Source organism: Oscillibacter hominis (genome assembly GCF_014334055.1).
Classification (GTDB): domain Bacteria; phylum Bacillota; class Clostridia; order Oscillospirales; family Oscillospiraceae; genus Oscillibacter; species Oscillibacter hominis.
Genome location: NZ_CP060490.1, coordinates 1,587,323 through 1,644,269, shown reverse-complemented (window position 1 = coordinate 1,644,269; position 56,947 = coordinate 1,587,323). Strand labels below are relative to the sequence as shown.

The 56,947-nt window shown below is 58.8% G+C and carries 54 protein-coding genes, 1 tRNA gene and 1 pseudogene (2 of these 56 cut by a window edge); 27 read left to right on the top strand and 29 right to left on the bottom strand.

Annotated features, from left to right (window positions below; genetic code table 11):
* The 3 genes in view from H8790_RS08250 to H8790_RS14080 are tightly spaced (at most 16 nt apart) and all read right to left on the bottom strand, a layout consistent with a single transcriptional unit that may run on beyond the window.
* On the bottom strand, nt 1-526 hold the 5' portion of the coding sequence (locus H8790_RS08250; RefSeq protein ID WP_187332071.1) for a hypothetical protein. It extends 62 nt beyond the left edge of the window; 526 of the gene's 588 nt are visible here — the first part of the coding sequence; it begins with the start codon at nt 524-526; its stop codon lies off the left edge, out of view.
* Between the two features lie 16 nt (nt 527-542).
* Nucleotides 543-902 carry a hypothetical protein gene (locus H8790_RS08245; RefSeq protein ID WP_187332070.1) on the bottom strand — a complete coding sequence of 120 codons (360 nt, stop codon included), beginning with the start codon at nt 900-902 and terminating at the stop codon, nt 543-545.
* Between the two features lie 14 nt (nt 903-916).
* Nucleotides 917-1,363 (bottom strand): SLOG family protein, encoded by a 447-nt coding sequence (locus H8790_RS14080; protein ID WP_404821679.1) that lies wholly within the window; start codon nt 1,361-1,363, stop codon nt 917-919.
* Between the two features lie 141 nt (nt 1,364-1,504).
* On the opposite strand from H8790_RS14080, the gene H8790_RS08235 reads away from it, so the two are divergent.
* The 3 genes from H8790_RS08235 (at nt 1,505) to H8790_RS08225 (ending at nt 3,994) form a co-directional block, all read left to right on the top strand.
* Complete coding sequence (locus H8790_RS08235) at nt 1,505-1,804, top strand: helix-turn-helix domain-containing protein (RefSeq protein ID WP_187332068.1); 300 nt, start codon at nt 1,505-1,507, stop codon at nt 1,802-1,804.
* Nucleotides 1,805-1,990: 186 nt separating this feature from the next.
* Complete coding sequence (locus tag H8790_RS08230) at nt 1,991-2,278, top strand: helix-turn-helix domain-containing protein (RefSeq protein WP_187332067.1); 288 nt, start codon at nt 1,991-1,993, stop codon at nt 2,276-2,278.
* Between the two features lie 18 nt (nt 2,279-2,296).
* Nucleotides 2,297-3,994 (top strand): S-layer homology domain-containing protein, encoded by a 1,698-nt coding sequence (locus H8790_RS08225; RefSeq protein WP_187332066.1) that lies wholly within the window; start codon nt 2,297-2,299, stop codon nt 3,992-3,994.
* Between the two features lie 239 nt (nt 3,995-4,233).
* On the opposite strand, the gene H8790_RS08220 is transcribed toward H8790_RS08225, so the two are convergent.
* The 17 genes from H8790_RS08220 to H8790_RS08140 form a co-directional block, all read right to left on the bottom strand.
* Nucleotides 4,234-5,526 carry a cation:proton antiporter gene (locus H8790_RS08220; protein WP_187332065.1) on the bottom strand — a complete coding sequence of 431 codons (1,293 nt, stop codon included), beginning with the start codon at nt 5,524-5,526 and terminating at the stop codon, nt 4,234-4,236.
* Between the two features lie 219 nt (nt 5,527-5,745).
* On the bottom strand, nt 5,746-6,099 hold the full coding sequence (locus H8790_RS08215) for a cyclic-di-AMP receptor (protein ID WP_187332064.1): 354 nt from the start codon (nt 6,097-6,099) through the stop codon (nt 5,746-5,748).
* A gap of 132 nt (nt 6,100-6,231) precedes the next feature.
* Nucleotides 6,232-7,050: a polysaccharide deacetylase family protein gene (locus tag H8790_RS08210; RefSeq protein WP_187332063.1), complete on the bottom strand. Its 819-nt coding sequence runs from the start codon at nt 7,048-7,050 to the stop codon at nt 6,232-6,234.
* 141 nt (nt 7,051-7,191) lie between these two features.
* Complete coding sequence (locus tag H8790_RS08205) at nt 7,192-7,644, bottom strand: MarR family winged helix-turn-helix transcriptional regulator (RefSeq protein WP_187332062.1); 453 nt, start codon at nt 7,642-7,644, stop codon at nt 7,192-7,194.
* Nucleotides 7,645-7,683: 39 nt separating this feature from the next.
* The gene (gene fabZ, locus H8790_RS08200; RefSeq protein ID WP_187332061.1) at nt 7,684-8,139 is read right to left on the bottom strand and encodes a 3-hydroxyacyl-ACP dehydratase FabZ; all 456 of its coding nucleotides are present in this window, start codon (nt 8,137-8,139) and stop codon (nt 7,684-7,686) included.
* 1 nt (nt 8,140) lies between these two features.
* Nucleotides 8,141-9,382 carry a beta-ketoacyl-ACP synthase II gene (gene fabF, locus H8790_RS08195; RefSeq protein WP_187332060.1) on the bottom strand — a complete coding sequence of 414 codons (1,242 nt, stop codon included), beginning with the start codon at nt 9,380-9,382 and terminating at the stop codon, nt 8,141-8,143.
* 11 nt (nt 9,383-9,393) lie between these two features.
* Complete coding sequence (gene fabG, locus H8790_RS08190; RefSeq protein WP_187332059.1) at nt 9,394-10,137, bottom strand: 3-oxoacyl-[acyl-carrier-protein] reductase; 744 nt, start codon at nt 10,135-10,137, stop codon at nt 9,394-9,396.
* The gene (locus tag H8790_RS08185; protein ID WP_187332058.1) at nt 10,134-11,069 is read right to left on the bottom strand and encodes an ACP S-malonyltransferase; all 936 of its coding nucleotides are present in this window, start codon (nt 11,067-11,069) and stop codon (nt 10,134-10,136) included. The genes fabG and H8790_RS08185 overlap by 4 nt, the downstream gene beginning before the upstream one ends.
* The gene (locus tag H8790_RS08180) at nt 11,066-11,998 is read right to left on the bottom strand and encodes a nitronate monooxygenase (RefSeq protein WP_187332057.1); all 933 of its coding nucleotides are present in this window, start codon (nt 11,996-11,998) and stop codon (nt 11,066-11,068) included. Before H8790_RS08180 ends, H8790_RS08185 begins: the two co-directional genes overlap by 4 nt.
* 45 nt (nt 11,999-12,043) lie before the next feature.
* Nucleotides 12,044-12,991 carry a 3-oxoacyl-ACP synthase III family protein gene (locus tag H8790_RS08175; RefSeq protein ID WP_187332056.1) on the bottom strand — a complete coding sequence of 316 codons (948 nt, stop codon included), beginning with the start codon at nt 12,989-12,991 and terminating at the stop codon, nt 12,044-12,046.
* Nucleotides 12,988-13,800, bottom strand: coding sequence for an acetyl-CoA carboxylase carboxyltransferase subunit alpha (locus tag H8790_RS08170; protein WP_187332055.1), 813 nt, complete (start codon nt 13,798-13,800; stop codon nt 12,988-12,990). Before H8790_RS08170 ends, H8790_RS08175 begins: the two co-directional genes overlap by 4 nt.
* On the bottom strand, nt 13,797-14,657 hold the full coding sequence (gene accD, locus H8790_RS08165; RefSeq protein ID WP_187332054.1) for an acetyl-CoA carboxylase, carboxyltransferase subunit beta: 861 nt from the start codon (nt 14,655-14,657) through the stop codon (nt 13,797-13,799). Before accD ends, H8790_RS08170 begins: the two co-directional genes overlap by 4 nt.
* On the bottom strand, nt 14,654-16,042 hold the full coding sequence (gene accC, locus H8790_RS08160; RefSeq protein WP_187332053.1) for an acetyl-CoA carboxylase biotin carboxylase subunit: 1,389 nt from the start codon (nt 16,040-16,042) through the stop codon (nt 14,654-14,656). Before accC ends, accD begins: the two co-directional genes overlap by 4 nt.
* 3 nt (nt 16,043-16,045) lie before the next feature.
* Nucleotides 16,046-16,456, bottom strand: a complete 411-nt coding sequence (locus tag H8790_RS08155) for an acetyl-CoA carboxylase biotin carboxyl carrier protein (RefSeq protein ID WP_187332052.1) — start codon at nt 16,454-16,456, stop codon at nt 16,046-16,048.
* A gap of 53 nt (nt 16,457-16,509) precedes the next feature.
* The gene (acpP, locus tag H8790_RS08150; RefSeq protein WP_187332051.1) at nt 16,510-16,740 is read right to left on the bottom strand and encodes an acyl carrier protein; all 231 of its coding nucleotides are present in this window, start codon (nt 16,738-16,740) and stop codon (nt 16,510-16,512) included.
* A gap of 189 nt (nt 16,741-16,929) precedes the next feature.
* Complete coding sequence (locus H8790_RS08145; protein ID WP_187332050.1) at nt 16,930-17,793, bottom strand: MurR/RpiR family transcriptional regulator; 864 nt, start codon at nt 17,791-17,793, stop codon at nt 16,930-16,932.
* A gap of 115 nt (nt 17,794-17,908) precedes the next feature.
* A complete protein-coding gene (locus H8790_RS08140; RefSeq protein WP_187332049.1) occupies nt 17,909-18,826 on the bottom strand; it encodes a 4Fe-4S cluster-binding domain-containing protein in 918 nt (305 codons plus the stop codon).
* Nucleotides 18,827-19,029: 203 nt separating this feature from the next.
* On the opposite strand from H8790_RS08140, the gene H8790_RS08135 reads away from it, so the two are divergent.
* Nucleotides 19,030-20,085, top strand: coding sequence for an ornithine cyclodeaminase family protein (locus tag H8790_RS08135; RefSeq protein ID WP_187332048.1), 1,056 nt, complete (start codon nt 19,030-19,032; stop codon nt 20,083-20,085).
* Nucleotides 20,086-20,244: 159 nt separating this feature from the next.
* Nucleotides 20,245-21,600 (top strand): sodium/glutamate symporter, encoded by a 1,356-nt coding sequence (locus H8790_RS08130; protein WP_187332047.1) that lies wholly within the window; start codon nt 20,245-20,247, stop codon nt 21,598-21,600.
* Between the two features lie 79 nt (nt 21,601-21,679).
* On the opposite strand, the gene H8790_RS08125 is transcribed toward H8790_RS08130, so the two are convergent.
* From H8790_RS08125 to H8790_RS13905, 5 genes are all read right to left on the bottom strand, one after another.
* On the bottom strand, nt 21,680-23,782 hold the full coding sequence (locus tag H8790_RS08125) for an efflux RND transporter permease subunit (RefSeq protein WP_187332046.1): 2,103 nt from the start codon (nt 23,780-23,782) through the stop codon (nt 21,680-21,682).
* Between the two features lie 26 nt (nt 23,783-23,808).
* On the bottom strand, nt 23,809-26,064 hold the full coding sequence (locus H8790_RS08120) for a YhgE/Pip domain-containing protein (protein WP_187332045.1): 2,256 nt from the start codon (nt 26,062-26,064) through the stop codon (nt 23,809-23,811).
* 230 nt (nt 26,065-26,294) lie between these two features.
* The gene (locus tag H8790_RS08115; RefSeq protein ID WP_187332044.1) at nt 26,295-27,803 is read right to left on the bottom strand and encodes an ATP-binding protein; all 1,509 of its coding nucleotides are present in this window, start codon (nt 27,801-27,803) and stop codon (nt 26,295-26,297) included.
* Between the two features lie 17 nt (nt 27,804-27,820).
* Nucleotides 27,821-29,173 (bottom strand): vWA domain-containing protein, encoded by a 1,353-nt coding sequence (locus tag H8790_RS08110; protein ID WP_243208461.1) that lies wholly within the window; start codon nt 29,171-29,173, stop codon nt 27,821-27,823.
* Between the two features lie 16 nt (nt 29,174-29,189).
* On the bottom strand, nt 29,190-30,137 hold the full coding sequence (locus H8790_RS13905) for a leucine-rich repeat protein (RefSeq protein ID WP_243208460.1): 948 nt from the start codon (nt 30,135-30,137) through the stop codon (nt 29,190-29,192).
* A 252-nt stretch (nt 30,138-30,389) separates the two neighbouring features.
* On the opposite strand from H8790_RS13905, the gene H8790_RS08105 reads away from it, so the two are divergent.
* From H8790_RS08105 to H8790_RS08035, 15 genes are all read left to right on the top strand, one after another.
* A complete protein-coding gene (locus H8790_RS08105) occupies nt 30,390-31,118 on the top strand; it encodes a MerR family transcriptional regulator (protein WP_187332042.1) in 729 nt (242 codons plus the stop codon).
* A 295-nt stretch (nt 31,119-31,413) separates the two neighbouring features.
* Entirely contained in the window at nt 31,414-31,950 is a 537-nt protein-coding gene (locus H8790_RS08100; protein ID WP_187332041.1) for a phosphatase PAP2 family protein, read from the top strand.
* Nucleotides 31,947-32,423 (top strand): COG2426 family protein, encoded by a 477-nt coding sequence (locus H8790_RS08095; RefSeq protein ID WP_243208459.1) that lies wholly within the window; start codon nt 31,947-31,949, stop codon nt 32,421-32,423. Before H8790_RS08100 ends, H8790_RS08095 begins: the two co-directional genes overlap by 4 nt.
* 82 nt (nt 32,424-32,505) lie before the next feature.
* Nucleotides 32,506-35,157, top strand: a complete 2,652-nt coding sequence (polA, locus tag H8790_RS08090) for a DNA polymerase I (RefSeq protein ID WP_187332040.1) — start codon at nt 32,506-32,508, stop codon at nt 35,155-35,157.
* A gap of 12 nt (nt 35,158-35,169) precedes the next feature.
* Entirely contained in the window at nt 35,170-35,664 is a 495-nt protein-coding gene (rimI, locus tag H8790_RS08085) for a ribosomal protein S18-alanine N-acetyltransferase (protein WP_187332039.1), read from the top strand.
* Entirely contained in the window at nt 35,609-36,211 is a 603-nt protein-coding gene (locus tag H8790_RS08080) for a GNAT family N-acetyltransferase (protein WP_187332038.1), read from the top strand. The genes rimI and H8790_RS08080 overlap by 56 nt, the downstream gene beginning before the upstream one ends.
* A gap of 13 nt (nt 36,212-36,224) precedes the next feature.
* A complete protein-coding gene (tsaD, locus tag H8790_RS08075; protein WP_187332037.1) occupies nt 36,225-37,232 on the top strand; it encodes a tRNA (adenosine(37)-N6)-threonylcarbamoyltransferase complex transferase subunit TsaD in 1,008 nt (335 codons plus the stop codon).
* Between the two features lie 718 nt (nt 37,233-37,950).
* Nucleotides 37,951-38,026 (top strand) — tRNA-Thr (locus H8790_RS08070).
* Between the two features lie 151 nt (nt 38,027-38,177).
* On the top strand, nt 38,178-38,843 hold the full coding sequence (locus H8790_RS08065; protein ID WP_187332036.1) for a response regulator transcription factor: 666 nt from the start codon (nt 38,178-38,180) through the stop codon (nt 38,841-38,843).
* Entirely contained in the window at nt 38,827-40,389 is a 1,563-nt protein-coding gene (locus tag H8790_RS08060; protein ID WP_243208458.1) for a sensor histidine kinase, read from the top strand. Before H8790_RS08065 ends, H8790_RS08060 begins: the two co-directional genes overlap by 17 nt.
* A 140-nt stretch (nt 40,390-40,529) precedes the next feature.
* On the top strand, nt 40,530-41,351 hold the full coding sequence (locus tag H8790_RS08055; protein ID WP_187332035.1) for a hypothetical protein: 822 nt from the start codon (nt 40,530-40,532) through the stop codon (nt 41,349-41,351).
* Nucleotides 41,352-41,354: 3 nt separating this feature from the next.
* On the top strand, nt 41,355-42,215 hold the full coding sequence (locus tag H8790_RS08050) for an ATP-binding cassette domain-containing protein (protein ID WP_187332034.1): 861 nt from the start codon (nt 41,355-41,357) through the stop codon (nt 42,213-42,215).
* Nucleotides 42,212-44,398, top strand: a complete 2,187-nt coding sequence (locus H8790_RS08045) for a M1 aminopeptidase family protein (RefSeq protein ID WP_187332033.1) — start codon at nt 42,212-42,214, stop codon at nt 44,396-44,398. Before H8790_RS08050 ends, H8790_RS08045 begins: the two co-directional genes overlap by 4 nt.
* Nucleotides 44,382-45,122 (top strand): hypothetical protein, encoded by a 741-nt coding sequence (locus tag H8790_RS08040; protein WP_243208457.1) that lies wholly within the window; start codon nt 44,382-44,384, stop codon nt 45,120-45,122. Before H8790_RS08045 ends, H8790_RS08040 begins: the two co-directional genes overlap by 17 nt.
* Nucleotides 45,123-45,861: 739 nt before the next feature.
* Nucleotides 45,862-46,737: a 4Fe-4S cluster-binding domain-containing protein gene (locus tag H8790_RS08035; RefSeq protein WP_187332032.1), complete on the top strand. Its 876-nt coding sequence runs from the start codon at nt 45,862-45,864 to the stop codon at nt 46,735-46,737.
* Nucleotides 46,738-46,796: 59 nt separating this feature from the next.
* On the opposite strand, the gene H8790_RS08030 is transcribed toward H8790_RS08035, so the two are convergent.
* The 3 genes from H8790_RS08030 to safA all read right to left on the bottom strand — a co-directional run bounded on the left by H8790_RS08030 (nt 46,797) and on the right by safA (nt 48,981).
* On the bottom strand, nt 46,797-46,937 hold the full coding sequence (locus H8790_RS08030) for an oxaloacetate decarboxylase (RefSeq protein ID WP_187332031.1): 141 nt from the start codon (nt 46,935-46,937) through the stop codon (nt 46,797-46,799).
* A gap of 36 nt (nt 46,938-46,973) precedes the next feature.
* Nucleotides 46,974-48,044: a sodium ion-translocating decarboxylase subunit beta gene (locus H8790_RS08025; RefSeq protein WP_187334264.1), complete on the bottom strand. Its 1,071-nt coding sequence runs from the start codon at nt 48,042-48,044 to the stop codon at nt 46,974-46,976.
* 334 nt (nt 48,045-48,378) lie between these two features.
* The gene (gene safA, locus H8790_RS08020; RefSeq protein WP_187332030.1) at nt 48,379-48,981 is read right to left on the bottom strand and encodes a SafA/ExsA family spore coat assembly protein; all 603 of its coding nucleotides are present in this window, start codon (nt 48,979-48,981) and stop codon (nt 48,379-48,381) included.
* Between the two features lie 148 nt (nt 48,982-49,129).
* On the opposite strand from safA, the gene H8790_RS08015 reads away from it, so the two are divergent.
* On the top strand, nt 49,130-49,669 hold the full coding sequence (locus H8790_RS08015; protein ID WP_187332029.1) for a manganese efflux pump MntP: 540 nt from the start codon (nt 49,130-49,132) through the stop codon (nt 49,667-49,669).
* Nucleotides 49,670-49,757: 88 nt separating this feature from the next.
* Nucleotides 49,758-50,366: a nitroreductase family protein gene (locus H8790_RS08010; protein ID WP_187332028.1), complete on the top strand. Its 609-nt coding sequence runs from the start codon at nt 49,758-49,760 to the stop codon at nt 50,364-50,366.
* Between the two features lie 48 nt (nt 50,367-50,414).
* Here H8790_RS08010 and H8790_RS08005 read toward each other — a convergent pair whose 3' ends face one another.
* Nucleotides 50,415-50,633, bottom strand: a complete 219-nt coding sequence (locus H8790_RS08005; protein ID WP_187332027.1) for a heavy-metal-associated domain-containing protein — start codon at nt 50,631-50,633, stop codon at nt 50,415-50,417.
* A 180-nt stretch (nt 50,634-50,813) separates the two neighbouring features.
* Here H8790_RS08005 and H8790_RS14075 point away from each other — a divergent pair.
* The 5 genes and pseudogenes from H8790_RS14075 to H8790_RS07985 form a co-directional block, all read left to right on the top strand.
* Nucleotides 50,814-50,909 (top strand): annotated as a pseudogene (locus tag H8790_RS14075) (helix-turn-helix domain-containing protein); the annotation flags it as partial.
* Nucleotides 50,910-51,181: 272 nt separating this feature from the next.
* The gene (locus tag H8790_RS07995; RefSeq protein ID WP_187332025.1) at nt 51,182-51,358 is read left to right on the top strand and encodes a hypothetical protein; all 177 of its coding nucleotides are present in this window, start codon (nt 51,182-51,184) and stop codon (nt 51,356-51,358) included.
* Nucleotides 51,348-51,827, top strand: coding sequence for a phage terminase large subunit (locus H8790_RS07990; RefSeq protein ID WP_187332024.1), 480 nt, complete (start codon nt 51,348-51,350; stop codon nt 51,825-51,827). Before H8790_RS07995 ends, H8790_RS07990 begins: the two co-directional genes overlap by 11 nt.
* Nucleotides 51,828-51,831: 4 nt before the next feature.
* Nucleotides 51,832-53,163: a hypothetical protein gene (locus H8790_RS13900; protein ID WP_243208456.1), complete on the top strand. Its 1,332-nt coding sequence runs from the start codon at nt 51,832-51,834 to the stop codon at nt 53,161-53,163.
* A protein-coding gene (locus H8790_RS07985; protein ID WP_318646873.1) for an LPD3 domain-containing protein crosses the window boundary here: on the top strand, nt 53,082-56,947 show its 5' portion. 40 nt of this gene lie beyond the right edge of the window; the window shows 3,866 of its 3,906 coding nt (coding positions 1-3,866); its start codon is at nt 53,082-53,084; its stop codon lies off the right edge, out of view. The genes H8790_RS13900 and H8790_RS07985 overlap by 82 nt, the downstream gene beginning before the upstream one ends.

Here is a 56,947-nt window from a genome sequence, read left to right as displayed (position 1 = left end):
TGCCTATGCCTTGCTTTTCCAACTCTTTTGCGCACCAAATAAGGACATACGCCGTTAGTGGGGAATCCGCAGAAATGCCGCTCGCCATTACATTCTGGCTATATGATGAACTTCTATCTGCGTCGTAATCCAAAATCTTACCGCGCTTTGCCATCATAATCCTGAGTGCATTTTCTGTATTCATTTTGCATAATTCACGCTGAACCTGTTCGTGATACTCCAATGTCCAATCATCTTTGCGCCTGCACCAACGGTCTTTAGGAAACAAATCAGAAAAATCCTTATCTCGCCAAATGCTGTCATACACAGGCGAAACCGTCATAGAAACAGTCTCTTTATTTTCTGGATTCTGAATAAAGGCTTTAAGCTGCCGTTCAAGATTCCTGTCTGTTACTCTTGCTTTCCATTCAGATATTTTCCGCTGTTTTTCATCGAATCTTTCGCAAGCGCTCCTTTTTGCTTCTTTATCTGAGTTAATTTTAACAAATAGGATAATTACAAGTATTACAGCAATTACAAGTTCCATAATCTCACTCCAAAGCCTATGATTCTATCGGCTTCGCATATTCATGGAAAGTAAATGTGATACGGATATTTTCATTCTCTAAGGTGTAAATCTCTACGTTACTTGCCATTTCTGCTGCTCTTGCAAACCACTTTGGACTGTTCAAGATAAAATCCTCGCCCTCAATCGTAACGCTACCCATACTTGTAAACGGTTCATTCAGCTTGTACGTCACTATCGCATCGTTGGCAAGCGCGTATTTTTTCAATACTGCATACACAAATTGCATCTGCGTTAGTCTTGCGGGGTTAAGTAGCATCGGTTTATTTTCTTCGTCCAATATCTCCTGTCCGACATCTTCAATCCAAGCGTCAAAGGATTCAAACAGCTCGTCCATAAAACCTACCCTTTCTATTTTATCCGTATAATCCGTTTCTTCTTCCGCTCCGCATAGGCGAGCGTCTTTGCTGCCCCGCCTGTGGACGTATTTACATATGCGATGATAGTATCAGCGCGGTCTACCATATACTCATTTGCACGGACAATACGGTACTGATAGGGCGTACTTTCCAAAGCTGGGACAATAACATCATCGAACCGTGCGCGGTATTCTTTTTCGTAGCTGTCCAGTTGCGGCTGATAGTAAGGCACAACGAGGTTGACCCCGATAGACGGATATCCCCGCTTTAGTGTCAAGCACACTGACGCTGCTAACCTGTCAAACTGTCCGTAGTTTCCAACAAGAAAATAATCGTAGCCATCTTGAATCAAGCCCGACACAATTTGCCGCGTTGCTACCTTTATATCCTCATACGGGGAATATATTTTACTGTGACCGCAAAAGGTACAAACTCGCACAACGCAGCACCCCTAACGTTCAAAAGTCTCATGCTTACCGCCATTTTACTACACTTCTTTTCTTAAATCAATATATCGTTGATTGTAGTCTATGATTTATATACCGTTTTTGCGGTAAACTATCCGCAAGGCGGTGATGCTATGTATTACTCTGAATTTGGAGAAAATCTTAAAAAGCTCCGAACTGCCCGTGACCTCACGCAACAGGAACTTGGCGCAAAGGTCGGTCTTTCCAAAGCGGTTGTCAGCAAATACGAAAATGGTCTTGGCTATCCAACATTCGACGTTCTGATTCGGATTGCCGCATACTTCGGTGTTACAACGGACTATCTGCTCGGCGTGACCGGAGGAAAGACGATTGATGTTTCCGAACTGTCCGACAGTCAGATTGATACGCTGCATCGCATCATAACGGAGTTTAAGAAAGTCGGAAAAGAATAACCACCGTAGGCTGGGCGATTCACCCGCTGCGGTGGTTTCATTTTTGTATTCATTTTCCGTAATCGGATAGAGTACCAAGCGGCGCTGGACGGGTTTCTGCCCGTCCTTTTTTGTTGCAATTTGCAGCATAACGCGACACCAAGAGTAACGCCGTTTGCGGTAGAATTTAGGAGGATTGTACTTGTTATGACCTGTTTTGCCGCTCGGCTGAAACAATTACGGAATCAACGGGGATTGACCCAAACGGAGGTTGCTGCCGCTATCGGCGTGACCCGCTCGGTTGTCTCGCTCTATGAGAATGAAATGCGTCAGCCAAGTCCGGAAATCATTATTGCACTGGCTCGGCTCTACGGCGTTACAACGGACTACCTGTTATGCGGAAATCGCCGCTCCTTTGTGGACGTTTCGGGGTTAAATGAACAGGAAATTGCGGCGATTGTAAACATGGTCGGCTTGCTGCGCTCCAAAAAATAAAGAAAGGTCGCTGCACCCATGAAAAGAAGAAACCGCTTGCTCTCCGCGCTGCTTTCCTGTTTACTGCTCTTTTCCCTGTTCTCAACAACTGCGCTTGCAACAGAAGATGAAGAATCTCCCGATGATTCTCAATCTGAAACGCCCGTAGTCGTTTCATCTTTGGAGGAATTGCAAGCCGCGATTGCTGCCGCCAAGGATGGAGATACCATCGCTCTCAGTAGCGGAATAAACATCATCGAAAACTGCATAGTTGGCGATACCGAAAAGCAAATCACAGTCGTACCGTTGGACGAAACTATAAATACATATTTCAGCATTTATGGAGATAACGTCAACAGCATTGTATTTCAAAACATCATTCTGGACGGCATGAATTATCCGTGTAGTGCCGCCATTGATGTAAATAAGTATAATACAGGTGAAATAAAAACGAACCTCTCGCTGCTGAATGTCACCGTTAAAAACGTTTCGTCAAACTGGGTTCCCATATCACTATTTGCAACTGCCGCCCAAATTGAAAATTGTCATTTTGAAAATAACCAAGGAAATCGTGCGGGCGCAATATGGATAAGTAGAGCATCGTCTATCAATATGTGCAAATCAGCATTTTGTAATAACAAATCAACTGGTTGCGGCGGCGCAATCACCTGTCAAGGCACACTTAAAATTACAGATTGCACTATCAGCAAAAACCAAGCAGCATATGAAACAACAGACGCATATGTTGGTGGTGGGCTTCAGGTAACGGGGACTGCCAATATAACCTCCTGCACCATTACAGAGAATGTTGCAACTTTAGGCGGTGGTGTTGCCATTGATGGAGACACCAATATTATTGATACCGCCATCTATGGGAACATTGGCAAAAACGGCGCTGATGATGTGCGCGTTGCAACAAGAATACCATTCAGCATGAGTTACACCGAAAGTATGGATAGCATCTATACCGAAAATCAGCCCATCGGATTCTATAAAGACTATATGGGAAATCGCTTTGACGCAAGCACAAACGCCGTTTTCATCGGTGAAGTCATTGACTGTGAAATCGACAGCCCTGATTTTGGCGCAAAGTTTGTCTTTGCATCTGACCTCCCCAAAGAACCCGAACAACCGGAACTTCCCGAAGAAACAGCGCCAGCGCCTACGCGCCCCTCTCATTCTGGGCACCATCATTCCACGCCAAGCATGACCCCGCAAAAGGATGAAACGGTAAAACTATGCGCTGGTAACGCAGAACTTGACTCTGACAAACCTTTTGTGCTTGCAGGCTATGGCGATGGACAGTTACATGAAAATGACCCTATCACAAGAGCGCAGTTTGCCGTGCTGCTCTATCGTTCTCTGACTGATGACAGCAAGGCTGCTTTGGCGGGCAGTACAAGCGTTTTTACGGACGTTCCCAACGATTCATGGTATCGCGATGCTGTTTCTGTATTCGCGTCTGTAGGCGTTCTGAATGGCTGTAACGGCTTCTTCCGTCCAAATGATAACTTAACCTACGGACAGCTTATCGCCATCCTGACACGCTTTGTGGACGCTAAAACTGCACCCATGCCTGACGTTCCCTATGCCGCACATTGGGCTTACAAGAACATTGTAACCGCTGCTGCCTATGGCTGGATTCAAGACGCTGCATCCGTCCAGCCTGACCGCATCGTAACGCGCGGTGAAGTTGTTGAACTGGTTAATTCAATCTTTGAACGCTGCAAACAGTAACATATGAAAAAGAACCGCCGTGCTTTCCAAGCAAGGCGGTCTTTTCTGAATATATACCCATATCAAGCGCAAAGTGTGTAAATCATGTGTAAATCCGTATGTATCAAGGGATTTTTTCAAGTAATACCAAGGCTTTGAGGGATTATGTTCATATTCTGCCGTGGCAGACAAATAAAATGCGGTGCAATTGCAGCACTCCCTTCTGATGGATACTCTATGATGCCACAAAGTGAGCCTGATCAATCGGGCTGCTTACGGCCGCTCTCCAGTCCCTTCCGGTTTTCCTCCAACAGCTGTTCAGACACATAGTCCAACTGCTCCGTCTCCTGGTAGTGATCCAGCAGGGAGCTGGCCTCCGGCTTGGAGGGAGACTGGAAGGCCAGTTTCAGCAGCACCGGCGTCAAAATGGTGCCGCCGATCACCGTGATGATCACAGGCGTCATCATGGCGGAGCTGAGCACGCCCAAGGCAAGGCCCCGGTTTGCCACAATCAGGGCCACCTCGCCGCGGCATACCATGCCCACGCCCACCTGCATGCTCTCCCGCTTGTCAAACCGGCAAAAACGGGCGCCCAGCCCGCAGCCCGCCAACTTGGAGAGGACCGAGACAACCAACAGCAGCAGCGAGAACAGGATCAGCGAACCATCCATCCGCGGCAGCTCCACGTTGATGCCGATGCTGGCGAAAAAGACCGGGGTGAGCAGCAGGTAGGACAGCGGCTCAAATTTGGACTCAATGTATTTGGCCTTTGGCGTGCAGGAGATCATCAATCCCGCTGCGTAGGCGCCGGTGATATCCGCCACGCCAAAAAACTCCTCAGAGCAATAGGCCATCAGAAGGCACAGGACAAAGGCCAAAACCGGATAGCGGCGGAGGTTCTGACCCTTTCCGCAGAATACCAGCCAGCGGAAAAACCACAGCACCACCAGGCTGGCCACCGCCACGAACACAAAAAACAGCAGGATTTTCAAAAGGACCAGGGAAATGCGCTCCCCGCTGCCAGCCAGGGAGCTGACCAGAGTCAGGGCGATCAAGCCCAGGACATCGTCGATCAGCGCGGCTGCAAGAATGGTGTTGCCCACCGTGGTCTCCAGCTTTCCCAGCTCACGGAGGGTCTCCACCGTAATGCTCACCGAGGTGGCGGTAAGGATGGTGCCCACAAACACAGCCTCCAAGAAGCCGCCATAATCGATCATTCCGGTCCGCCCGGCCAGCCAGGCAAGGCAGGTGCCCATCACCAGCGGCACCAGAACGCCAAGCAGGGCCACTAAGAAGCCCGCCTTGCCGCTGCGCTTGAGCTCCTGGACGTCTGTCCCCAGGCCGGCGGTGAACATCAGGACGATGACGCCCATTTCTGAGAGCTGCGTGAGAAACGCCGTCTCTCCCAGTATGTTCAGGCAGGCAGGGCCTAAAATCAGGCCCGCCAGCAGCGCGCCCACCACCTGGGGCATCTGTATCCGCTGGGTCACCAACCCCAAAAGCTTTGTGCTGAGAATAATGAGAGCCAGGTCCAACAAATAGTGATACGACATATCAAAACCCCTTTCCGTAGGGAGACGTGAAGCGCCTTCCAATCTACAAACCTCTCCTATCATAGTCATTTGACCATGGTTTGCAATGGTTAAATTGCATAAAAATAGTCAGATAAATTGGACAGTATTGCTAACAAATGATAGAGGCATTGGGGCGTATGGGATGCCGGTTCTATCTAAGAAAAAAAGCCTGCGGGATTTTCCCGCAGGCTTTTTCCATCAATATTTTTCCATCTGCTGAATGTCCAGTACAAACACGGCGGCCCCTCCGACCTCCACATCCACCGGGATCAGCGGCATGGCGCTCAGCTCTCCGGTGTGGGGCACCGTGACCTCGCGGTAGATGGTCCGCTTCCGCCGGCCAGCGCATCGTTTGAGGATTGCCAGTGCATCTTCCAGCTTCTCCCTGGGGACGCCGATCATCACAGTGGTGCTCTTTTTCTTTAGAAATCCGCCGGTGGAACTGAGCAGCGTCGCGGAAAACCCGTTCCGGTTCAGCTCCGCCACGGTCTCGGCGTAGTCGTCCCCCTGCAGCACAGCCAGGATCAGCTTGTCATTTCCGTTTTCATTCATCGCATGTCACCTCGCAAATAAGATGGGCCGTTGGAAGTAGTTCGCAGTGCTTAATAGTTTTATTTTAGAGGAAAGCGATAGAATGTCAAGAAAATTTCCGGATATTTAACAAAAATTGGCGCGCTGTGCTTCCTACTGCTTTGCGGAGGAGCCTGCGGAAGAGGCGGAGCCTTCCGGGGCGGCCTGGATGGCCAGCTGCTTGCCGGTGTGGTCGATGGTATAGTCCGTGCCGCACTGTCCCTTGATGATGAGCTGAGAGATGGGGACGATGGTATAGCCCTGGGAGATCAGGTTTTCCAGGATGGAGGGCAGCGCCTCCGGAGTGTGCTTGGCGGCGTTGTGGAACAGCACGATGCTGCCGGGCTGGACCTTTGAGGTGACCCGCTGGGTGATCTCGGAGGCGGGGATTTCTTTCCAGTCCAGACTGTCCACATCCCACTGGATGGGCTCCATGCCGATGGAGCGGATGGCGGAGACCACGTGGTCGTCGTATTCCCCGTAGGGGCAGCGGATCAAAGTGGGGCGCACGCCGGTGACTGCTTCCACTTTGTCGTTGCAGGTGTTGACGTCGGCTGTGATCTCATCGGCGGAGAGCTGGTTGTAGTGGGCGTGGGTGGCTGAGTGGTTCATCACCTCGTGCCCGGCGTCGGACAGGGCCTTCACGGATTCGGGGTACTTATCCACCCACTGGCCCACCACGAAAAAGGTGGCCTTCACCTTGTACTGTTCCAGGATGTCGATGAGTGTCTGGGTGTCCTCGTTGCCCCAGGCGGCGTCAAAGCTGATGGAGCAGACCTTCTGATCCTTTTCCACACAGTAGATGGGCAGCTGACGGTCAGTGGCGTAGGCCCCGACCGCCGACGGGTAGGAGACGGCATAGAAGATTGCGCAGGCGGCCAGCAGCCCGGCCAACAGTGTGATGTTTTTGTGTTTGACGACAAATATTTTCAAGTGAGATCCCTCCTCGTAGGAGAATTATGCGCTTCATGCCTCGATTATGAATTGGGAAGGGAAACGCTGTCCGCCGCGGATGAAAAAAATTCTCTCCCGGTGGTTCCGGGAGAGAATCCAGCGCTGTTTTGCTCCTGCCAATCAACTGCCCTTTTGGGGGAGTTCCACCTCCGGCATCAGTTCGCGGCTGATGATCTGAAGGATCCTGTCCAGCTGCGCGCACTCCTCCTGGGAAAAGCGGCTGGTGATGCGGTCCATGACCAAAGTCAGATAGGAGGTGCTGATGTTGTAGTAGTCCGTATATTTCTGCGTGACCTCCAGGTGATATTCCCGGCGGTCCTCCGGGGACTGGCGCTTGCGGAGATAGCCCTTGCGGATCAGGCTGTTCACCTTATAGGCCGCGTTGGGTGAGGAGATGCGCATAAAGGCGGCGAACTCGTTGACAGTGGGCGCACCCAACGCCTGGATGGTCTCCATGCAGAAGGTCTCCACCGTAGTGAGGCTGGCTTCCCGGTCCTGGAAGCGCTGAAAAATCTCCTGATAAAAATGCAGCTTAAATTTCGTGAACACTTCAAAAAACGACTGTTTTAACAAAGAGACCGTCCCCTTTTGTGAATGATACATCTCAGTATATCAAGTCTCAGGCGAAACGGCAAGCCCATTTGGGCCTATGGCAAAGGTCATCTCCGCCGTGGCCACCACGGTCCCGTTTACGCTGGCTTTGGCGGAGCCGATGCCCACCGGGCCGCGCTGCGCTGTGAGAACGCACTCCAGCTCCAGCACGTCCCCGGGCGTTACCTTGGCCTTGAACCGGGCGTTTTTGATGCCGCCGAAATAGGCGGTCCTGCCCCGGTTTTCCGGCGCGGACAAAATGGCCACCGCCCCCACCTGGGCCATGGCCTCCACGATCAGCACGCCGGGCATCACGTGCTCCTGGGGAAAGTGGCCGCAGAATACCGGCTCTCCCGCGCTGACGCACTTGATGCCCTTTGCCCACCGGCCGGGCTCACCGTCGGTGATGCGGTCCACCAGGGCGAAGGGGTAGCGGTGGGGCAGGATCTCCGCGATCTCATTGGAATTGAGCTGCATGTCATCCCTCCCAGTTCCGCAGCAAAATGCTGCCGTTGTGTCCGCCGAACCCAAGGGAGTTGGACAGGGCGCAGCGCAGCGCAGCCCGTCTGCCCTCGTTGGGCACCACGTCCAGATCGCAATCCGGGTCGGGCACGGCGTAGTGAATGGTGGCGGGCAAAAAGCCGTCGCGCAGCGCCAGGGCGGAGAAGATGGCCTCCACCGCGCCGGCGGCGCCCAACATGTGGCCGGTCATGGACTTGGTGGAGCTGACGGCAAGGCGCCGGGCCCAGGCGCCGAAGACGGAGCGGATGGCCGCGGTTTCGCAGGCGTCGTTTAAGGGCGTGGAGGTGCCGTGGGCATTGATGTAGTCCACGTCCTCCGGCGCGGCGCCGCCGTCCGCAAGGGCCATGGCCATGGCTTTTGCGCCGCCGCTGCCGTCGGGCCGGGGCGCCGTGATGTGGTAGGCGTCGCAGGTGGCGCCGTAGCCCACCACCTCCGCGTAGGGCCTGGCGTTTCGCGCCAGGGCGTGGTCCAGCTCTTCCAGCACCAGCACGCCCGCGCCCTCGCCCAACACGAAGCCGCTGCGCTGGGCGTCAAAGGGGATGGAGGCCCGGGCGGGGTCTTCGCTGGTGCAGAGGGCCTTCATGGAGGTAAAGCCGCCCACCGCCAAGGGCGTGATGGAGGCCTCCGTACCGCCGCAGAGCATGACTTCCGCATAGCCGTTCCGGATGTAGTGGAAGGCGTCGCCCACGGCATAGGTGCCGCCGGCACAAGCCGTCACCGGGCAGGAGCACATGCCCCGGAACCCGGCGTCAATGGCCACCTGCCCGGCGGCCATGTTGCAGATGGTGGAGGGGATGTAGAAGGGGGAGACCTTGTCAAAGCCCCGCTCTGTGCCCCGGTCGTGCTCCCGCTCCGTGTTGGAGAGGGAACCGATGCCGCTGGAGAGGATGACTCCGCAGCGCTCCGCGTCTTCCCGCTCAATGGCCAGGCCGCTGTCGGAGAGGGCCTCCCGGGCGGCGATCAGCGCAAACTGGGTGAAGCGCTCCATATGCTTTGCTTCCTTCTTGTCCAAAAAGTCCTCCGCCCGGTAGTCCTTCACCTCCGCCGCCAGCTTGACCTTCTGGCCGGAGGGGTCGTAGGCCGTGATCGGGCCGATCCCGCAGATCCCGCGGCAGACCGCGCTCCAGCTCTCCGGCGCGCTGTGGCCGATGGGGGTGATGGCGCCGATTCCGGTGATGACAACTCGTCGTTTCTCCATTCGTACCTCCTTTACATACCCATGCCGCCGTCGATGCCCAACACCTGTCCGGTGATGTAACCGGCCTCGCTGCCGGACAGGAAGGCCACGGCGGCGGCCACGTCCTCCGCCCTGCCCAGTGTACCCATGGGGATGGAGCGCACCAGGGCGGATTTTGCCTCCTCCGGCAGTTCGGCGGTCATGTCCGTTTCAATGAAGCCCGGCGCCACCGCATTGACGGTGATTCCCCGGGAAGCAAGCTCCTTGGCGGCGGATTTGGTCATGCCGAGGATGCCGGCCTTGCTGGCGGCATAGTTGACCTGTCCCGCGTTGCCATGGAGGCCCACCACGGAGCTCACATTGACAATGCGGCCGGAGCGCTGGCGCAGCATGATGCGGGAGACAGCCTTCATGGTGAGAAACGTCCCCCGGAGATTGGTGTCCACCACCGCGTCAAAATCAGGCTCCTTCATGGTCATCAGCAGCCCGTCCCGGGTGATGCCGGCGTTGTTGACCAGGATGTCGATGCGGCCGAAGGCCTCCATGGCGGTGTCCACTAACTCTTTGACGCAGCCGCTTTGGGACACGTCTCCCCGCACGGCAGCGCAGGCGGCGCCCAGGCTGCGGACGGCGGAAACAGTCTCCTCTGCGGCGGCAGTGTTCCCGGCGTAGGAAAAAATGATGTTGGCGCCGCCCCGGGCCAGCGTTAAGCAGACCGCCCGGCCGATGCCCCGGCTTCCGCCGGTGACGACGGCGGTTTGATTGGCAAAACTCATCGGCTCACTCCTTTCAACTGTTTCGGCAGGGCCAGCACATCCTCCTCGGTCTCCACGCTGAAGCAGGGCAGGCCGGGCACGGTCTTGCGGACAAATCCGGCCAGCGTCTTGCCGGGGCCGATCTCCACCACGGCGTCCACCTCCATCCGGGCCATGCGGCGGATGCAGTCCTCCAGGCAGACCGGGCTTTGCACCTGCCGCTCCAGAAGGTCAGGGATGGAATCCCCGGGCCCCATCTCCTGTCCCAGACAGTTGAAGAGCACGGGGATGGCGGGCGGTGCAAACGGGACATGCTCAAAATAGGAGTGCAGGGCGTCTCCCGCGCTGCGCAGCAGCGAGGTGTGGAACGGCCCGCTGACCTTCAGGGGAAGGCAGCGCCTGGCGCCCTTTTCCCTGCACAGCTCCGCAGCCCGGGCCACGGCGGCTGCCTCGCCGCTGATGACGATCTGGCCGGGACAGTTGAAGTTGCAGGCCTCGGCCACACCAAGCGAATTCGCTTGGGCACAGGCCTCCAGCACGCCGGAACGGTCCAGCCCCAGCACCGCCACCATGGCGCACTCCAACCCCTGAGCGGCGTCGGCCATGGCCCTTCCCCGGAAGGCGGCGGTGGAGACGGCGGTCTGGGCGTCCAGGACACCGGCGGCGTGGAGGGCGGAGTATTCCCCAAGGGAGAGCCCGGCGGTCACGGAGGGCGTTATGCCAAGACGGCGCAGGACGGCTGTGAGCCCGGCGGCAAAAGCCACCATGCAGGGCTGGGTGTACTGGGTCTGGTCCAAAAGTTCCTGAGGGCCCTCAAAGCAAACGGCTTTGAGATCAAAGCCCGGGCGGGCCGCGTCGATGACGGCCCGGAACTCCGGGTGGAGCGCATAGAGGTCCGCCCCCATGCCGACGTGCTGGACGCCCTGGCCGGCGTATAAAAACCCAAGCTTCATCGCTGTGCCACCAACTCATCCAGGCGGGCTTGGTAGCCGCTGTATAACTCCTCAAAAATCCGGCGCAGGGGGCGGATCTCGTGGAGCATGCCCGCCACCTGGCCGGCCATCAGGCTGCCGCCGTCTACGTCACCCTCCTGCACGGCACGGCGCAAAGAGCCAAGGGTCAGTTGTTCCAGCTTCTCAAGGGGCAGGTTTTCCCGCTCCATCCTGAGGTAGGCCCTGGCCATTTTGTTCTTCAGCACCCGGACGGGCGCTCCGCTGGAGCGGCCGGTGACCAGGGTGTCGCTGTCCTTGGCGTCTAAGAGCGCCTGCTTGTAATTGGGGTGGATGGGGCACTCTTTGCTGACTAACAGACAGGTGCCCATCTGGACGCCGCAGGCGCCAAGGGCAAAGGCAGCGGTGAGCTGGCGGCCGTCGGCAATGCCGCCAGCGGCCACCACCGGCACGCCCACCGCGTCCACCACCTGGGGGACCAGGGCCATGGTGTTCATCTCGCCGATGTGGCCGCCGGATTCGCATCCCTCGGCGATGAAGGCGTCCACGCCGTAGCGCTCCAGCCGCCTGGCCAGCACTGCCGCGGCCACCACCGGCAGCACCTTGATGCCCGCCTCCTTCCAGGCGGGGATGTATTTGCCGGGATTGCCGGCTCCGGTGGTGACCACCTGCACCTGCTCCTCGATGAGGATGCGGGCGATGTCCTCCACGTAAGGGCTCATCAGCATCAAATTGACACCGAAGGGCTTGCCGGTCAGCTCCCGGGCATGACGGATTTCCCGGCGGACCCGTTCGCCGTCCCAGCCGCCGGTGGCAATCATGCCCAATGCCCCGGCGTTGGACACGGCGGCGGCAAACTCACCGGTGGCGATGTTGGCCATGCCGCCCTGGATGAAGGGGAACTCCGTCCCCAGCAGTTCATTCAGCAACATATTGTTCCAATGCTTCCCGCGGCGGGAAGCCCTTTCCTTATTTGTTCAGGCAAACTCCACCATTGCGCCGCCCCAGGTGAGGCCGCCGCCAAAGCCCACCACCAGCACCCGGCTTCCGGGGCGGACCTTGCCCAGGTCCCACAGCTCGCTGATGACAAGGGGGATGCTGGCCGCGGATGTATTGCCGTATTCGCTGATGTTTTTGTAGTACTTTTCCGGGGGGATGCGGTACCTGCGCACCACCAAGTCGATGATGCGGGCGTTTGCCTGGTGGAACACAAAAAAGTCCACGTCCTCCATACGCCTGCCGGTGTGGGAAAGCACCGCGTCCATGCAGTAGGGCACTGCCTCCACGGCAAATTTGAACACGCCCTGCCCCTCCATGGAGATCAACTGCTCCTTGTCCGGGCCCACACCGCCCACGTGGAGCAGCTTGTCGTTGCCGTGGCAGCCCAGGCAGGCGTGGATAGACTCGTAGGCGGGGTTGGATTCCACCACCGCCGCCCCGGCACCGTCGCCGAAGAGGATGCAGGTGGAGCGGTCAGCCCAGTTGGTGATCCTGCTCAGGCACTCCGCACCCAAAACCAAGCCGTACTTTCTGGGCGAGGAGGGCAGCAGGCACTCCATGGTGTGCAGTGCGAAGAGAAAGCCGGTGCAGGCGGCGTTCAGGTCAAAGCAGATGCTGTCGTTGGGAAGGCCCAGATCCCGCTGCAGCGCGCAGGCGGCGGAGGGCACCAGGGTGTCCGCGGTCAGCGTGGCCACAATGCAGGCGCCGATCTCCTCCGGGGAGATTCCGGCGTTTTCGATGGCCTGTCGGGCCGCTCCCACGCAGAGGTCCCTGTGGGTCTCCGTGGTCAGGTGGCGGCGGCGCTGGATGCCGGTGCGGCTGGCGATCCACTCCTCGGTCGTGTCCACCAGGCCGGTCATGTCCCGGTTGGTGACAATGTGGGCCGGTACGCAGCGGCCTGTGCCCCGGATTTTGATTCCATTCATGGCGTCTCCTTTCGGACGGAGCCCATCCGTCTGAACTTCCAGCGGCGCGCTTGGACCAAGGCGCCGCCGCTCTCTTTTGAGAGGGCTTCCAAATGCTCCTGAAGGCAGCGGTCCAGCCGCTCCATCATCTGCCGTGGGTCCGCCTGGGCGCCGCCCTCCGGCTCCCGGATCACGCCGTCCACGATGCCGGCGGCCTTCAGATCGGCGGCGGTGAGCTTCATCAACTCGCAGGCCTCGCCGGACCGGGCGGCGTCCTTCCACAAGATGGAGGCGAATCCCTCTGGTGAAAGGATGGAGTAAACCGCGTTTTCCAGCATCAGCACCCGGTTTGCCACGGCCAGCGCCAACGCCCCGCCGCTGTTTCCCTCGCCGATGACCACGGCGATCACCGGGACACGGAGGCGGCTCATCTCCAAAAGGTTCCGGGCAATGGCCTCGCCCTGGCCCCGGGCCTCCGCCTCCAGGCCGGGATAGGCCCCCGGCGTATCGATGAAGGTGAGGACCGGCCGGCCGAACTTCTCTGCCTGGCGCATCAGCCGCAGCGCCTTGCGATACCCCTCCGGGCTGGGCATGCCGAAGTTGCAGTTTAAGTTTTCCTCCAGCGTCCTGCCCTTGCGGGTGCCGATGACCGTGACGCTGCGGCCGTGGAAGCGGGCAATGCCGCCCAGGATGCTGGGGTCCTCGCCGCACAGCCGGTCGCCACGCTGCAAGAAGAAGTCGGTGAACAGGGCCTCGATATAGTCGGCCGTGCCGGGGCGGTCCGGGGAACGGGCCAGGCTCAGCCGCTGGGAAGGAGTCAGGGGAGTCATGGGCGGCCTCCTCTCCCATGGAGCGACAGGAGGCGGCTCAGTGTCCGGCGCAGTTCGCTCCGCTCCACAATGGCGTCCACAAAGCCGTGCTCGGCCAAAAATTCCGAGCGCTGAAAGCCCTCCGGCAGGGATTGGCCGATGGTCTGCTCGATGACCCGGGGGCCGGCAAAGCCGATCAGGGCGCCGGGCTCGGCAAGAATGATGTCGCCTAAGGAGGCAAAGCTGGCGGTGACGCCGCCGGTGGTGGGGTCGGTGAGGACGGAGAGAAAGAGCCCTCCCTTTTCGTCCAGCCGGGCCAGGGCGGCGCTGGTTTTTGCCATCTGCATCAAAGAGACAATCCCCTCCTGCATCCTGGCCCCGCCGCTGGCGGAGAAAATGATGAGGGGCAGTTTCTCCCGGATCGCGTATTCAATGGCCAGTGTGACCTTTTCCCCCACGGCGGCGCTCATGCTGCCCATGAGAAAGCGGCTGTCCAATACGGCGAACACCGCCCGCTGGCCGTCGATACTGCCCACGGCGGTGACAACCGCCTCAGTGAGCCCGGTCCGCCGCCGGGCGTCCCCCAACTTCTCCCGATAGCCCGGAAAGCCAAGGGGGTCGGCGGAGGAGAGCTTCCCGTTCAGCTCATGAAACGATCCGCCGTCCAGCAGAATGCTGAGCCGGTAATAGGCGCCGATGGGATGGTGGTAGCCGCACTGGGGACAGACATACAGGCACTCAGAGAGCTGGCGGAGAGAAAAGCGCCCTCCGCAGCGGGGGCAGGCCCGCTCGTCCGTCGCAGAGGAGGGGCTGTGGCTGTCCCGCAGGGCCTTCATGGCCAAAAGCTTTTGGCGGCGCCTGGTAAAAACAGAGTTCATAGCGTTTCCTCCCGTTCCCCGGCCCTGCGGTCCCAGGACAGCAGGGCATCAAGCTGCTCGTTCAGAAACGAGGTGGTGCATGTGCCCCGGAGGAAGTCCGGGTGATAGAGCACCAGATGGGACAGCTCCGCGTTGGTAGGAAAGCCCTCGATGGTGAGTTCCTCCAAACAGCGGCGCATCCGCCGGATGGCCTCTAAGCGCGTGGGGGCGTGGACCAGGAGCTTCGCCGCCAGCGAATCGTAGTAGGGTGGAAGGGACCAGCCGGTGTACAGGCAGGAGTCCACCCGGACGCCGCAGCCGCCGGGAAAGTGGACAAACCCGGCCCTGCCGGGGCAGGGGCGAAAGTCCGCGCCAGGGTCCTCGGCGTTGATGCGGCACTCGATGGCATGGCCCTGCAGGGGAACCTCCTCCTGGGTGCAGGGAAGGGGAAGGCCGGCGGCAATGCGAAGCTGCTGGCGCACCAGGTCGATCCCGGTGACCAGCTCAGTGACGCCGTGCTCCACCTGAATCCTGGTGTTGATCTCCATGAAGTAGAAGCGGTTGCCCTCATCCAGAAGAAATTCCACCGTTCCGGCGTTTTCATAGCCCACGGCCCTGGCCGCCCGCACTGCGGCCACGCCCATCTCCCGGCGCAGCTCCGCCGTCAGGCACCGGGCGGGGGCCTCTTCGATCAGCTTTTGGTTCCGTCGCTGGACGGAGCAGTCCCGGTCGTAGAGGTGGATGGTGCGGCCCTCCTGGTCGGCTAAGATCTGCACTTCGATATGGCGGGGATTCACGATGCACTTTTCCAGGTACATCTCCCCGTTGCCAAAGCAGGAGAGTGCCTCTGCCCGGGCCTCATCAAAGGCGGAGGGCAGCTGTTCGGGGCTGTCACAGCGGCGGATGCCCCGTCCGCCCCCTCCGGCGGAAGCCTTCACCAGCACAGGATATCCCACCTGCTCCGCCACGGCCAGGGCCGATTCGGCATCGGCCACCGCTCCTTCGGAGCCGGGCACCGTGGGTACGCCGGCCCGGCGCATCAGGGCACAGGCGGAGGCCTTGCTGCCGGCCCTGCGGATGCAGTCACCGGAGGGGCCGATGAAGGTGAGCCCCGCCTCCTTGCAGCGGTCGGCGAATTCGGCACTCTCGGAGAGAAAGCCGTAGCCGGGGTGGACGGCATCGCAACCGGTGCCCATCGCCGCCGTCAGCAGGGCGTCTTGGTTGAGATAGCTCTCCGATGCCCGGGCCGGTCCGATGCACACGGCCTCGGTGGCAAGCTGGACGGGGAGGGAATCCGCGTCCGCCTGAGAGTACGCCGCCACCGTCTCAATGTCCATCTCCCGGCAGGCACGCAGAATCCGCAGGGCGATCTCGCCCCGGTTGGCGATCAAAACGCGCTTGAACATGGCTCAGGCCTCCCGGTACCGGAAGATGGGCGCGTCATAGGAGAGCAGCTGGCCGTTTTGGGCCGCCGTTTCCTCGATGATGCACTCGCAGGGCGCGCAGACCTCGCTCATCATCTTCATGGCCTCGATGAGGCAGAGCGTCTGCCCCTTTGCGACATGGCTGCCGGGCTGGACAAAGGGCGGCTGGTCAGGGCCGGGGGCGGCGTAAAAGGTGCCCACCAACGGGGCCCTGACCCACTTGCCGTCATGGCCGGACTCCTCCGGCGCTGCGGGCTGCGGAACAGGAGGGACGGCCGCCTCCCCGCGTCCCCTGCGATCCAGTTCCAGGGAGAACCCCTCTTCGGAAAGTTTCATGGTCAATGCGGTGCTTCGGTCAAAAAGAGCAATCAGCTCAGAGAGTTCTTGGTTGGTCATATATATCCTTTCCCGTGAGGAAAGCGGCGCCCGGAAAAAGCCGCCGCTTTGCATCAGGACTGATGGGCCTGCAGGTACTGGACAATGTCGCCGACGGTTTTCAGCTTGGCCGTGGCTTCGTCGTCGATGGTGATGCCGCTCTTTTCCTCCAGTGCCATGGTCAGCTCCACAATGGACAGTGAGTCGGCCGACAGATCCTCCATCAACGTGGCGTCAAGGGTCACCTGCTCCGCGTCGCAGGCCAGTGTGTCGACGATTACCTCGCGGACTTCTTCAAAAGACATATGAAATACTCCTTTACTTTGCATTCAAAAATATTAGCTAAAAATATTTAACTAAATTTTTAAAAGTATAATAGCATGAAATTTTCATTTGTCAAGGGAAGATTTCGCGAAAAAGCCGCCCCCTGCATTTGCAGGGAGCGGCTTTGCAGAAAATTTACGGACGGAAAAGCCGTAGAGAAGATCGGCCCTTCAGCGGTCGCTCCAGTTGGTCACGCCCCATTCGGCTAAAATCGCGTCCGCCTCATGGAGCTGGCGCAGGGATTCCGGCCTGAGCCGCAGGCCGATTTCCTTTGCCAGGGCGTCCGCCATCAGGATGTAGGGTGCAATGGAGTACTGCCCCTCCATCTCTGGCATCTGCAGAAGCAAATCCGCATAAGCGGCAATGGGACAGGTAGCTTCGTTGGTCAAAAGGATGATCCGGTGGCCGCACTGATGGCAGAATTCCGCCACATCAATGGTCATTTTGGTATTGGGCCAGCTGGTGATAAAAAAGATCACACTACCCGTTGGCAGCTGCCGGACCCGTTCAAAGATGAAATGCTCATCATAGCCAAGCTGCTGTACGGTGGAGAGAAAGGGGAGCAGCAGGTAGTAAAAATACAGCGCCGCTGGCTTGGAGGTGCGCAGGCCGAAAAAGCCCACCTTGGGGGCGGATAAAATGAGGCTGGCCGCCTCATTGAGCCCCTGGATAAGGGTGGCCGTCATGGATTTGTCCATCACGTCGATCGCCGCGGAAAACACCTGCATCAGGGAGCTCTCTCCCAATTCCTTCTGGGAATCCAGGGAAGCGAGGGTTTTCCAGTAGGAGGACTGTGAGAATTGGATGGCATAGCGCTTCACATCCGCCCGAAACGCGCCGTAAGACTCGTAGCCGATATTTTTCAGGAAGCGGAAAATCGTGGCGTCGCCCACGCCCACGGCCTTGGCCAGCTGGCTCGCGGTCAGGGAGTCCAGTTCGGAAATATGCTGTGAGACGTATTCGCAGATTGCCTGCTGCTGGCGGGGCAGGCGGTCCTTATGCTGCAGAAGCTCTTCGATTTTAGATTGTGCCATACTGCCACACTCCGTTACTGATCCGTGTTCCGGATGAATTGGCGCGCCAATTTACGCCAATCATATGATATCACATTTGATAGGAAAAGTAACGGGCGGTTTTAAAAATATTCCATTATTTTGAAGTAAAATCGCTTGCGTGATTTGAATTTGAAATAGAGGTCAACCATTTTAAATCATAAGGCTCGTACACGGCGTGCCGATACCCTTCCAAATTCAGGGAAACCCCGGTCCAGTCGCTGTGGATGGTCCCGGTCTGCTTGATCACAATGTCGTACAGGACATCGTAGGTGATTCCGCTGACAGGGTCTGTCTCCCGGATGGTGGAATAGGGAAGCGTCTTGTGATAGGCCAAGGGCATGCCACGGTACACGAAATGAAAGCCGCAGCGCATGCGGCAGCCCTCCAGGCCGATGAATTCGGCAACTTGCTGGAGTTTTTGTACAATGTGGTCCCGTTCATACAGCGTTTCGGGCGTGGTGGCGGTGTAATCGCAGCGGAACTGTACCGAGACGCCGGGAATCGGGCGGAAGCGGTTCAAAAACGGCACCAGCTTTTCCGAAGGATAGTCCTGATACAAAACACAGTTGATGCGCAGGGGGACCGGAAGGCAAGCCAGCAGATCGTCGTTGGATTCCACGACGTATCGGCGCATAAGGCGTGAGATGTTCAGACAGGAGATTTTTTGCCGGTTGCGGTTCAAAAAGGATAGAAGCTCCCCTTTGGGCTGCCGGGGCGTTACCGGCAATGTGGTGTTGATGTAGATGTTGTGGCTGGATGGGACTTCATCCAGCATTTTTTGCAGCGCGGCCAGGTCGGCGAAGGGCTCCCCGCCGGTGAACACAACATCACACCGAGGGGTGAGCGCGTTCATCTGACGGATGCTTTGGCAGATATGCTCCAGGGAGAAGCCCTCGGAGTGGGCGTATTCCTCTTTATTGATGCAGAACGGGCAGTGGTTGGTACAGTCGTAAGGAACAAAAATGGTGACGGTGGCGCCGCCTATTCGGGTTTTATACGGATTGGGTGCCATGTGATATAACCTCCCGGAAATGATATAGACTTGCTATCGTAAATATGATACATTAAGATAGAAAATAATGCAAATAGTGATAGTAAACAAAAATATGATAGAAAATTTGAGAGATAAAATACTTGACATGATAGCAATAGTGATGTATTTTGATAGCACGAGCTATTGCTTAGCGGAAATGAACAATTTAGGAGGATGTCAAGATGGCTGGTAAAGAAAACAAAGTGCTGTGGATTTCCCAGGAAGAGGCAATGGAAATTGGCGCCGGGGATCTCAATTGGGTCATGAACAATGTCATTCGTGCAAATAAGATGCTGGGCCGGGGCGAGACCATCGAAATTCCGCTCTTTCACATGATGTGGCAGGAAGGAAAGCACGCCGGAAAGCGGATCGGCCTGCACGCGTGCATCCTCAACAGCGACGAGGAAAACGTCCATGTGGCCGGCGTAAAGGAGATCCCCTCCAACCCCACCAATCCCCGCAAGCTGGGAAAGCCCCGTTCCAACGGCTTGGTGGAGCTGTTTGATGAGGAGACCGGCTATCCGCTGGCCGTGGTGGACGACACCCTTGTCAGCGGCATCCGGACCGGCTGCGGCAGCGGCCTGGGGGCCAAGTGTTTTGCCCGGGAGGATTCAGAGGTGATGGGCCTGGTGGGCAGCGGCGTCATCGCCGGATACTGCATGCAGGCCACTCTGATGTTTATGAAGCACATCAAGAAGATCAAGGTGTATGATATCCGCAGGGAAAACGCCGAGAAGTTCTGTGAACGGTGGAAGCACCTGGGGTATGAATTCTCAGTGGTGGACAGCGCCGAAGAGGCCATCCGGGATTCGGACATTGTACATACCGTCACCACCGTGGACGTGGGAGAGGAATATGTGGAGCCTGCCTGGCTGAAGAAGGGCTCCTTCCACTCGTTTGTTTCCCAGTATGACTATAAGGAGGAGTGCCATCTGCTGCCCAATGTCAAATTCGGCATGGATTGGCTGGACCGCCTGAATGACCGGGACTCCTGCACGCTGGCCAACATGGTGCTTGACGGCAAGATGGCAAAGCCCACCTATCCGCTGGTGACCCAGGTGTCCGATGTGCTGCTTGGCAATAAGCCCGGCCGCACCAACCCCGACGACATCTACCTGTTTGCGACCATCGGCATCGTCATCACCGATGTGCTCAACTGCTACGAGGTCTACAAGGGCTGTCTGGAAAAGGGGCTCGGGACGGAAGTCTACCAGTGGAAAGAGCCCCACAATATGTAACGTTCCAGATTCCCTCAGCAAGCCAAAACAAGCGAACGATTCAGTCAACGACAGCCTGACCAACTGCTGCTAACAAATATCAGGTTCCGGAAAGCGGGCACCGCGGTTCCATGCGGTGTCCGCTTTTCAAAAAATTTAGAATACGGAGGATCGGCAAATATGACGGATATATTTTTGGATTTTGCGATTGCTTCCGCATTGATTCTGGCGGGGCAGCTCATCCGCTCCAAGGTGAAGGCGGTGCAGGCCTTCTTTGTCCCCGCAAGCCTGATTGCCGGCATCATCGGCCTGATCATGGGGAGCTATGGCTTTGATGTCCTGAAGTTTTCAGAGAGCGCGGGTTCTTACGCCGGTATCCTGATCGTCATTGTGTTTACCGCCGTCGGTGTCCAGGGCTTCCACTTTGCCACAGGGGCAAAGAAGGAGATTGGACGCATGATGAGTTTTCTGTCCTATCGGTTTTTTGGGCACTGCATCCAGGTGGCAATCCCGGTTTTGATCTCCGTCCTGCTCATCGCCCGCCTTGTGCCGGGGACCAGCGACGCTTTCGGCTTTATCCTGATTTCCGGCTTTTGCGGCGGTCATGGGACAGCGGCCGCCGTCGGCGTCGCCTTGGGCGACCTGGGGTTTGCGGATGCCATGGACCTCTGTATGACGTCTGCTACGGTGGGCATCCTGACAGGCGTGTTTGGAGGCATGATCCTCATTAAGATCGCCACAAAAAAAGGCTATACGGAGTTTATCAAGGATTTCCGGTTCATCTCCGGTGAACTGCGCACCGGCCTGATCCCAAAGGAAAAGCAGCAGTCCATGTGCCGGGACGGCGTTTCCGTGGTGTCCATTGACCCGCTGGCCTGGCATACGGCGCTGCTGCTGGTGCCGGCCGGACTGGGTATTTTAGGCGCCCGATGGGTGAGCAGCACCTTCAGCCTGAGCATCCCCGACTACTGCGTGGGGTTCCTCTTCGGGCTGGTCTTCTGGGCGGCTCTGAAAAAAGCGGGCGTGTACGAGTATGTGGACACCGAGCTGTTCGGCCGGATTTCCGGCTGCGCCACGGATTATCTGGTGTTTTTCGGCGTGGCGCTCATCAAAATCCCCGTGGTGGTCAAGTACGCGCTGCCGCTGCTGATCCTGATGCTCACCGGAATTGTGCTTGTGGTGGTGAACTATACGTTTTTCGGTTCCCGGATGAATGAAAAGTGCTGGTGTGAGCGAAGCATATTCTGCTATGGATACCTGACCGGCGTGTTTGCCATTGGCTTTGTGCTGCTGCGCATCGTGGACCCGCAGAACAAGAGCAGGACCTTGAGCGATACGGCGATCACAACGCCGTTCACCACGCTGCTGGAGATTTTCACCTGGTCGTTCTGCCCCGCGATGCTCATGGCCGGAAGGGTCTGGCTTGTGGTCGGCCTCTTTGGGGCCATCGCCGCGGCCTGCCTGATTGCCAGCAGGAGCTGCGGCTGGTGGTACGGTAAATTACCAAAGGCGGGCCGTGGGGCATATGGGGAATGATTCGCCTCCAAAAGCCATGGCCGTATCTGTGAAAAGAGAGCCCTGCACGAAGGTGCACGGCTCTCTTTTTTGCATGGAACTATTTGACAGAGGTGAGCTCCGGGTTTTCCGCTTTGGTCCGGGGCCTCCACTTCAGGCTGGTCTTTGCGATCAGCGGCTCACAGACGCACAGCACGGAGGGGAGGATGAAGATGCTGACCACGGCGGAGATCAGCGCGCCCCGGGCCAACATGATGCAGATGGAGCTAATGATCTCAATTTTGGAGATCATCCCCACGCCAAGGGTGGCGCAGAACAGGACCAGGGAGCTGGTGATGATGGAGGAATCAGAGGCGGTGGCGGCCACAGCGATGGCTTCCTTGCGGTCCAGTCCGCGGTTCAGCTCCTCCCGGAACCGGGTGGTCATCAAAATGGCGTAGTCCACCGTGGCGCCCAACTGCACGCATCCGATGATGGTGGGGGAGACAAAGGGGATGACGGAGCCGGTGAAATAGGGGATGCCCTGGTTGATGAAAATGGCCAGCTCAATGGTGGCCACCAGCACCAGCGGCACGGAGAGGGAGCCGAACAGCACGGCGATGATGAGGAAGATGGCGGCGATGGAGATGTAGTTGGTGACCTTGAAGTCCACGCTGGAGGTGGAGATCAGGTCGGCGGTCAGGGCCGCCTCGCCGGTGATCTTGGCCTCCGGGTCATAGCGCTTGACCACCTCGCCCAGCTGCCGGAGCTGCTCGGAGACCTGATCGGACGCGGTTGCGTAGCGGGAGTTGATCATCATCAGTTGATAGCCACCCTGCTTGAGCATGCCGGTCACTGACTCAGGAATGAAGAAATCGGGGATGCCGGTGCCGAGCAGGCTGGAGCAGGAAACCACCGCGTCGATGCCGGCCAGGTCCTTGACCTGGGATTCGAGGGCATTCATCTCCGTGGCGGAGAGGTCGCTGCGCAGCACCACAAAATGGGTGGAGGCCATGTTGTAGTCGTTTTTCAGCTTGTTGTTGGCCACGATGGAGGCCATGTCCTGGGGCAGGGCCTCATCTAACTTGTAGTAGACGCCGGCGTGGTTCTGGGCGTAGACAAAGGGGAGGAACAGCAGCAGGAACAGCGCTACATACCGCTTGCTGCGGCGGACAATATGGCTGTTGACTTTTTCAAAGCGGGGGAGGAAGGCCCTGTGGCGGAAGCGGTTGATGGGCCCATCAAAGATCAGCAGCAGGGCGGGCAGCACCAAAATCACGGAGGCCACGCCCAGCACCACGCCCTTTGCCATGACAATGCCGATATCGCGGCCCAGGGTCAGCTGCATGAAGCACAGGGCCAGAAAGCCGGCAATCGTGGTGAGGCTGCTGCCGGAGAGGGAGGTGAAGGCCGCCTCGATGGCCTGGGCCATGGCGTCCCGGTTGTCGTCATAGTTGCTGCGCTCCTCCTCGTACCGGCGGTAGAGGAAGATGGAGTAGTCCATGGTCACGCCCAACTGAAGCACGGCGGCAATGGCCTTGGTGATGTAGGAGATCTCCCCCAGGAAGAGGTTGGTGCCGAAGTTGTAGAGAATGGCGATGCCGATGTCGGCCAGGAACACCAGGGGCAGAATCCAGGAGTCCATGGTCAGCGACATGGCCGCAAAGGCCAGCACCACCGCTAACAGCACATAGAGGGGCAGCTCCTCGTCCACCAAGTCCTTGGTGTCCTTGATGACCACGGAGAACCCGGCCAGGAAGCAGTGCTCGTTGCAAACGGACCGGACCTGGTCGATGGCGGACATGGTCTCCTCGGAGGCGCCGGGCTTTTCATACTGGATGATCATCATGGTGGAGTCCCCGGAGTAGAACATGTTCCGAATGTCGGCGGGGATCATGTCGGTGGGAATCTGGATGCCCACCAGGTTGGACACCCAGATGGCATTGCTGACGCCGGGGACCTTCTGGATGTCCTGGATCAGGCGGTCGGTGTAGCCGGAGGGCATATCCTCCACGATCAGCATGCTGATGGCCGCGTCGTGGAAGGGGTCCTCCAGCAGGGCCTCGCCCTGGGTGGACTCCAAATCCTCGGGCAGGTAGGTTAAAATGTCGTAGTTGATGCGGGTGGCCACGGCGCCAAGGACAGAGGGGATCAGCAGAGCCACCGCGATCAGCGCCACCAATCTGGGCTTGCGGGTCAGGGTATGGGCGATCTTTTCTATCAAGGGAATGCACCTCACCTTTCACTGGCTCAGCGGAAAATCCGGGTCAGGCCCACCCAGAAGTCGCTGAGCATTTGGCCCAGACGGCTCCAGAAGGTACCCTTATCCGCGGTATTTTCCTCCTGCTCGGTCTCCTCCTGTTCCGCCTCCTTGATCTCCTGGGAGCGGATCAGCACCTGGATGCTGGAGGGAGACGGGTTTTGCTCCGAGGTCATGGAGACCGCCTCCGCATCGGCATCCATCAGAAGGAGGTTGCTGGTCTCGCCCCGGTATTCATTCCAGGTGTCCTCGATGATGTCGCTGATGCTGTCCTTGGCGGAGCGGATGTCCCGGGTGGAGGAGACACTGCCCGCCGCTTTGCGCAGCGTGGCCGCCAGGCCCTCCAGGGTCTTCCGGGTGCCCTCGTCCAACAACGAGCCGCTCTCTTTCAAAAGGGCCTGGGCGTCTTCGGCAAAGGCCTTCATGGCGCTGAGGCTGTTTGTCATGGCATCCAGCAGGGCGGCGGCGTCGCTGAGGGCCTCCTGGGCCTCAGGCTCGGCTTCGTCCAGGACCTTGTAGAGGTCGTCCGCCTCGCTGATCAGCGCCCCGGCCCGGTCGGCCAGCGTGGCGCCAAGGCCGGCGGCGCTCTCACCGTGCTTCAAAACGGCCTCCAACAGGTCGTCGGCATAGGAGGAGCGGAAGCCCTGAAGCTTATCCAGCAGATCGGATGTGTCAGAGGCGATCTGGGAGAGGCCGGACTTCAGTGTCCCGGCGGAGGCCATCTCCTGCTCAAATTCATCCCGCATGGTCCAGAGCTGGTAGAGCTGTGCGCTCTGGCCGGAGACGGCGGCAATGGCCTGCTCCAGGGTGATCTCCTGACCGGCCGCGGCGGCTTCCGCCATGGCTTTCTGGGCCAGGTAGTAGGTGATGAATTCGCTGAATTCCCCTGTGAACGGGGCGTCCGGATTGGCCTGGGCCTGGAGGTAGGCCTGATAGAGCTGTGCGGCGCTGCCCAGCGTCTCCTGAAGCTCCGCCACCGTCACCTTCACGGTGCCCTCGGCGGTGGGCAGCTCCACCACCTGCTGGCCAATTGCGGTATCGGCCATGGAGCCCACGCTGTTGAGGGAGGTCTTCAGCTTGGAGATGCTGCGGTCCAGGCGGTTCAGGTCGGTCTTTAGGTCGTCGGCCAGATTCTGGCCGTCGCTGAAGTCGCCCTTCAGGTCGCTGAGCAGGGATTTGATATCCTTCAGATCCCCCTGGACCTCCAGCATGGTTTTATCCAGATCGGACAGGCTGCCCTTTGCCTTGGTCAGCGTGTCCTTGGCATAGGTGATGTGGCCGGAGGCCGGTGTGAGGGAGGTCTCCAGGTCTCCCAAGCTTGCGATCACACCGTCCAAGTCGTCGTAGACCTGGCCCTTGCCGGAGGAGATGACGTCCCTTGCGGAATTGAGCTCATCCAGTCCCTCGGCGGTGGCGTAGAGGCTGCCGCTCATGCCGTCCAGCGCACCTAACAGGGTATCCAGGCTGGTGTTGAGCTTGTTGTAGGAGTCCTCGAGGTCGTCGGCCTTGTCGCTTAAATCCGCGATCTGGGAGAGTTGGGAAAGGGTGGCGGGCACCATCAAAAAGGTCATGCCGTCAAAGGAGAAGTCCTCCGCGCCCACCCGGATGGTGAAGTGCTGCTCCTCGCCGGGCAGAGCCAGAAACAGCACAGCCCGCAGGTTGCCAATCAACTGTACCTGGGCCCCGGGCGCCTCCAGGGAGAGAATGTCGTCCTGATTGAAGAGGGCCATGGCCTCCAGGGTGTAGTTGTTGCGGGCGTATTCGCTGGCCGACCCATTGGGGATGGCGTCCACGTTGATCTCCACCTCCCCGGTCTTGCCATAGAGCTCTTCGGCCCGGGTGGGAACGCCGTTGAGCCGGTAGCTGATGGTGAGCGTCCAGGGCAGCTGCTGGAAGGGCGCTGTGGTTTTGCCCTCAAAGTAGAAGTGGCTGGGGACGCTGGAGCCAAAGTCGAAGGTGGTTTTGCCGTCCCGGCTCACCGCCTCCACATCGTTGGTCAGATTTTTGACCTCGTCGTACTGGCCGTAGTCAGTCAGGGTGGAAACGCCGTTTGTGATGTAGCTTTTCACCATGCTGCCCTCGGTGAGGTTCCCGTAGTAGTCCACCGTGGCGTAGTAGGCTTCATCATAGGTGGGGGTGACTCCGTCGCTGATGGGCTCCGCCGCGGCCGCGGGCACGATGGCGAAGGCCATGGCGGCGGCAGTGGCGGCCGCCAGGATCCGGCGGGGCTTGTATTGTGTATTCATCGGACATGCTCCTTCCATAGAAGTTTTATCAACGCTGTTGATTTTAGCGGCGGGCGGAGGGAAAAACAACCGACAAACGGCTGGCAGTGTCCGTGAATCAGACACCGGGGGTCCAATGTCCGAATGAGCTGCACCACGTGAAGAAATCACACGGCCTGAAAAAGGGAAGAGACGCCGAAACGGCGTCTCTACATAAATGGCGATATGGCTGATCAGGAGCCCCACGCTGCTTACGGCGCCTGCTCTGCGGACCGGGCGGCCTCGATCTCCGAGCGGATGCGGCTGCGGGCGGAGTCGAACATCAGCTCCTTGTTGTGGCGGAAATAGGCGTCACAGCCAAAGGCCTCCACGAACCAGGAAGTATCGTAGCCGGCGGTGATCTCCGTCACAAAGATCACCAGCTCCTGGCTGGGGCCGAAGACGGCCTCCAGGAAGGAGAAGGCGTGGTCAAAGAGGCCGGAGGCCTCCTCCGCCAGGGCCTTCCGTTCGTCCACCTCCGTTTGAAGGAGAGGGCGGACCGCGTCCATGGGGCTGCCACTTCTTTCGGCCAGCGCGTGGCGGCAGGAGTCCAGGGCCTGGATCCGGCGTGCCGTCAACGCGCGGAGCTCCCGGCTCTCCTGCCCGGCGTCTTTTCTGCGTTTGGCCTCCGCCTGGAGCCGATGCGTCAAATCCTGGAGGACGGCGTCCGGCGCCTCGGCGCCGATCCGCTCCCGGAATTGCAGCAGGTCGCCATGGAGCGATTGGGTGAGCTGATCCTGCATCCGCACCTTGCGGGCGGCCTCCGATAGCCGGGACATCATCAGCCCCATTACGGACAGGCGCTCGTCAAAGGGCGCGGAGCGCAGCTCGGAGGCGGTGGCGGCCGGATACGTGCCCCGGAGGATCTCCTCCACGTGATAGGTGCGCTGGTACTTGTAGTAAAGGGCCAGATAGCCGGCAAAATCCCTTGCGATCCGGGGAAGCTGGATATACTGGCCGATGACCTCCCGGGTGACGGGGATTCCAAGGCGCTCATAGACCTGCATCAGCTCGCTCAGGTCCTCCCAGCCTCTTGCGGTGGCGAACTGAAGGCCGTCCACCGATGTCTCCACCTGGTAGAAGTTTTCCTTTTTGATGTCCAGATAGGAGATGACGGCTCCGTGGAGGCCGCGGCGGTAGGCGTACTCCTTCCACACGCCGAAGTCCTCGGTGACGTCGATGCGCTTGACCCGGTCCAGCGTCACCACGTCAAAGTCCCGGACAGACTTGTTGTACTCCGGCGGATTGCCCGCCGCCACGATCATCCAGCCCTCCGGCAGAAGCTGGTTGCCGAAGGTCTTGCACTGGAGGAACTGGAGCATCATGGGGGCCAGGGTTTCAGAGACGCAGTTGATCTCGTCCAGAAAGAGTATGCCCTCCCGGATGCCGGTCCGCTCCATCAGTTCATGGACCGAGGCCAGGATTTCGCTCATGGTGTACTCGGTGACTGAGCGCTCCAGGCCGCCGTAAGTGCGCTGGCGGATGAAGGGCAGGCCCATGGCGCTTTGGCGGGTGTGGTGGGTGATGGTGTAGGAAACCAGCCCCACCCCGGTCTCGGCGGCAATCTGCTCCATGATCTGGGTTTTTCCGATCCCCGGAGGGCCCATCAGCAAAATGGGCCGCTGGCGGATGGTGGGGATGAGATAACCGCCTAACTCGTCCCGGGTCAGATAGGCCCGCAGCGTGTTGGCGATCTCCTGCTTTGCCTCTTTGATGTTCATAATGTCCTCCGTTTTGGTTACAAGATGGGAAGGTCTTCCGGGGGAAGGCTGTCCTCCTCCCAGACGCCTTCCTCCCGGGCGGCGCGCTCCAAGTCCGGAGCGGTCAGCACCATGCGGATGGCCCAGGGCGGAACAGGCACGTCAATGGCGGACTCCTCCATCAGGATGAACGCCGTGTCATAGGGCGGCCGCTTTTTGGGATAGATGCCCATGCCGTCGGTAAAATACAAAAGGCCCCGCAGGCGGCGGAGGGCCCCCTGCTCCTGGAGGCGGGCCACATGTTCGAAGACGGGGCGGAAATCCGTGGCGCTGCCGCCCGCCAGCTCGAAGTCCTCCATATACTCCCGCAGTTCCTCGAGCGTGTGGAGCTCCCGGTCGGAGCGGAGCTGATCGTCGCACTGTAAAATCCGCAGGTTCATCTTCCGGGTGAAGGTCTCCGTGCTCTTCAATATGGAATAGGTGGTGGAGAGAAATTGACGGACCAGGGCGCCGGAGGTGGACATGGACGTGTCGATGGCGATGACGAAGTCCTCGATGCGCCTGTCCTCCCGGGTCTCCGGCGGCTCGATCAGGGGCATATTGCCGTACAGACGGAGGCCATAGCTGTAAAACCCGTACTCAAAGGCGTCGCCGTCCACGGCGGCTGTCTCCCGGATGGCGGCAAAGCGGCGAAGGAAGGAACGGTAGTCCGGGCTCTCCCGGTTGGCCACCTTTACCTGCTCGTAGACAGCCTCGCCGCCTTGGGCGGTCCCGGCCAGCACGGTCTCCATCCCGGTTTGGGTCCGCTGGGAGATGTCCTCCCAGCGCTGGCTCTGCTTTTTGCGCTCTTCATCTCCCTGGGGTGGGTCCCAGAGGGTGTGGTCGTCGGCAAAGAACTCCCGGGAGAGCCGGCCCTGGTCGTATTCGCTGAGCGTCCGCCGGGAGAGGGAGAGGTAGATTCCCTCCGCGGTGAGGACCGCCATGTTGCGGCGCAGCTGGCCGTAAAGGCTCTGGCGCAGGGGGAGGGCGCCTGAGCCTCTCAGACAGGGATAGTCCAGGGAGTCCAGGATGCTCTCCACCGCGATGTCGCAGCTTAGATCCCACAGCGCGCTGTCCCTGCCCTGGCGGCGCCAGGGGTGGCGGAGCATGCAGTGCAGGATGACATGGAGGTAAATCCGGTTGACCAGCGTCCGGGACCGGAGGAAGCGGTCACTGAGATAGGCGCCGCTGTAGACCAGCTTCTGCCCGTCGGTGGCCACAAACTGGGTTTCATTCCCGGGCGTAAAGGTAAGGGAGCAGAGCGCCGCGTCCAGATAGGGCAGGTTGACGTAGAGCTCGTTGCGGGCGGTTTCCAAAATCTCCCGGCCGATTGCCGTCAGGTCTTTTTCCAAGCGGAGTCCTCCTTTCCTATAGGTCGAATGCCGCACTGCTGCCCGCTGCGAAGCGGCGGTGACGCTCCTCAAGCAGCAGGGCCAGGGCTTCCGTGGCGCCTGTTTCACGAGCCAGGGCGCAGGCTGCCGAGAGGGCATCCCGGTCCGGCTGGAGCAGGGGCAGCGCCCAGGAGAGGCCGTCCGCGTCCCGCTGATCGATGAACCAGCCCATCGCCTCGCCGCTGTGGGCGCGGAGATAGCGGAGGTACTCCGCCCCCGCCTCCTTCGACAGCTCCCTTGGGTGGCGCAGCCGGCAGCAAGCCAGCCGCAGCGCGCAGTCCGGCTCGTGATCCATCTGGAGAAAGGGCTGCCAGAGGCTGTCATAGCGGAAAAAGGAGAAGTGCTTGTCCTGGAAGCAGTGGTGGTAGGGGTAACCGGCCCCGTGAATGAAGTAGTCGAAGTGGTGGGCCGGGGAGTTCTCCTCATAGGACTCCCGGTAGCCCGGAAAGATCAGCCGCGCCGTCCCGCCGTCGGGGTAGGAGAGGGTCATGTCTAACTCCCAGGGCAGTTCGTCGGCAAAGTAGGCCATGGCGGAGGAGGTCTCCCCGGAGAGATGGATGTGGAGGGAGCGCAGCTCCGTGCAGTTCATCAGGGCGCATCCGCCCCAGCGCTCCGTGTCCCCGGAGAGGGTGAGGGAGCGAAGGGATGTGCAGTTATAAAAGGCGTAGTCCCCCACGGAGCAGACGCTTTGCGGCAGCGTGACGCTCCTGATGCGCCGGTTGTCCGTTTCCCCCTGGGGGCCGAATGCCACCAGCTCTCCCTCTCCCGTGTCGCCGCCGGGGGCAAAGGCGTGTCCCGCGATGGCTGTCACCGGCAGGCCCCAGAGCTCTTCCGGCAGCACCACGGAGGGGGCGGAGGAGAGAAGCCGCAGTATGGTGACACCCCGCTCCTCCCTGCGGCAGCGAAGCAGCATCGTGCCGTCCATAAAAAGCCTCCCCTCTGCATGTGCGGCCAGTTTGCCGCACAATGAAAAAACTGTCGGTTCAGGCTGTGATGGATGGGCGCGCGGTGCCGCCGCGGCATCTCAATGGATTCCAAAAAACAGCCGTTCCCGGCTATTTTACCACGGCGGAAGCCGTTTGTGCACTGTTTCTTTGACCAAAAAAGTGGTACACTGAAAAAAAGACTTGACTCTGACGCTGCGTCAAGGCGTAAGCTGAATGCGAGGTGAGGAAAGATGCGCTATTCCATCGGACAGGCCGCGGAGCGGTGCGGCGTGAGCGTACGCACGCTGCGCTATTATGACCAGATCGGCCTTTTAAAGCCGGCGGATTCCAGCCCGTCGGGCTACCGCAGCTACGATGAGTCCAGCCTGCTTCGTCTGCGGGAGATTTTGTTTTACCGGGAACTGGACTTTTCGCTGGAGGAAATCCGGCGCATGCTGGATACACCGAATTACGACCGCACCCAGGCCATGGAGCGGCAGCGCAGTCTGCTCACACTCAAGTGTGAACGGCTGATGGGGCTGATCGCACTGCTGGAGCGGAATCTGAAAGGAGAGGATACCATGAATTTGAGCGCCTTTGACGACAGTGCGTATCAGGCGGAGAAGGAGCGTTACGCCGCGGAGGCAAAAGAGCGCTGGGGGCATACGGAGGCCTATGCCCAGAGCGTAGAAAAGCGCCGCACCCCGGACCAGGAGCAGGAGCTCCAGCGCCGGATGGAGGAACTCTTTGCCCGCTTTGCCGCCCTGAAGGACCCGGAGTCCCGGGAGGGGCAGGAACTGGCGGAGCAGTGGAGGCAGTTCATCAGCGACAACTACTATGAGTGCACCCCGGAGCTTCTTTTGGAGTTGGGACGGATGTATGTGGAGGACATGCGGTTCCAGGAAAATCTGGACCGCTTTGGACCGGGCACGGCCCAGCGGATGAGCCGGGCCATCGCAGCGTACTGCAATAAAGCGTGAAAGAGCGGCCTGGGAAACAGGCCGCTTTTCGACGCCAACTGGTAAAGTTTATGGAATGTTCATTGTAATTTAAAGGGGACCGGGTTATAATACCCCCGGGAGAGCGGCTGCTGCATTTGCTGCGCTATACATCTGACAGCCGCCTGTCCAAGTGAATTTCAATTCCATTGCCGCGGCAGGTAAGCTGACATGTGCCTGCGGCGCGCAATTTCGCTGCCTTTTTGCACCAAAGCGGCCGCGCCGGCGCATTTCCTCCTGTGCGGACGCAAATCGCCTAAGAGTTAGGATCATGTACATGACTGCCATTGAACTTTCCATATTGGACTGGATCCAGACCGCCCGCTGCGGCTTTTTGGACGCGGTGATGCCCATCATCACGACTTTGGGGGACTCGGGGATAATCTGGATCCTTCTGACCCTTGTCCTCCTCTGCATCCCCCGGTACCGCCGCACCGGCCTCACCATGGCCTGCGCCCTGGCGCTGGATGTGGTGTGCTGCAATTTGCTGCTCAAGCCACTGGTGGCCCGGGTCAGGCCCTTTGACGCGAACCCGCTGGTGGAGCTGATCGTGGGCCGTCCCACGGACTGGTCCTTCCCCTCCGGCCACACGGCGGCCTCCTTTGCCTCCACGGCGGCGCTGTATGCAAGCGGGGAACCCCTGTGGATTCCGGCGGCGGTGCTGTCGGTGCTGATTGCCTTTTCCCGGCTGTACCTCTATGTCCACTACCCCACCGACGTGTTGGCGGGGCTGGTGCTGGGCACCGTTTTGGGCGTGTTGGGCAGAAAGCTGTTCCTCTTTCTGGAGCGTAAGGTGGGGAGGAAGGCGTCGTGACGGAATTTTTGGGAACCCAGTTTGGAAAACTGCTCTCCACCGCGTTCATCTCCCTGGTCCCCGTGATCGAACTGCGGGGCGGCATCCCCTATGGAATCGCCTGCGGACTGGGCGCGGGGGAGGCCTTTTGGGCGGCAGTGATTGGCAATATGCTGCCGGTGCCCTTCATCATTTTGCTGGTGCGGCGGGTGTTCGACTGGCTGCGCACAGGCAGGTACTGGGGACCGAAGATCCAATGGCTGGAGCGCAAGGCCCACATCAAGGGACGGGTGGTGCGCAAGTACCGGGTGATTGGACTGTGCATTCTGGTGGCCATCCCCCTGCCGGGCACAGGGGCCTGGACCGGGGCGCTGGTGGCCGGGGTGCTGGGAATCCGGCTCCGCTCGGCCCTGCCGGCCATCTTCCTTGGCGTGCTCCTCGCCGGGGCGGTGGTCACTGCCATCACCTGCGGCGCGGTCAGCGCGTTTCGATAAAGAGCGGCCTTTGGCCGCTCTTGCTTTTTTACCTATTTTTGGGGTATACTATTTTATTATTGTGTAGGCGGGAGGAAATCCCATGAAGCTCATGGTTTTAGACGGCAACAGCATCATCAACCGGGCCTATTACGGCATCCGGCCCCTATCCACCAGGGACGGGCTTTACACCCACGCGGTGTATGGCTTTCTGACCACGCTCCAGCGTCTCACGGAGGAGGAGCACCCCGACGCGCTGTGCGTCACTTTTGACCTGCATGCCCCCACCTTCCGTCACAAGGCGGCGGAGAGCTACAAGGCCACCCGCAAGGGAATGCCGGAGGAGCTGGCCATGCAGATGCCCGTGCTCAAAGAGGTGCTGGACGACATGAACATCCCCCGCTATGAGCTGGAGGGATATGAGGCCGACGACCTTTTAGGCACCATCTCCCGCCGGTGCGAACACCAGGGCTGGGACTGCGTGGTGGTCACCGGGGACAAGGATTCGCTCCAGCTGATTACAGAGCACACCAAGGTGAAGCTGGTCTCCACCCGCATGGGCCAGACTACCACAAAGGATATGACCGCGGAGGCGTTCCAAGAGCAATATGGCTTTGCGCCCATCCACATGATCGACCTGAAGGCGCTGATGGGCGACACGTCCGACAACATCCCCGGAGTCCGGGGCATCGGGGAGAAGACTGCCATGGGCCTCGTTCAGGTGTATGGCTCCATCGATGCGCTCTACGACCATCTGCCGGAGATTTTCACGGCCCCGGAGACGCCGGCCAAGCCGGGCGTGGTGAAGAAGCTGACCGAGGGGAAAGCGGACGCGGAGCAGTCCAGGTTCTTAGCCACCATTGTCACCGACGCGCCGCTGGAGTTTTCCCCGGAGGAGAATCTCTGCCGCCCGCCCAAGCCGGAGCTGTATGACCTCTTCCTTCAACTGGAGTTTTCCAAGCTGATCGAAAAATGGGGCCTGCGGCCGGAAGGGGCCGCCGCCCAGGAGAAGCGGCAGGGTGACGTGGCCTTTGAGGCTGTCGCGGACTCCGTCCGGGCCGAAGAGCTGTTGGAGCTGTGGCGCCGGGCGGAGTACGTGGCGGTGCTGGCGCTGCCGGACCTCTCCGCCGTGGCGGTGTGCTGCGATGAACAGGTCAGCGAGTTCTTCTTCGGCAGCTTTGCAGGCGATTGGAACGCCCTGCTTCGGGAACTCTTCTCCGCTGAGGTGAAGAAGGTCTCCCACAATGTGAAGGACCTGATGCGCCTCCTTTTGGAAAACGGGTTGGACACGGAGGGCTTCGTCTTTGACACGGCGCTGGCCGCCTATCTCCTGGACGCCACCGCCGGCAGCTATGACCTGGGCCGGCTGGTGATGACCTATTATAATGAGGAGCTCCCCAAGGCGCTGTATCTGGAGCGGGACGCCTTTTCCCTCCTGGGAGACACACAGCAGGCAAAGGCCTCTTTTGCACGGTATACCGCCGCCGTCGCCGCGCTGTATGCCACGCTGCGGCCCCAGTTGGAGCAGGAGGAGCTTTGGGAGCTCTTCGAGACGGCGGAGCTGCCCCTCTGCCCGGTGCTGGCGGAAATGGAGCAGACCGGCTTCCGGGTGGACGGAGGCGAGCTCAAGCGCTTTGGCGAGGCCATGGACCAGCGGATACAGGAGCTGGAGGCAGCCATCTACCAGATGGCGGGCATGGCGTTCAACATCAATTCCCCCAAGCAGTTGGGGGAGGTGCTCTTTGAGCGGCTGGGGCTTCCGCCGGCGAAAAAGACCAAGACCGGCTACTCCACAAACGCGGACGTATTGGAGAAGCTGCGCTTCCACCACCCCATTGTGGAGGCGGTTCTGGACTACCGCCAGTATGCCAAGCTGAAGTCCACCTATGCCGACGGGCTCTTGAAGGTCATCGGCCCGGACGGCCGGATTCACACCAATTTCCAGATGACCGTCACTGCCACCGGCCGGCTCTCCTCCACGGAGCCGAACCTCCAGAACATTCCCACCCGCACGGATTTGGGCAGCGAGATCCGCCGGATGTTCATTCCCGATGAGGGGAACGTCCTGGTGGACGCGGACTACTCCCAGATTGAGCTGCGGCTGCTGGCCCACATTGCCGGCGACAAAGCCATGCAGAACGCCTTCCTCCACCATGCCGACATCCACACCGCCACGGCGTCCCAGGTGTTTGGGGTGGCACCGGAGGAGGTGAGCCATGAGATGCGCCGCCGGGCAAAGGCGGTGAACTTCGGCATCGTCTACGGCATCTCCCCCTTCTCCCTGGCCCAGGACATCGGCGTGGCCCAGTGGGAGGCGAAGGAGTATATGGAGCAGTACTTTGCCACCTACTCCGGAGTGAAGCGGTATATGGAGGAAATCGTGGAGAGGGCCCGGGAAAAAGGGGTGGTGGAAACGCTCTACCACCGCCGCCGCGCTCTGCCGGAGCTGAAATCCTCCAATTACAACATGCGCTCCTTTGGGGAACGCGTGGCGCTGAACATGCCCATCCAGGGAACCGCTGCGGATATCATGAAGCTGGCCATGGTGGCCGTTTGGCGCCGCCTGAAGCGGGAAAAGCTCCGCTCCAGGCTGGTGCTCCAGGTCCACGATGAGCTGATTGTGGAGTGCCCAGCTCAGGAATCGGAGACGGTGGAGCGGCTGGTGAAAGAGGAGATGGAGGCGGTGGCCCACCTGGCCGTGCCGCTGACCGCCGAGGCCCACACGGGAAAAAACTGGCTGGATGCAAAAGGATAAGGAGCGGAGCAAATGAGAATTGTACCCATGACGGCGGACCATCTGGACGCGGTGGCTGATTTGGAGCGGATATGCTTCTCCACCCCCTGGTCCCGGAACATGCTGGCGGAGGAGTTGGAAAACGCCTGCGCCGCCTTCCTGGTGGCGCTGGACGGCGATGAGAACGTCATCGGCTACGCCGGGCTTCAGGTGGTGGTGGACGAGGGCTATATCACCAACGTGGCCGTACATCCCGACCACCGCCAGCAGGGGGTTGCCTCCCGTCTGGTTCAGGTGTTTGTGGACTTTGCCCAGGCCAATGGGCTTGCCTTTTTGACGCTGGAGGTGCGCCCGTCCAACACAGCGGCCATCGTCCTTTACGGGCACCATGGCTTCCGGAGCGTCGGAAGGCGGAAAAATTACTACGAGCATCCACGAGAGGATGCACTCATTATGACACGGGAGTTTCACCATGAATCTGAGAATCTTGACAAGCAGGGAAGAACTGCGGGAACTATACGAAACTGATCTGAAGCGGGCGTTTCCGCCGGAGGAGCTCAAACCCCTTTCCGCCATGGAGCGCCTGATGGATAACGGCGTCTATACGGTGTACCTTCTGGAGGAGGACGGCCAGAGGCTGGGTGAACTGCTGCTGCTGCGCGGCTCCGACGGATTCGGCCTCATCGACTATCTGGCGGTGTGCGAGGAGTACAGAAACCGGGGAGCCGGTGCGGAGCTGCTGCGCCGCTGCCTGAAGGCCTACGACGGCCAGGTGCTGTTGGGGGAGTCGGAGGCTCCCACGGGAGACCCGGCCCGGGACGGGCTGATCCACCGGCGGCTGGGATTTTACGAACGGAACAACGCCCGCTGCGCGGGCTATGACTGCGGGGAGTTTGGCGTGCGCTATAAGACCCTCTACTGGGCGGAGGAGAACCTGCCGGATTCCGTGCTGATCCGCCACCACCAGGAGCTCTACCGCAGCCAGTTCACACCGGAGACCTATGAGCGGTATATTCAGATTCCGCTGGCCGAGGGCGAGGCCCTCAAACCCTGCGCCCCCTGGGCAGAGAAATGAGAGATGAGCAGCCATGAAGATATTGGCATTTGAAACTTCCTGCGACGAAACCGCGGTCGCGGTGGTGGAGGACGGACGCAGAGTGCTGTCCGACGCCGTTTTGTCCCAGGCGGATATGCACGCCGTCTATGGCGGCGTGGTGCCGGAGATCGCCTCCCGCAAGCATGTGGAGGCCATTGCCGGCCTGGCGGAGCAGTCCTTGAAAGAGGCGGGCATCACCCGCGCTGAGGTGGATGCCGTGGCAGTGACCTACGCGCCCGGGCTCATCGGTGCGGTACTGGTGGGCCTGAGCTTTGCAAAGTCCGTGGCCTACGCCCTGGGCGTCCCCCTGATCCCCGTCCACCACGTCCGGGGCCACATTGCCGCAAACTACTTGGCGTTTCCTGAGCTAAAGCCCCCGTTCCTGGCCCTGTGCATCTCCGGGGGCAATACGCTGCTGGTGGATGTCAGGGATTACACAGACCTCAAGATTATGGGGTCCACCCGGGACGACGCTGCCGGGGAGTGCTTCGATAAAGCCGCCCGCGTACTGGATCTGCCCTATCCCGGCGGAAAGCCTATGGATGACCTGGCCCAGCAGTCCTCCGGCGGCGTATACGCGCTGCCCAGGGCCAAAGTCAGCGGCTGCGACCTGGATATGAGCTTTTCCGGCCTGAAAACCGCGGTGGTCAATCTGGCTCACAACGCGGCCCAGAAGGGAGAGGCGCTGGATCGGGCTGCACTGGCGGCGGACTTCGCCGCCGCCGTCAGCGGAGAATTGGTGCCCCGCACCATGGAGGCCGCCAAGCGGGCGGGCCGATCCGTCATTGTGGCGGCCGGAGGCGTGGCGGCCAACTCCCGCATCCGCGGCGATCTGGAGCGCGCCTGCGAGCGGGAGGGGTGTCAGCTCTATCTGCCCCCCCTGCGCTGGTGCGGCGACAATGGGGCGATGATCGGCGCCCAGGGTTACTATGAGTACCTGGCCGGCCGTGTGGCAGATATGGCGCTCAATGCCTACGCAACCCGCGACATATCGGAATAAATGATAACAAAGAGGAAATCCGCCGGATTGTCTTATGACAGCGGTGGATTTCCTCTTTTTTCCATAGTGCATAACGGGACGCAGGAGGGGCAGCGTTGTAAAGGGACGAAACTTGTCGAAATGAATGGGTGGGAACCGTTGCCTTCATAAATCGACCCTATTTTGCAGAATATGGGAAAAAGTAAAATGAAAACAGGATTTATGTAAAGTTTAATTGTACGATTGAGTTTTGTAAAATAGAGTTTAGTGCTCTGTAAATAAAAGGGAAAAACCGGGAAAACGATTGAAAATTAAAGAAAAACAGGATGTGGAAAACCATGTGGAAACTGTGGATAACTATTTGTAGTGATAAATTATGAAAAAGATTATGTAAAAATAAAAGGAAAGTTTGTTTGAGTGGAATAATGGAGAGAAACGTTGTGGAAATTTGATGTTTGTCGAAAAAAGGGGAATAAAAAGGAAGAAGGCCGACAGCGCACGTTGACAAAAAACAGAGAATAACGTCCGGCGCCGTCGAATTTGGGAAATCGTTTTGCAGGACAGATTGCGATAATACCATTTGTATTATACGGGGGGATTGCATACCAGGACTTTCCGACAGAAGGTGTTGACGTTGCGTCAAAAATATGGTATGATAACAGCCGTATGAAGAAGGGGAAGGCATTCCCGCAGGCACGGCAGAGCAGGGAATCGTTTTTCTTCACGAACAAGTTCATATGCTGGATTAGCTCAGTCGGTAGAGCGCCTGATTCGTAATCATGAGGTCGCGAGTTCGAATCTCGCATCCAGCTCCAGAAAAGCCCTTGATTTTTTAATCAAGGGCTTTTCTTGTTGAATGGCCCCTGGGGAAGTTTGATATACCGCGCATATGCGCTGCGCAATAAACTGCAAAAATCCACACGAAATTCAAAAAGGCATGATATACTTGCCAGTGGGAGTGATACCGTGAAAAAGATTTTAGTCATTGAAGATGAACCGGACATCCAGGAGCTGCTGTGTGCCTATCTGCGGGATGCCGGCTATGAAACCACAGCCGCAGGGGATGGGGTTGCGGCGCTGGACTTGTTTCATAAAGGGAGCTGGGATCTGCTGCTGTTGGATTTGATGCTGCCAAAAATCGATGGCTATGCGGTCTGCGAACTGATCCGCAGGGAATCTGCCGTCCCCATCATCATGCTGACTGCGCTGGATACCGAAGAGAACCAAATCAAGGGCTTTGATCTGCAGGCTGACGACTATGTGACCAAGCCCTTTTCCATGCCCGTGCTGCTGCGGAAAATCGGGGCGGTCCTGCGCCGGAGCGGCGGTGGGGAGGAACGGCACACGATTTCCTACGCAGACCTGCTGCTGGATTTGGACGATTACCGCGTGAGCGTGGATGGAACGCCTGTAGAGCTGACCGGCCGGGAGTTTGAGCTGCTGCGGGAGTTGGTGCAGAATCAGGGCCGGGTGCTGACCCGCTCGGTTCTCCTGGGGCGGCTTTGGAACTATGATTTTTTAGGGGACGAGCGGATCGTGGACAGCCACATCAAAAATCTTCGCAAAAAATTGGGACGGGAATACATAGAAACTGTGCGAGGGGTGGGGTATCGAATTGAAACGCTGCATTGACAAGATTCGGGGGAGCCTGACGATTCGAATCTTCCTGCTCACCACGCTGATTTTGGCGGGTGCCTGCGCCGCCACCTATATATTCCTTGCGTGGGCCACGCCCATCACCTATCAGACCATTGCTGCGGACGACCTCTGGGAAAAGACGGAGCGTCTGGTCAACAAGCTGCAGGACGTGACTTTGGAGGAGAGCGGGCCGCTGTTTGACGCGTTTCTTGTGGACACCGGCGCGGAGGTGGTGGTGACAGACGCGGAGGGCAATCTGGTGGATCTTCCGGTCTCTGTGGTGCAAAGCGCCGCCGCTGAGACCGGATCCGCCAATTTGGACGTGACCATTACGGGTATGGGCTCCATTTCCGGGGTGGAGGACGGGGCCGTGGGGCAGGCCGACGGATCGGATGTGGTGGTTACAAGCGATGATTTCGGACTGGACGGCCTGTTTGGAGGTGGATTCCCCAGGATGGGCGCGGTTGCCGTCACCAGCTCAGACTGGAACATGACCGTCCAATTTGCGGGGGACGATGCGGTCTATGAGCTGGCCGTTGTATCCAGCCTGGTGGGCGTCAACCAGACGCTGGAGGCCATTGGCCGGGTGATGCCGTATCTCTTCATTCTGGTTTTGACAATTTCCCTTTTGGGGGCGGTCTTTTACTCCCGCTATATCACCAGGCCCATCGTCCGGCTGAGCGGGATTTCGCAGAAGATGGCAGAGCTGGACTTCTCGTGGAAATGCGGGGAACAGCGGCAGGATGAAATCGGAATCCTTGGCAGAAATTTGGATGAGCTCTCAGAGCGGCTATCCGGAGCACTCAGCGAGCTGCGGGACGCCAACGCAGCCTTGCAGGAGGACATCGACCGCCAACGGGAGCTGGAACGTCAGCGCACCGCCTTTTTCGCGGCAGCGTCCCACGAGCTGAAGACGCCGATCACAATTTTGAAGGGGCAGCTCTCCGGCATGTTGGGCAAAGTGGATGTGTACCAGGATAGGGATAAGTACCTGGCCCGCTCCCTAAGGGTGGCCGGCCGCATGGAAACGCTGATCCAGGAGATGCTGACGGTCTCCCGCATGGAAAAAGCAGACGGCTTCGTCAGGCGGAATGCGGTTGACCTCTCCGCCCTGGTGCGCCAGGAGGTGGAGCAGGCGGAGGACCTGGCCGCACAGCGCGAACAGACCCTCTCAGCGGACCTTGCGCCGGGGCTTATTGTGGAAGGGGACGGGACGCTTCTCCGCCTTGCCGTCTCCAATCTGCTGACCAACGCCCTGTCTTATTCTCCATCCGGCGCCTCCACGCAGGTGCGGCTCCAGTCGGAGGGCCACGGGGTGCTTTTATGTATGGAAAACAGCGGCGTCCATATTCCTGAGCAGGCGCTTCCACACCTGTGCGAGGCGTTTTACCGGGTGGAGGAGTCCCGGAACCGGGAGACCGGCGGCAGCGGGCTTGGGTTATACCTTGTAAAAATGATTGTAGAGCGCCATCACGCCTCCTTTGCCATCTGCAATACCGAAAGCGGCGTCCGGGCGGATGTTCTCTTTCCCCAATCATAATTCGCGGCAGGCCGGGATACGGCCTGCCGTTTTTCTCATCTGTAATCATCAACTTCACACAATCTCCATACAAAATTCAAGCCCACTCCAAACAAGAGCGGTATCCTATCCACAGCTTTAAAATACGGAGGAGATCGTTCATGAAAAAAATACGGATGGTACCTTGCCTTGCAGCCGTCGCCGCCCTGCTTGCCGCCTGCACGCGCGTAACGGAGGCAGAGGGAGCGGACAGCGGAGGGGAGGCTTGCGGCGTCCGGGCCTTTGCCGTTTACAGCGCATTCGGCCTGACGTACGAGGAGCGCAGCGGCCAGCTCCTCTATGATGGAGACCGGGTTCGGTATTTTGAGGACCTGTACCCGGTGGGCGAGGGTATGGCGGGCATGACGTTCTTCGACCGGGAGGGCGTCGTCGATCTTCAGGCGGAACGGGATTTATCCAATCTTCCCCGCAGCAAGGACGGGAGCTTCGACCCCGGCGGCGTCCTGACGGGTCTGCGTGTCTGCTCCGAAACAGAGTTTCAAAGCAGGGATTTGGAACCGCTTATGCATCCGGACCCGGGTTCCGCCCAGGCGGGAGAATTGCTGAGCGCAAGGGAACTGGCAGCGCTGTACGCGGAATATCAGCCCTTTGGGCTGAGCTATGACGCCGAGCGGGACACGCTGCTGTGGGATGGGCAGACGGTGCGGTATTTCTGCGATGTGCGCTCCTCCAACGGCGAGGCACCGGAAAGCGGGAGGTTTCAGGGTGTCATCACCACCCATTGGACGGACGGCGGCACGGTGGACGTCCTGACAGTGCGGGACTATGAGAGGCCGGACGGCGATGGAAACGGGGCCCTGACCAGGCTGGAAGCCTGCACCCAGGCGGAATTTGAGGCCCGCACCGCCGCCCAATCGCAGGGCGGGTCCATCCGGTATTTTGAACCTGCGTCCAATATGGACAATCAGACAGCGGAGGAGTAAGCAATGCAAATCAAAATCGACCATCTCAATATGACCTATCCCAACGGGAAGCAGGCGCTGCGGGACATCAGCCTTTCTTTGGGCTCCCCCAGCCTCGTCGGCCTGATCGGGCCCAACGGGGCGGGGAAATCCACGCTGATGAAGCTTCTGGTGGCAGGGCTGCTGCCCAGTGAGGGGAGCATCAGTGTGGACGGCACGCCTCTCACAACATGCGAACGGCAGCTGAAAAGCAGGCTTGGGTATCTGCCGCAGCAGTTCGGCCTCTACGACGAGTTGACCGTCTGGCAGTTCTTGGACTATATGGCCGCGCTGAAACGCATCCGGGACAGTAAAAGCGCCATTGCCCGGGCCATTGCGGCCACGGGCCTGGAGGAAAAGCGCAAAGCCCGGATCAGGACACTCTCCGGCGGCCAGCGTCAGAGGGTGGGCATCGCCCAGGCGCTGCTTGGCACACCGGACTTCCTGATCTTTGACGAGCCAACCGTGGGGCTGGATCCGGAGGAGCGCATCCGGTTCCGCAACCTCTTTTCCTCCACCGCCCAGGATAAGCTGGTGCTGCTCTCCACCCACATCATCGAGGATGTTCAGTCCGTCTGCGACCGGCTCATCGTCATCGACCGGGGGCAAATCCTGTTTACGGGCCGGCCGGAGGAGCTGATCCGTGCCGCCCAGGGCCATGTGGGTACGTTCCTGGAGCGTCCGGGCGCAGAGGAGGCCCTGCACATCACATCCCGGGTCAATACCGCCTCCGGTGTGCTGTGCCGCGGCGTTGCGCAGGAACTGCCGTCCCACGCGGAGGCCGTGGAACCGACGCTGGAGGACGCCTATCTCTTTCTCATCACCAAAGGAGGCGGCGCACAATGAAAGGGCCCTCCCTCTATCTCGTGGAGCTGAAGCGCCTGGCACGGAATCCCCTGACCTACCTGTTGGCGGGCCTTTCCGCGCTGGCCCCAATGGCGGGCTATGGCGTATTGATTCTGACCATTGGGGATTCCATGTCGGCGCTGTACCTGGCCAACCCCATGCTGGCTGGCGGCGTATTGGGGGCGATCCTATTTTCCCTGATGGTGCTGCTCTCGCTGGACCAGGCCCGCCGCAGCGGAATCCGCGATGTGTCCGACGCCATTGTGAATCCCATGCGCATGGCGGCGGCGCGGCTGGCGGCGGTGTGGACCGTGGCCGGTTTGACTGCGGCGGCCGTCTTCCTAAGCTATCTCCCGTACACCATGTGGAAGTTGGACATCGTGTTTTCCCTCAGCGACTATACGCTCTCCGTCTGCCTGCTGTTCCTCTCGGGACCGGCCATGGGCTCCCTCGCTGCCTCCGCGCTCTGGCAGCTTGTCCGGCGATTGGACGTCAGCCTGCTGGGCGTCCTTGCGGCCCTGGCGGTTTCCCTGGGCGGCGACTGCCGGCGGTTTTTTTTGACGCAGTGGTGTGTTCCGCTGGTGCCCACCCTTTCCGATGCCTTCGGCAGCGCCATTGTATGGCGCACCGCGCTCTACAGCAGGGCAGTGTGGCTGGGGCTGATCGGCGGCGCGTGGCTGCTGAGCCTGCTGTGCGTGCGGCAGTACGGCCGGGGCGCCATCGGCTCCTTTCTCAGGCATGCCCGCCGCTCCGCTCTGCCCATCCTTGCGGCTGTTCTCCTTTGCGGCGGAGGGCTTCTCTGGCGATGGCAGCCCTTTTCAGACCACAGCCCGGCAAACTGGATGGAGTGGATGGACCAGGAAGAGGATCGGTTCAACGAGGCGCTGGCGCTGGAGAAGACGGCGCTCCAGGTCGGAATTGAAAGCTATCTCTTAGGCACCATGTCCGGGGACGCCGCCTTTACGATCCACAATTCCTCCGGGCAGCCGCAGGAGCTGTACTTTGAGTTAAAATGCGGCTATCAGGTGTACTCCGTTTCGGCAAACGGGAAGGCGATCCCGTTTGAGGACCTGCATAACGACATGATCGCCTCCCGGGAGCTGCGCTGCACGCTGCCGGCAGAGGAGGAGATCGAACTCCAAATCCGCTACGGCGGGATGCCGAAGATGTGGAACGAGATGGAGTCCCAGCTGAATGCCGACACCATCAGCTCCCAAAGCGTGACCATGACCAGCAAGGCCCTTGCCCCCACGGTGGCGAACTGTGTGGCGGTGCCGGACGAGGCTGAAATCTCCCTGCGCATTGCGTTGAAGGGCGATCTTGTGCCGGTGGGCACGGGTACGGCGACGCTGCTTGGCACAAGCGATGACGGGACCAACTCCTGGCTGGTGGAGGACACAGGTACGGACCGGCTGTTCCTCTACGCGGGGGATTTCATCACCACTGAGCTGGCCGCAGGCGACGGAACCTCCATAGACTTCTGCTACAGCAGAAAATATCGGGAGCGCTTGGAAAACGGGGCGCTGGACCTGATGGAGAAGGCCATCCAATACTGCACGGCCACGTATGGCCCCCGCTCCGGGGACGACGGGTTTCAAATCATCCAGACCACGGCGTTCAACTTCGGCGGCTTTGCAGTCTCCGGCATCAGCGGCATGGGTGAGAGCTATTTCAGCGATGAAAACCTGGCCGACCCGGACAAGGGCCCCGGCAGCGCGGAGATTCTGGCCCATGAGATCATCCACCAGTGGTGGGGGCTGGGCGCCACGCTGACGGATCTGGAGGACCCCTACTGGAGCGACGAGGGGATCACGGTCTACACCACCTACCGGCTGATGTGCCAGGTGATGGGCAGGGAGTATGCCCACAGGTACTACGTGGAGAAGTGGGAAAACACCATGGCCCAGCTCTCCGAATCCTTTTATCAGCGCCATCCGGAGTATCTCAGTCGCCTTCCTGAGCGGTATCGGAACGACGTTTCCGCCAACGCGGCCGGAGCAAACTGGTATGACGGAAACGCCCTGATGATCTACCGGGCGGCGGAGCAGGTCGGGGAAACGGCGCTGGACGCTATCTGGGCAACGCTCTACCAGGAGGGTGGGACGGAGATGCCGCCGTATATCACGTTAGGCGACTTCCTTGGCGCCTGCGGCCTGGAGGAAGGGGATGTGCAGCGTGGGTAAGGTGTTTCGATATGAATTGCACCGCTCTATTTGGAACAAGGGGTTTTGGGGCATCGCGCTGGTGACGCTCTGGTATGCCTGGCGGCTTTTGACCGGCACCATCCTATTGGGCGTGGCCAACACGGCGCCCTTCTCCCCGTGGAGCTTCGGTGCGTATCTTGCGCAGCTGCTGCCGCTTTTGAGCGTGCTGCTGCTGTTTCTCCTGTGGAATCAGAGCGCGGAGCGGACGCGGGGGCTGGAGGTCCTGGCGGACACCGCCCCCATCCATCCGGGCCGGTACCTTCTGGTAAAGTGCGGCGCTGCGTTCTCGGCATGGCTGATTTTGGTGGTTGCGGCCGCGGCGTTGGGCGTTGGGTTCCTGGCGGCGCTGTTCGGCGCCGACGTGCCTTATCACAGCTTGCTGCTTCCGGCGCTCGTTGCCCTGCTGCCGCCGGCGCTCTTCTTTCTGGGATGCGGCCTCCTAACGGGCCGCATCCACCCGGCGCTGCTGTTTGTGCTGATGGCCGCGGCCCTGGCAGCGGCATACCTGCCCCGGCCGGCGGAGTGGAGCCTGTACGCCGTGCCTTTGTTTACAGAGTATCCCTTGGGCCTGAACGGTCCGGACCCGGGCTTCACCGTGCCGGTTGGGACGCTGCTGGGCCGGCTGGCCTACGGAGCGGCGGGTATGGTGCTTATGTGTTTTACCGTGGTAAGGCATCGGTCCTGGCGGAAGAAGAGAACCTGAAAAGACAAAAAGGGATACCGCCCAGTCTGGTTCCGCTCCTTTTGGAAGGGAGGCATCTGCATACTTGCAGATGCCTCCTTGTTTTTATCAGCAAAAAGATTTCTCCTATTTTGGAAAAGTAGTGGAAACGAACGGGCGGACTTACCAAGAATAACCATGGGTTGCATTGCCTGCCGTTCCGCCTGAAAGAGCCGGTGATCTGGAAGGCGGACTGTAAAAAGAGCTCCTCTGCCAAAGTGGGCAGAGGAGCTCTTACGAATCTTTGGGTTCTTTTGTCTCCTGGGAGCCGCGGCGGGACTTCTTGGCAGAGTATAGCAGCCAGCCGCCCCACATGACCAAAAAGCTGATCATAGCAATCAGTGCCTTGCGCATGAAGTTCCTCCTTGTGTCCTTTTGATGGCAATAGTTTACATAATTTAACAACGTCTGTCAAGAGCTGTCAAAAAAATTACAAATTTGTTCATATATGGGCGGACGATATGGGAGCGGTGTCGAAAAATGTGCATGGTATAAAAAACAACACAGGATACATATTGACAGCACAAGTTGGGGGTTTTATAATAAAACAGGCAAAAAGACAGATGTTCTGGAGAGAACATCTCTTTTTTTGATTTCGACGGATGCCTGGGAGCCTGCCGGGATGCCATTCCATATCCTGTTTCTCTGGACGGTACACCGCTGTCCGTCGGTATTTAAGACTCCCTATGCAAATATCATGGGAAAGGCTGGCTGACAAACCATGAAATACCCCTATAAGACGCGGGAGGGTGGGGCCACCGTCACGGTATTTGTGCCGTACGACTGCGGAAACCACTGTCCCTTCTGCATCAATAAAGAAGAGTACTCCAATTTGGACGGCTTCAGCGTGGAAAAGATTTGCCGCAGCATGGATTTGATGGACGCCATGACGCCGAAGTGCGATTTTGTGTTCACCGGCGGCGAGCCATTTGCGGACCTTGAGGCGCTCCAGACGATGCTGGATCACGTGCCCAACACCCATAAGGTCTATATCAACACCACTTTGCCCGTTTCAAGGAAGCAGTCGCCGGAGGATGTGATCCGCTTTACGGAGAAAAACCGGGAGAAGATCACCTGCATCAACGTGTCCCGCCATTTGGTCAAATACGTGGAGGAGTCCAACGACGAGCTGTTAGGCAAGCTGGCGGTTCCGGTGCGGATCAACTGCGTGCTGTACCGGGATTACCCCAAAGACAAGCTGATCCCCTATCTGGAGCGCTTTTTGCACCTGCCGGTGAGCATCCAGTTCCGCTTTGACTACACCGCCACCACGCCGGAGAACCTATATGAGGAGGATGGGGACAAGATTCTGCAGAATCTGCGGTCCATTGCCCGGTTTACCGGGCTGGACGGGTGCCGGATGCGCTGCGGGTTCCACTTTGACTACAAGGGCATGGAGCTGACCTATCACAAGACTCTGCCCTACAGCACTATTGTGGAGCGGGATGGAGATACGGTCTATCAAATCCTTTACGACATCCTCATCAAACAAAACGGCGACCTCCACTCCGACTGGGACAAGACGCCCCTGGACGTGGAAGCCTACCGCAGTGTGGTGTATGAGCCCTACGACCTCAAGTGGATCAAAAAAGCATGAAAAAAGAGAGTGCGGGAACTTTGCTTCCGCACTCTCTTTTTATGGATTTGAATCGGGCTTTAGCCCTTTTTTGACGGTTTGGATGTGATCCAATTGAGAAGGTAAATGGACACAATGGCCACGGCCGTTACAAGGAATACGCCGAACCAGCCGTCCAACGCCAGCGGCAGCACCTGCACCAGCTCGTCAACATGCAGCATGAGAAGACCTCCTTTCACGAGATAAAAACGCGTACATCATCCGAAGAGCTTCAGGATCAGGCCGCCGGCGATCACCGAGGCGATCTGTCCGGAGACGTTGACGCCCACGGCGTGCATCAGCAGAAAATTCTGGTTGTCCTCCGCCAGGCCCATCTTGTTGACGACCCGGGCGGACATGGGGAAGGCGGAGATGCCGGCGGCGCCGATCATGGGGTTGATCTTCTTCCTCGAGAACAGGTTGAAGAGCTTTGCGATCATGACGCCGCCCACGGTGTCGAACACAAAGGCAAACAGGCCCAGGCCGAGGATCATCAGCGTTTCCTTGCTCAAAAAGGCTTCCGCCTGCATTTTGGAGGCCACGGTGAGGCCCAGGAAAAGGGTGATGAGGTTAGCCAGGATCCGCTGGGCGGTTTCAGAGAGGGTGTCCAGCACGCCGCACTCGCGGACCAGATTGCCGAACATCAAAAACCCGATCAGGGCCAGGCTTCTGGGGGCAATCAGGCCGGCAATGATGGAGATGATGATGGGGAAGAGGATTTTGGCCGTCTTGGAAACGGGCTTGGAGGCATACTCCATCCGGATGAGCCGCTCCTTGCGGGTGGTGATCAGCCGGATCACCGGCGGCTGGACAATGGGAACCAGGGCCATGTAGGAGTAGGCGACCACAATGATGGCCCCGATGTATGCGGACTGGAAGTAGTTGGCCACAAAGATGGAGGTGGGACCGTCCGCAGCGCCGATGATGGCAATGGAGGCGGCGTCGCTGACGTCAAAGCCCAGCAGTACGGCGATGCAGAGGGTGAAAAAGATGCCGAATTGGGCGGCGGCGCCGAAGATCATCAGCTTGGGGTTGGAGAGCAGGGGCGTAAAGTCAATCATGGCGCCGATGCCTACAAACAAGAGCAGGGGGAAGAGCTCGTTGGAGATGCCGGCGTCGAACAGCACATCCAGCGCGCCGGGTTCCGCCACGCCGTCGTAGACCTGGGTGACCACGCCGGACAGGGGCAGGTTCACCAAAATGGCGCCGAATCCGATGGGGAGCAGCAGAGCCGGCTCCATGTTCTTTTTGATGGCCAGGAAGATCAAAAGCCCGCCGATGAGCCACATGACCACCTGCTTCCACTCCAACAGCAGGATATTTTCGAGTAAGATATCCACAACAAGACCTCCTAAAATGATCGCTGCAGCTCCATAAAAAAGAAACGAGACTTTTATCACAGGCAACTGCAATAAAAGTCTCGCTTTTTCATACAAACGCGGGCTCAAGGCCGTCATGACGCCGTTTGTCACGGATAAACCGCAAGCTACTCCCTTTTCTTTTCCCAGTATAGCCGAGGGGCTGACCGTTTGTCAAGAGAAGGCTGGAAAATTTTTTCGATCAGACTTCTATGGAACGGATGGGACGGGCAGAGGGGCAAACGGCTCAGGCCGGGAGGCTCACCTATCCGATGAACAGCTGGGTCCAGTAGTGGCCGCTTGGTACGTATCCAACGCCGATCTGGGTATAGGAAGAGTTCAGGATGTTGGCGCGGTGGCCGCTGGAGTTCATCCATGCGTTGAACACGGCCTGGGGGGAGGATTGGCCGTAGGCGATGTTCTCGCCTGCGGTGCGGTAAGTAAGGCCGAAGGATTTGATCATCTGGAAGGGTGTCCCATAGGTGGGGCTGGTATGGGAAAAGTAACGCCGGTCCACCATGTCCTGGGACTTATACCGGGCGACGCGGGAGAGTTCCCAATTTGCACTCAGCGGCTTCAGGCCGTTTTGGGCCCGGGCCTCGTTCACCAGGCGGATGACCTCGCTTTCAAAGGCGGAGACGCCCTGGTCGAGCTGAGGGATGGCCAGGGACTGGCCAGGGTAGATCAAGTCCGGATTGGAGACCTGAGGGTTTGCGCGGATGATCTCACTGGTGCCAACTTCATACTTGACCGCCAGCTTCCACATGGTGTCTCCGCGGACCACGGTATGGGTCAGGGCGGAGGCCCCGGTGGAGAGCAGCGAGAGTGTGAGCAGGGTTGTCGCGAATTTCATTGCAAATCGTTTCATATCTGTACCTCCTGAGAAAAGGGTAACATTGCTTGCAGTGGTAGTTCAATGCAAAAATATTGGAAAAAGGAGCGCCTCCAGGTGCGTGCTGGAAAAGCGGGTCACGCCGATTCCCCGCCGGCCATATGCTGGCGGGAGGTGAGCGCGTATGCACGTTGTTTCGGCTCTTTTATTGGGAGTCTCCACAAATCTTGACAATTTGTTTCTTGGCCTGTCCCTTGGCCTTCAGAAAAAAAAGCTTCCCTTTCGGGCCAACGCTGTGATCGGCCTGTTTTCCGCCGCGGTCACGGCCCTCTTCTGCGCGTCTTCCGCGCTGCTTTCCGGATTGGGGCGGCTGCCCAACCTGGTGGGAGGAGGGATCATCATCACCATGGGGCTGTGGTCTCTGCTGCCGGGGAAACAGGATACTGGCTCCGATTGCTACCAGCAGGGCTTTACCTGGCACGAGACGCTTGTGTTAGGGAGCGGGCTGGCCGTGAACTGCATCCCGGTCGCTTTCGGCGCCGGGCTGACCGGAATCCCGCCCTGGATCGCCGCGCTGTCAGTGGGCGGGATCAGCCTGCTCTGCGTGGCCGCGGGCAACGCCATCGGACTGGCGGCCACGGGCCTTGCCCTGCACCCCCGGTTCTTTGTGGCGCTCGGCAGCGGGATCATGATCGTTTTGGGTATACTGGAGCTTTTGGGGTAACGGCGCTGAAAGGCCGGCAAAAGACGCTTCCAATTACATAAAACCGAAAAAGGGAGAGAGGATAGAGGGGAGAGAGGAGGCAGATGCAATGGATTACTTTGAGGCGGTGAAAAACCGTTACAGCTGCTACGCCATCACGGGAAAGAGCACGGTTGGGGACGGCAGGCTGAAGGAGCTGCTTGACGACGCGGTGAGCTGCGTCCCGTCTTCCTTCAATTCCCACTCCTCCCGGCTTGTTCTCCTGCTGCGGGGCGGGCATGAAACGCTGTGGGATATTGTGCTGGAGGCACTGCGGCCGATGGTGCCGGAGGAGAAATTTCCAAATACGGAAAAAAAGATCGGCTCCTTTGCCGCGGGCTACGGCACGGTTCTTTTCTACGAGGATCAAGAGATTGTGCGGGGCCTCCAGGAGCAATACCCCCTGTACAGCGAAAATTTCCCCCTCTGGGCGGAGCAGGGCAGCGCCATGCTCCAGTATATCGTGTGGACAGGGTTGGAGGCTGAGGGTATGGGCGCCTCCCTTCAGCATTACAATCCGCTGATTGACCGGGCTACGGCCGCAGCCTTTGGCATCCCGGAGCACTGGAAGCTGATTGCCCAGATGCCCTTTGGCATCCCTGCGGAAGAACCGGAGAGAAGCCTCCGCGAGGAAAACGCCGAATGGGTGCGGGTTGTGGAGGAAAGCGGCACAGTGTAATCATGGTAAAGGTGAGCCCCGGAAGCGCATATGCTTCCGGGGCTCATTTCAGGAGCGCTCGATGGGATAGCCTAAAATCTCGATTTTCTCTGCAATTTCCCGCTGAGAAACGCCAGTGCTGTCATAATCGACGGCAACGCTGCCCTGCTCTTTGTTGATGCTCACCGACGTCACGCCGGGCAGCGAATCCAGCGCCCGTTTCAAAAGGCTGGTGTCGTGGAGCCCCACGTCCTTGTTGATGGAATAATACACACTTTCCTGTGCCATACAATCACCTCTGCAATATTGTTGCCGAAGTGGCCGCTGATTATTTGGGGAGGTGCCGCTGATTCTTGGTGGACGATTCAAAGCGGCTGAGGCAGCTGAGAGAGCAGAAGCGCATCAGCAGACGCGTTCTTTCCGAGTTGTGCGGACTGAATCCAGATGCGGTAAGGAAGATATGAGCGGGGCGAGATGGAGCCGACTATGGCTTCTCTGACAGCGCTGTCAGATTACTTTGAGGTGAGCCTGGATTATTTGACCGGACGGGTGCCATACAGGTGAAAGATAGGGGATGCGGGAGACCGTGTCCTCTTTCATTTTTTGAAAAAATTTTTAAGCTGCCACTTTTAAGTGGCACGGATGTTTGATTTAGTAGGAAAATGTATCTGTGAAGATATACGGAGAGGAGGGGGAGTATGTCGGAAAAACCGGCTAAACGGGACAATATCGGGGCGAATAGGCAGGCTAACGGACGATTCGGGCCAGGAAACAACGCCAATCCGAGAGGACGTCCCGCCCTGCCTCCGGAGGCAAGGGAATGGGCGACTAAAGACATGGCCGCTCTGCATGATATCAGCGAGGACGAGAGCGTCAACATCAAGGTGCGAGCCGACATCAAGCGCTGGATGGTTGAGATGGTATATGGGAAGGCGGCACAGGCTATGGACATGAGCGGAGAGATGGCGTTCAAGCCTGTGGTATTCGGGGGAGAGAGCGACATTGCCGACTGATGGTAAGCGAATCTATCTGCCTGATCTGATAGGGCGCGGATATGGCGATTTTTGGAGATTCAAGGGCCGCTATCGCGTCGTTAAAGGCAGCCGCGCCAGCAAGAAGTCAAAGACGGCAGCGCTGTGGTTCATCTACAACATGATGAAATATCCAAACAGCAATACGCTGGTGGTGCGCAAGACATTCGCCACGCTGCGGGATAGCTGCTACTCAGACTTGCGCTGGGCGACATATAGGCTTGAGGTCTCTCACCTATGGGACTTCACTACAAGCCCCCTGTATGCCGTTTATAAACCGACTGGACAGCGCATCTTCTTCCGCGGTCTGGATGATCCAATGAAGATAACGTCTATCTCTGTTCCAGCTGGTTATCTCTGCTGGATGTGGATTGAGGAGGCATACGAGGTAGACAGGGAAGAGGACTTTGATATGCTGCTGGATTATTTCGGCTATCCGGAAAAGGGGTGACAACATGGCGACTGCAACCGACCGGCTGAGCAGGGCCCTGGAGCTTGCAAAGCAGTATGATAAGCAAAATATAGACGCGCCCGCCGCCAGCCGGGCGCCAGCCAGAGCTGCGCCAAAAGGGCGGCAGGCCAGGGCGGCGGAAAGCAGGGCAAGGCTCTCCGCCCCCAAGGAACCGAGGCAGCTCTCCAACCGGGAGCGGCTGAGCCAGCAGGCAGAGCGGCAGGGCCGGGCAAAGGAAAACTTCACCCGGGCACAGAGCATGAAGCCCCCCTCCTTTTGGGAGCGCACGGGCAGCTTCCTTTCCGGCAATGCGGCGCAGCTTGTCTCCACCGGAGCGCAGAACCTGGGCTTTGCCCAGGCGGTGGGGAATCAGGCCCGCAAGGAATATACGGCGGCGGACATCAAAGAGTGGCAGCAGAACATCCAGGACTGGACCCGGGCACGGGATCGGCAGATGGCGGCCGGTGAACTGAGTCAAGAGGAAATCGACGAATACGGCCGCCTGATCGGCCAGGCACGCAGGAACATCGCGATTGCGCAAAAGGCCCTGGGCGCCAACGAGCAGGCGGCGGACGCCCTGTACGCGGCGGCGGACACCCTGAACCAAAAAGGCATGCGGCAGATAGAGACCGCCAAGCAGGGCATGGGCGGCGGAGGCCGTCTCCTGGTGGATGTGGGCAGCGCGGGCATCCAGATGACGGGGGACATCGCCCTTGGAAAGCTGACCAGCATGGGCGGCCTTGCCCCCATGGCGGGCCGCGTCTTTGCCGGAGCCACACAGGAGGCAAGGCAAGAAGGCGCGGACATGGGGCGGCAGTTCCTCTACGGCCTCGGCAGCGCCACGGTATCCGTCGCGACGGAGCAGATCGGAACCCTCACAAAGCCCTTTGCAAAAGCGTTCGGCAAAGGGGCAAGCGACAAGGTGATTGAATCCTTAATTGAGAAGGCGGTCAGCCGCTTTGCCCAGACGCCTGCCGGGAAAACCGCATTGATTTGGCCCTGCGCACCGGCGCCTCCTTTCTGGAGGAGGGCGGCGAGGAGTTTTTGGAAGACGTCATCAACCCGTTTTTACGCCGGGCCACCTTTGATCAGGACGCCCAGTTCGACTTTGAAAACGCGGTCTACGACTTCCTGGTCGGCGCCCTCCTGGGCGGCCTGGGGGGCGCAGTGGATGCGGCGTCCTCCTCCAAAGAGAACTACCGGGGCTATCAGAACCAGGCCGCAAGTGAAGCCGTGGACCGCGCCTACGACGCCATGGCCCAAAAGGGCATGTTCTCCCATGAATCCCGCAGCGCTGTTGCGCAGGCTCAAGATGACGTTTTGCTGCGGGAGATAAGAACTTCCGCCGGGCGCAAAAACACCGCCCAGCGGGGCGAAAACGCCGCCGTGGAGGGATCGCAGGATTTCCTAAAGCAGCAGCTCTTTGGGCAGCAAAAAACCGCCTCCGAGGAGGCGGCGGGTCCGGTTCATGTGGGCCGGGCGACAACGATTCAAGCGCCCTATCAGGGGAAGACGCCGGTACAGGCAGAAAAAAATATTGTCCCCCTCACAGTGGACAGCAACAGCGTAAGGATGGCGCAGAGCAGAATCGAAAAAGCCAAGGTAGTTCAATCCGGCAGTTCCGGCGCAGGGTTCAAAGCGGCTCTGAAAAACGCATATAAAGCGATATTCCAGTCAGTCAGGGGGGTTCCTGTGGAGGGCACGACCTTCCAGGGGCAACCCTATACCGTAGACATCAACAACAACGTGCCCGGGAAGGTGATCAACGACCCGAATCTAAGTGCAGAAAAACTGGCGCTATTGGATATTTTGCCAGAGGTGGTGCGCGGCGGCGAATATGTGGGAAGCGGACGGTATGTACAGCACGGCAGCAAGCAGAAGAAGACTGTACGGTATGATTATTTTGAGGCACCCGTTACCATAAACGGCCGCTCCTATATTGCTACATTCGACGTTGAAGTGGAGCCAAACGTCAACAACTACCGAACACATAAGCTAATAGAAATGGACTTGAAGGAGACCACCGGCCCTGACGTAGGTCCAGCACCTACCGCGACGACAGCCAATCCTTCAAGTCCTGTTGAGGGGATGCATCCCCTCAACTCTGATCCTACCATAGCACAGGGGGCGGATTCTGTCAACAACGATCCCTTGCAAAGCCGCCTCCTTGAGGATACAATAGAGGAATCCCCCCTCCTGAAGCAGTTATCCGAGGAGGAGCAGGGTGCGCTGCGCTCCTACAAGAGCAGCGAAAGCTATAAGCTTAACGCCAAGCTGCGCGAGGGAGCGGAGTTGAGCCCGCAGGACCGGGACATGGTCCGCCACCTGGACAGCGCCCTCTCAAGGCTGCCCACATACCAGGGGCGGGTATACCGGAACCTTATCTTTGACGACGTGGGTGGCAAGGCCGCCTATGACTCGTTTTTGGCAACGCATATAGAGGATGTTTTCATTTCCTATAATGCCTATACCTCAGTGTCCACTTCTTCCAGTGGGTATCCTGTAGAGGGGACCTATGTAGTCAGATTGGTAATCGACAGCACCACAGCCAAAAACGCGGAGGGGTTCGGAAACAACTTTGAGCAGGAAGCCATATATGGAAGAGATCACGATTTCTTTGTCGATAAAGTGGTCTTTGACAGAAATGGTGTCCCAACCATTTACATGCAGGAGGCGGCACAAGATGGCACCAGAGACAATGGACAACTTCATTCCCAAGAACGCGGCATGGAGATGCGCGCTGTGCAAGCGCTACATCAAGCGGACGCTGACGTGCGAAGCATACCCGGAGGGGATTCCAAGAGAGGTGCGGGCAGGCAGAGTGATCTGCGAGGAGCGAATCCCGAAGGAGCAGTAAGGCGTGACGACTCCTTAGGCAGCGCCGTATTCAACCCCGCCACCTCCGCCCGGGAATTTGCAGGCGGCGCGGTTGTAAGCGGAATCCTTGGCGGTGGGCAAATGCTTGCCTCCAAGGCCATCGACGCAGCAACCCGGCCCAGCGCACCAGCGCAGGCGCAGGACAATATTTTGCTGCGGGAGATAAGAAATTCCGCCGGGCGCAAAAACGCCGCCGTGGAGGGATCGCAGGATTTCCTTGAGCGGCAGCTATTTGGGCAGCAAAAAACCGCCTCCGGGGAGGCGGCGGGCCCAATACAATATACATTCATGGATGGGAGCAACACAGACGGGAAAAATGCGGCCCTTGCATCTGCCTATCAGCAAACGACCGGAAAAGCCATTGAAATTCCAGATGCACTCGTCCAAAAGTACAGCAATATCAATAATGACCCGGCACAGAAGTTAATCAATGTTGTAAAGCAATTCTATGAAAAGCATCTGAAGGGCCAGCAGGTCGGCGTCAGGCTTAATAACGGCGTCGTGGAGATCATGTTCGAGAATGATGGAAAGAAGAAGGCGACCGGATGGCGGATGAAGCCGGAGAAGGCCGCGAGCTTTGAGCGCCTTTTGGATTTGGTCAAGAACTCGGAATACGCCTATTCAGAGGTAAACCGCAACGCCAACGAGGCAACATCCATTCCGCGATTCCACTACTTTACCGCCAGGGCCGTCGTGGACGGAGCGGAAGTGCCGGTAAAGATTCAGGTGCGAGACGTTCATACAGGTGCCAACACACAGGAGACCCATTATTATACACACAATCTGCAAAACAAAAGAGGAAGTAACAGCCCTGTTGCGGGCGCACAAAGCGCCAACATTGACAGTAATGCATATACTTCCTCTCTTATTAATCCTACCATAGCACAGGGCGCGGAATTTGTCAATGGAGCGACGGAGCGGTCCCACAATACACGAATACTTGCCGATGAGTCACAGGCCCTTGGGAAGCAGGGGGTCAGAGCAGTCCGTGAATTCTACGACGGCCGCACAAACGCGGCGGACTATTTCGGCGCCTTTTCCGCCTATTACCAGGCGGGACTCTCCGACATGGATATGGGCAAGGTCAAAAGACGGTATGCCGGTACGCTGAACCGCGCCCAGAGGCAGGCGGCCTATCTGGCGGGCCAGACGGACGCAACCGCCTCCCTTGCGCGGGAGAAGAGGGCGGCAAAATTTGCCGCAGTTGCCGGAGAGGACAGCGGTCTTATATTCGACGACTATGTGGAGCATACACTGGACAACACCGTTGCCGACCGGGTGAACCGCGTGGCAAAAAACCTTGGAATGCGGGTTCGCTTTGCGGACAGCGTGGGCGCTGGTGCGGCGAACGCGCAGATCACAGGCTACGACGTATTGGTGGAAAAGAACAACCCGAAACCTGTTATGTTCCTGATGGGCCATGAAATGACCCACCGGATGCAGGAGTTGGCGCCGGAGGAATACCGGGCATTCCGCAGCGCGGCCATGGAGGCCATGAAGGACGCAAGAGTACATATTGCCAGTATCCAGGCGCTGTATGCCCAGAACGGGAAAGCCCTGGACATGGAGGCGGCCGTGGACGAATTGGCGGCTGATTACGCCGGACACATGATTGAGGACGGCAAGGTGTTAGACGAGTTCATCCAGCAGAACAAGGACAACCGCACGCTGCTGCAAAAAATCCGGGACGCGATCCGCTCCCTGATCGGCAAGCTGACCGGTACAGAGAAGTATATGGCCCAGATCGCAGAAGAGAAGCTGGCCGCCGCCCTGAAGGCCGCCGCAAAGCAGGCCGAGGCTCTGAACGCGAACAAAAACGCCGCCCAAGAAGACGGCGCAACGCGGTATTCCCTGAACGTGGACTTTGGAGCACAGTTTGATCAGTGGCTTCAAGAAGACAAAAAGGGCGGTGGCTATTTCCAAATCGGAACTACAAGTGATGCGCTTAAAAGCATCGGGATGGCCGATTACAAAATCTATTGGCATAAATCGAAAATTTCCAAAATCATGAATAAGCACCCGGCCATGACGGCAGAGGTGATCAAGAGCATACCCGACGTGCTGGAGCACCCCATCCTTGTAATGCAGTCCCAGACCATGGCAAACCGCATCACCATGTTCGGCGAAGCGACGGACGCGGAGGGAAAGCCTGTACTTGTTGTGGTGGAGCTTTCACCTCAGAACAAGCGGGGCGAGGTGATGGATTTTGCCGTGATCGCCAGCGCCTATGGAAAAAATAATGC

What these genes read in the sequence shown, in the direction of transcription:
- H8790_RS08175 (WP_187332056.1), bottom strand. Translation starts at nt 12,991, where the DNA reads ATGAATGGAATCAAAATCCGGGGCACAGGCCGCTGCGTACCGGCCCAC.
- H8790_RS08050 (WP_187332034.1), top strand. Translation starts at nt 41,355, where the DNA reads ATGCAAATCAAAATCGACCATCTCAATATGACCTATCCCAACGGGAAG.
- H8790_RS08155 (WP_187332052.1), bottom strand. Translation starts at nt 16,456, where the DNA reads ATGACCAACCAAGAACTCTCTGAGCTGATTGCTCTTTTTGACCGAAGC.
- H8790_RS13900 (WP_243208456.1), top strand. Translation starts at nt 51,832, where the DNA reads ATGGCGACTGCAACCGACCGGCTGAGCAGGGCCCTGGAGCTTGCAAAG.
- H8790_RS08230 (WP_187332067.1), top strand. Translation starts at nt 1,991, where the DNA reads ATGACCTGTTTTGCCGCTCGGCTGAAACAATTACGGAATCAACGGGGA.
- H8790_RS08040 (WP_243208457.1), top strand. Translation starts at nt 44,382, where the DNA reads ATGTGCAGCGTGGGTAAGGTGTTTCGATATGAATTGCACCGCTCTATT.
- accD (WP_187332054.1), bottom strand. Translation starts at nt 14,657, where the DNA reads ATGAACTCTGTTTTTACCAGGCGCCGCCAAAAGCTTTTGGCCATGAAG.
- H8790_RS08140 (WP_187332049.1), bottom strand. Translation starts at nt 18,826, where the DNA reads ATGGCACCCAATCCGTATAAAACCCGAATAGGCGGCGCCACCGTCACC.
- H8790_RS08115 (WP_187332044.1), bottom strand. Translation starts at nt 27,803, where the DNA reads ATGAACATCAAAGAGGCAAAGCAGGAGATCGCCAACACGCTGCGGGCC.
- H8790_RS08030 (WP_187332031.1), bottom strand. Translation starts at nt 46,937, where the DNA reads ATGCTGCATGTTGACGAGCTGGTGCAGGTGCTGCCGCTGGCGTTGGAC.
- H8790_RS13905 (WP_243208460.1), bottom strand. Translation starts at nt 30,137, where the DNA reads ATGGACGGCACGATGCTGCTTCGCTGCCGCAGGGAGGAGCGGGGTGTC.
- acpP (WP_187332051.1), bottom strand. Translation starts at nt 16,740, where the DNA reads ATGTCTTTTGAAGAAGTCCGCGAGGTAATCGTCGACACACTGGCCTGC.
- H8790_RS08055 (WP_187332035.1), top strand. Translation starts at nt 40,530, where the DNA reads ATGAAAAAAATACGGATGGTACCTTGCCTTGCAGCCGTCGCCGCCCTG.
- H8790_RS08235 (WP_187332068.1), top strand. Translation starts at nt 1,505, where the DNA reads ATGTATTACTCTGAATTTGGAGAAAATCTTAAAAAGCTCCGAACTGCC.
- H8790_RS08010 (WP_187332028.1), top strand. Translation starts at nt 49,758, where the DNA reads ATGGATTACTTTGAGGCGGTGAAAAACCGTTACAGCTGCTACGCCATC.
- H8790_RS08135 (WP_187332048.1), top strand. Translation starts at nt 19,030, where the DNA reads ATGGCTGGTAAAGAAAACAAAGTGCTGTGGATTTCCCAGGAAGAGGCA.
- H8790_RS08025 (WP_187334264.1), bottom strand. Translation starts at nt 48,044, where the DNA reads ATGTGGCTCATCGGCGGGCTTTTGATCTTCCTGGCCATCAAAAAGAAC.
- H8790_RS08185 (WP_187332058.1), bottom strand. Translation starts at nt 11,069, where the DNA reads ATGAAGCTTGGGTTTTTATACGCCGGCCAGGGCGTCCAGCACGTCGGC.
- fabF (WP_187332060.1), bottom strand. Translation starts at nt 9,382, where the DNA reads ATGGAGAAACGACGAGTTGTCATCACCGGAATCGGCGCCATCACCCCC.
- H8790_RS08170 (WP_187332055.1), bottom strand. Translation starts at nt 13,800, where the DNA reads ATGACTCCCCTGACTCCTTCCCAGCGGCTGAGCCTGGCCCGTTCCCCG.
- H8790_RS08005 (WP_187332027.1), bottom strand. Translation starts at nt 50,633, where the DNA reads ATGGCACAGGAAAGTGTGTATTATTCCATCAACAAGGACGTGGGGCTC.
- H8790_RS07995 (WP_187332025.1), top strand. Translation starts at nt 51,182, where the DNA reads ATGGCCGCTCTGCATGATATCAGCGAGGACGAGAGCGTCAACATCAAG.
- H8790_RS08245 (WP_187332070.1), bottom strand. Translation starts at nt 902, where the DNA reads ATGGACGAGCTGTTTGAATCCTTTGACGCTTGGATTGAAGATGTCGGA.
- accC (WP_187332053.1), bottom strand. Translation starts at nt 16,042, where the DNA reads ATGTTCAAGCGCGTTTTGATCGCCAACCGGGGCGAGATCGCCCTGCGG.
- H8790_RS08225 (WP_187332066.1), top strand. Translation starts at nt 2,297, where the DNA reads ATGAAAAGAAGAAACCGCTTGCTCTCCGCGCTGCTTTCCTGTTTACTG.
- H8790_RS08105 (WP_187332042.1), top strand. Translation starts at nt 30,390, where the DNA reads ATGCGCTATTCCATCGGACAGGCCGCGGAGCGGTGCGGCGTGAGCGTA.
- polA (WP_187332040.1), top strand. Translation starts at nt 32,506, where the DNA reads ATGAAGCTCATGGTTTTAGACGGCAACAGCATCATCAACCGGGCCTAT.
- safA (WP_187332030.1), bottom strand. Translation starts at nt 48,981, where the DNA reads ATGAAACGATTTGCAATGAAATTCGCGACAACCCTGCTCACACTCTCG.
- H8790_RS08045 (WP_187332033.1), top strand. Translation starts at nt 42,212, where the DNA reads ATGAAAGGGCCCTCCCTCTATCTCGTGGAGCTGAAGCGCCTGGCACGG.
- H8790_RS08120 (WP_187332045.1), bottom strand. Translation starts at nt 26,064, where the DNA reads ATGAATACACAATACAAGCCCCGCCGGATCCTGGCGGCCGCCACTGCC.
- H8790_RS08145 (WP_187332050.1), bottom strand. Translation starts at nt 17,793, where the DNA reads ATGGCACAATCTAAAATCGAAGAGCTTCTGCAGCATAAGGACCGCCTG.
- tsaD (WP_187332037.1), top strand. Translation starts at nt 36,225, where the DNA reads ATGAAGATATTGGCATTTGAAACTTCCTGCGACGAAACCGCGGTCGCG.
- fabZ (WP_187332061.1), bottom strand. Translation starts at nt 8,139, where the DNA reads ATGCAGCTCAATTCCAATGAGATCGCGGAGATCCTGCCCCACCGCTAC.
- fabG (WP_187332059.1), bottom strand. Translation starts at nt 10,137, where the DNA reads ATGAGTTTTGCCAATCAAACCGCCGTCGTCACCGGCGGAAGCCGGGGC.
- H8790_RS08215 (WP_187332064.1), bottom strand. Translation starts at nt 6,099, where the DNA reads ATGAATGAAAACGGAAATGACAAGCTGATCCTGGCTGTGCTGCAGGGG.
- H8790_RS08080 (WP_187332038.1), top strand. Translation starts at nt 35,609, where the DNA reads ATGAATCTGAGAATCTTGACAAGCAGGGAAGAACTGCGGGAACTATAC.
- H8790_RS08220 (WP_187332065.1), bottom strand. Translation starts at nt 5,526, where the DNA reads ATGTCGTATCACTATTTGTTGGACCTGGCTCTCATTATTCTCAGCACA.
- H8790_RS08015 (WP_187332029.1), top strand. Translation starts at nt 49,130, where the DNA reads ATGCACGTTGTTTCGGCTCTTTTATTGGGAGTCTCCACAAATCTTGAC.
- rimI (WP_187332039.1), top strand. Translation starts at nt 35,170, where the DNA reads ATGAGAATTGTACCCATGACGGCGGACCATCTGGACGCGGTGGCTGAT.
- H8790_RS08035 (WP_187332032.1), top strand. Translation starts at nt 45,862, where the DNA reads ATGAAATACCCCTATAAGACGCGGGAGGGTGGGGCCACCGTCACGGTA.
- H8790_RS08180 (WP_187332057.1), bottom strand. Translation starts at nt 11,998, where the DNA reads ATGTTGCTGAATGAACTGCTGGGGACGGAGTTCCCCTTCATCCAGGGC.
- H8790_RS08130 (WP_187332047.1), top strand. Translation starts at nt 20,245, where the DNA reads ATGACGGATATATTTTTGGATTTTGCGATTGCTTCCGCATTGATTCTG.
- H8790_RS08100 (WP_187332041.1), top strand. Translation starts at nt 31,414, where the DNA reads ATGACTGCCATTGAACTTTCCATATTGGACTGGATCCAGACCGCCCGC.